The sequence below is a fragment of the Actinoplanes auranticolor genome, from assembly GCF_018332655.1.
In the GTDB taxonomy this organism is placed as follows: domain Bacteria; phylum Actinomycetota; class Actinomycetes; order Mycobacteriales; family Micromonosporaceae; genus Actinoplanes; species Actinoplanes auranticolor.
The window spans coordinates 113,201-170,358 of the sequence record NZ_BOQL01000006.1 but is presented as its reverse complement, the minus strand read 5'-3'; the positions used below and the strand labels follow the sequence as shown (position 1 = coordinate 170,358).

Below are 57,158 nucleotides of genomic sequence, written 5' to 3'. Positions count from 1 at the left end.
ACACCGATCTTCAGGCCCAGGCAGGCGGCCAGGAACACGAACGCGGCGACGTATCCGGCGACCACGAGCACGTACCAGGCGGGATGGCCGAGGGCGGCCTTGAGCGCCAGGGTCGCCGCGACCTCGCTGCCGATCGCCGCAGCGAGCACGAGCCACTTCTTCATCGGTCCGCGCCTTCCGTCGTGAGGGAGACGATCAACGCCACCACCGCGTCGCGGTCCTCGGGGCGGGGCGGGAAGACCCCGGTGGCCTCGGCGGCCCAGAGACCGTCGGCGGCGAGCCGGGCGACGGTCAGGGCCGCCCGGGTACGGCCGTCGAGCCCGGCCGGCAGCTCGAACCAGCGGGCCATCCGCTCCAGCCAGGGCCCGGACAGGCCCGGACGGTACGCGGCCTCGGTGTAGATGGCGTACTCCGCGCGGCAGTCCGCGCCCCGGGCAGCGACCGCGGCGTAGGCGCGGATGCGTTCGGCCGGCGTCGCCTCCGCCAGTGGCCCGCCGATGACCCGGGCCATCGCGTCCTCCAGGCTGGCAGCGGCGTGGTCGACGATGGCCAGCATCAGCGCCTCCCGGTTCGGGAAGTGGTACATCAGGCCGGGCTTGGTGACCCCGGCCTCCCGGGCGACGGCGTCGAGGGTGATGTCGGCACCGTCCGCCCCCCGCATCAGCCGCAGGGACGCGTCCAGCAGGGCGGTCCGCTGACTCGGTCTCATGCGCCATACTTTACCTTCCGGAAGGTAAAGTGCACAGGACGTCGATCTGCCCGGATCGCCCTTGCCCGGCCGGCCGGCGGCGTAGCCTGAGCCGGGTGAAACCCGCGCCGACGGTGGAAGCCCCGGCCGGCGGTGCACCCCGCCCCCGGGGTCGTCGGTCGCGGATCGTCGTCCTCGTGGTGACTCTGGGCATGATCGGCACCGTGCTGGCCGTCGGTGCGTTGCGGCGGGCCGCCGAGGACCGGCTCGACCAGGCCCTCGAGCAACGGACCACGATGGTCGCGCGGACCCTGACCGCCGAGATGCGGCGCTACTCCACCTCCCTGCTCGACTTCGCCGCCGCGGTCGGCGCCCAGGGCCGGCTCTCCCGGCCGGAGTTCGAGGCGATCACCGCCGCGACGGACCGGCAGCGCCTGCCCGGTGCCACCGGAATTGCCCTGGTCGTGCCGGCCACCGGCGCCGAGATCCCTCGGGTGCAGGCCGCGTGGCGCCGCGCCGGCAGCCCTGAGCTGCGGTTGCAACCCGCGGCGGGGCCCGCCTCCGAGCACCTGTTCGTGGTGCTCAGCCGCGCCATCGACGGCCCCGGCACGGTCGCCGGCCGCGACCTCGCGGCGGTACCCGAGGCCGCCGCGGCGCTCGGCCAGGCGCGCGAGGGGCATCAGGTCGCGATCAGCGCCGGCTACCGCCTGTTGCAGGACGCGACCGTGCCCCAGGAGGCGCAGCAACAGGGCTTCCTGCTGGCCGCGCCGGTCTACTCCACCTCCCCTTCGGCGAACGACGCCGGGCAGTTCCGCGGCTGGATGGTGATGGCGCTGCGGGGTGGCGACTTCCTGCACGACGCGATCAGCCGCATCGCCGGGGAGGCGGTCGCCGTCACGCTCTCGGACACGTCCACCGGCGTGGCCACCCCGGTCGGGCAACGGCTGCCGACCGCGGAGATCGACGCGAGCCGGGCCGCCCGGAGCGAGCCGATCCCCGTACCGCAGCGGACCTGGCGGGTCACCGTCGCGCCCACCGAGCTGGTCCTGGCCGGGACCCAGCTGCACCTGGACGTGGCCGCGGCCGTGATCGGCTCGCTGATCACCGCCCTGCTCGCCGCGCTGACCGGCACGGTGGTCAGCTCCCGCGACCGGGCGCTGCAGCGGGTCGACGCGGCCACCGCCGCGCTGCGCGACGACATCGACCGCCGCGAAGCAGTCGAGCAGCAGCTGCGCCGGCGCGAGGAGGAGCTGGTCGGATTCGCCGGGGTGGTCGCCCACGACCTGCGCAGCCCGCTCGCCCGGATCACCGGCTACGCCGACTTCCTGCGCGAGGAGGCCGCGCCCCGGCTCGACCCGGAACACCGCGACTTCCTGGAGCGCCTGTACGGCGGCGCCCAGCGCATGCAGTCGCTGATCGACGACCTGCTGAACTACGCCACCGCCGAGAACCAGACGCTGCGGCGTACCGAGGTCGACCTGAACCGGCTGGTGGCCGACGTGATCCGCGACCGGGTGGGCGGCACCGGCGCTCAGCAGTCCGCGATCGTCGTCGGGCCCCTGCCCAGCGTCGACGGGGATCCCGTCCTGCTGCGCCAGGTCGTCGACAACCTCGTCGGCAACGCCCTGAAGTACACGCCCGCCGGGCAGCAGCCGTGCATCGAGATCGCCGGCACGCCGCAGGACGCGGGCGGCTGGTGCATCGAGGTCGCCGACCGGGGCATCGGCATCCCGGCGGCGCAGCGCGCGAGTGTCTTCGACCCGTTCATCCGGGCGGACGGCAGCCAGCATTACCACGGGACCGGGCTGGGCCTGGCCATCGTGCACCGGATCATCGAACGCCACGGCGGCACGGTCGGGGTCGCGGAGAATCCGGGCGGCGGCAGCCGGTTCTGGTTCACCGTGCCGGCGGTGCCCCCGGCGGCGGACAGCACGGTCACAGCGGAACGGGCCGGCGCTGCCTGACCACGGAGAAACGCCAGGGGGCTAAGCACCGCAACTTCCGGTCCGAACAGACGGGTGTGCCGGACCAGATGTATCTCCTGGGCAACACCGTCATCACGGTGGCGTACGCGGCGATCAGCGTCGCGATCGCCGTACCGGTGATCCGCGCCGGGCAGCTGCGCACCAACCGATTGGCCACCGCCACCGCGCTGATCTTCTTCAGTTGCTCGGTCGGGCACGGTTTCCACGCGGCCATGACGTACCAGTCGCTCGTCTCCGGGCAGGCTCACCCGGGGATGACGACGAGCTCCTGGGCCACCGCGTCCTGGGATCTGATCACGGCCGCCGTCGGCGTCTACTACTGGACGTTACGGCGCGGGTACGGCGTTCTGCTGCGCCGGGGCGCGATCTACGTCGCTCCCGCCGACCAGCAGCACCTGGACGGGGCCGGGGCCCGTGAGCAGGCGGCTCAGGACCTGGCCGAGAGCCACCGGGCCACCCTCGCTGCCGTGGTCGAGCACAGTGACGACGCGGTCATCGGCACCACGCCGACCGGCACGGTCACCGCTTGGAACGGCGGCGCGGAACGTCTCTTCGGCTACACCTCGGCCGAGATGATCGGGCACCCCGCCGCGATGCTGGCCGACGGGGCCGGGCTCGACGAGCAGTCCGACGTGCTGGCCCGGATCGCCACGGGTGAGCGCAACCTGCACTACGAGGCCACCCGGGTGCACAAGGACGGCTCCCCGATCGAGATCGGAGTCAGCGTGGCGCCCATCCTGGGCCGCGACGGCGCCGTGACCGGGCTGTCCGTGGTGGCCCGCGACATCGCCGCCGCCAAGCAGGCGGCCGAGCGGCGCCGCCAGGTCGAGGATCGCACGCACCAGGCCGAGCGGATGGAGAGCCTGGGCCAGCTGGCCGGCGGGGTCGCCCACGACTTCAACAACATCCTGGCGATCATCGTCAACTACACCGACTTCGCGGCCGAGCAGTCGGCAGATCCCGCCGTCCGGGCCGACCTGGAGCACGTCCGGACCGCCGCCGACCGGGCCATCAGCCTCACCCACCAGCTGCTGGTCTTCACCCGCGGCGACACCATCCAGCCGCAGGACGTCGACCTGAACGCCGCCGTCGACGAGGTCGGGGCGATGCTGCACCGCACCATCGGCGAGAACATCGACCTGCGGACCGTGCCCGCCCCGGCGCCGCTGACGGTGCATGCCGACGCGGGACAGATCCAGCAGGTCCTGCTGAACCTCGCGCTCAACGCCCGCGACGCGATGCCCGAGGGCGGCACCCTGGTGATCGAGGCCAACCGGGCCCGCCTGGACGAGCACCAGATCGACATGCGTCCCGAGCTCGCGCCCGGCACCTACGCCCGGCTGCTGGTCAGCGACACCGGCGAGGGCATCGACCCGGCGGTCGCCGCGCACATCTTCGAGCCGTTCTACACCACCAAGCCGCGCGGTCAGGGCACCGGCCTGGGGCTGTCCACCGTCTACGGCATCGTGGCCGAGGCCGGCGGGAGCATCAACGTGTACTCCGAGCCGGGGGTCGGTACCACTTTCCGGGTGTATCTCCCGCTGGTGGAGACCGCGCAGGACGTGGCGGCGACCCGGGCTGTCGAGGCGGCGGTGCCGCACGGGCACGAGGAGACCGTGCTGGTCGTCGAGGACGAACCGGCGCTCGGCCGGATCATCGCCCGCATCCTGAGCCAGGGCGGCTACCGGGTGCTGTCGGCCGCGTCCGGGCCGCAGGCACTGGAGCTGGACCGCGGGCAGGGCTGTGACCTGCTGCTGACCGACGTGATCATGCCGGGGATGTCCGGTCCGCGCCTCGCGGAGCTGCTGGAGGCCCGGCACACCGGCCTGCCCGTGCTGTACATGTCCGGCTACAGCAACGGCCTGCTCGGCTCGACCCACGTCCTCGACCCGGACATCGCCTTCATCGAGAAGCCGTTCACCGCCGACGACCTGCTGCGCCGGGTCAGCAGTGTGCTGAGCACCACCCCGACGCGGTCGTAGCGGCCGCCCGTTCCGACCGGCAGTGATCAGTAGGATGCGGGCCGTGCTGATCCGAGCGAAGACCGAGGCGGACACCGCCGGCTGCGTCGACCTGCTGCTGCGGGTGCACCGGCAGGACAACTATCCCCTGCACCTGGCGCCGCACGAGGTGCCCGGTTTCCTCGCCGGCGAGCACGAGACGGCCGCGTGGGTGGCCGAGCAGGACGGCCGGATCGTCGGGCACGTCGCCCTGCACTGCCCTCCGGACGACCCGACCCTGACCGTCGCCGGGAACGCGACCGGCCTGCCCACCGACGCGATGGCCCTGGTGTCGCGCCTGTTCATCGCGCCGGACCGGCGCCGGAGCGGCCTGGGCCGGGTGCTGCTGCGGCACGCGGCCGGACAGGCCCGGGCGTTCGGGCAGCGCGCGGTGCTGGACGTCGGCCAGGCGCTGGCGCCGCCGATCGCCCTCTACGAGTCGGAGGGCTGGAACAGGGTCGGTGAGCTGCACATCCCCCTCGACGCCGGCCCGGTCCTGGACCTCTGGGTGTACGTGAGCCCGGAGTCGCCCGACCTGAGAATGGTCTAGCTCACCGGCGCGGGATCCGGGCGCCGACGACCGCCGGGATCCGCCGCAGGTACCGGACGACCGCCTCCGGCGCAGGGCTGGGCAGCCAAGCCATCACCCGCTGGACGCCGGACAGGATCCGGTCGGGAACGGTCACGACGGTGAACCGTACGAGCCGGGACAGCCGATGACGGTTTCCCACCGGCCGCACCCCGGTCACCGGCGCCGGGGCGGGAGTGGGCGTACCGGAGTGGTAGACCTCGCGGAGCCGCTCCGCCACCGCGGCGAAGCCGTAGCGCGCCTCCAGGGTCGCGCGGGCCCGGGGCAGGTCCAGAGTGTCCAGTCCCTTGCTCAGGACGCGGTAGCCGTCGGCGATGACGTCCGGATCGTCGCCCGGCTCGATCAGCAGACCGGCCTGGTGCTCGATCCCGGCCAGGGTCTCGGCCGGGCCCTGGCTGCGGGCGACCAGTACGGGCGTACCGGTGGCGACCGCCTCGACCACTGTCATGCCGAAGGTCTCCAGCCGGCTGGCGTGCACGAGCAGGTCGTGCTCGTGCATCAGCGCGGTCACCCGGTCCGGCGGCACGGCCGGCCGGCGGGTGATCCGGCCGGTGAGGCCCAGGCCGACGATCCGGGCGTCGAGGGTGTCGGCGAGCGGGCCCGTCCCGACCAGGGTCAGGCTGACCTTCGGGTCCTCGGCGGCGACCCGGGCGAAACCGTCCACCAGGGTCAGCACGCCCTTGTGCTCCATCAGCCGTCCGGCGTAGAGCCAGCGCGACAACTCCCGGGGTGGCCGCGCGCGGACCTTGAACCGGTCGAAGTCGATGGCGTTGGGCACGATGCGCAGCTTGTGGGCGTACCCGGGGAAGTAGTCAGCGAGCTGGTCGAGCAGGTACCGGCCGACGCAGAGCATGGCGTCGGCGCGTTCCAGCACCTCGGCGTACTGCTCCCGGGCGCCGGGCTGGGCGAGGACCTGGGGCAGGAAGGTGGCGTGCTCGGTCACCACGATCCGGGCGTCCGGGCGGGCCAGCCGCATCGCCACGACCCCGCCCAGCATGCCGGTGTGGGCGTGCACCACGGGCGCCTCGATCCGGCCGGTCGGCAGGCCGGCGCGCAGAGCCCGGACCTGGGCCTCGGCGAACGCCGGGTAGCCGCGGCCGGCCGCGGTGGGCACCGCCACGCGGGTCAGCTCGCCCTCGGGCGTGTCCAGCACGACCGTTCGGCCGGATCGGACCGCCTGCCGCTCGGCGGCGACGCCGACGCGGTTGCCCGCCACGCCCGCCGGCGAGTAGTACCAGTTCTGCGTGTGCAGGATGGCGACCCGGTCGTGGTGCGGCCGGACCGCGGCGGTCGAGGCCTGCACGAACGCGCCGGCGTAGGGATCGTCGGGTGAGGGATACCAGGGCGTGACGACGGCCAGGTCGGCCGGCGCGGTACGCCGCCCGGGCTCGGGCGCAGGTTCCAGCCGCACCGACACGCCCGGCCGCCGGCGGCCGATCCACCACGCCACCGCCAGCGCCTCGGGGTCACCGGCGATGAGCAGGCCGTCGTCGGGCAACGGCCCGTCGGCGGCCAGCAGCAGCCGCCGGGCGGCCCCCGCGTCCAGCCGGTGCACCGTGACCGTCGGCGGCAGCGGGGCCTGGGCCGATACCGTCCGGTCCCCCGTCACCAGAGTGACCCGCAGGCCGGCCGCGGCCAGGTCGCGGGTGTGGTGCACGGCCGCGGCGATCCGGCGGATGCCCAGCGCGAGGTAGACCGCTGCCGTCACGTCCGCGCGGCTCCGGACCGGGCCGGGGCGGCCGGCCTCGCGCAGACGGCCTCGTAGAGCTGCTCGAGCCGGGCGGTCTGCTCGTCGAGGTCGAAGTGGGTCTCGACGTGCCGGCGCGCCTGGCGGCCGAGCCGGGCCCCGAGCTCGTCGTCGCTCAGCACTTGCCGGATGGCCGCGGCCAGCGCCGGGCGGTCGCCCTCCGCGCAGAGCAGGCCGGTCTCGCCGTGCACGACGGCCTCGGGGATGCCGCTGTGGTACGTCGACACGGTCGGCAGCCCCATGCTCCCCGCCTCCAGGATCGTGGTCGGCAGACCCTCGGTGTCCCCGTCGGGTGCCGTCTTCGACGGGGCGACGAACACCTTCGCCTCCGCCAGCGACCGGCGCACCACAGTAGCGTCCTGGGCGCCCAGGAACGTCGCGTCCAGGCCGAGCTCGGCGGCTCGGCGCCGGATCTCGCCGTCCAGCGGGCCGGCCCCGATGAGCAGCACCCGCGGGCGCGGCTCCCCGGTGATCGCGATCGCCTCCACCAGGTCGTCGAGGCCCTTCTTGGCGACGAAGCGCCCGACGAAGACCACGTCCCACCGTGGCGGCACCGCAGCCGGCACCCCGGCGATCGGTACGCCGGTGTGATGCACGCGGACCTTGGCCGGATCGGCGCCCAGCTCCACCGCCCGGTCCCGGATGAAGTCCGACACCGCGATGATCAGTGCCGCGCGGGCGAACACCGTCCGCAGGTGCCGGCGGTGCCGGGCTCCCCGCAGACCGGGCCGGCGGGCCTGACTGGTCACGTCCAGACCGTGCAGGGTCACCACCAGCGGGAGGCCCAGCTGCCCGGCCGCCCGGCTGACCAGCCAGCCGTCCCCGGCGAAGTGCGCGTGGACCACCTCCGGGCGCAGCCCGGCCAGCAGGCGGCGCAGTCGTGCCGACCTCCCGGTCAGGCGCAGCAGCAGCCAGCCGGCCCGGCCGGCGGCGGTGTCCGGGAAGGCGATGGCGTCCGTGTCGGCGGCGATCGGCGATGCGACCTTCACCGCGCCCAGGTACGCCGGTCGCCAGCCCGTCAGCGCGCCACCCTGGTCGCGGATGAAGGTCTCGGAGCCGGGCAGCAGGCAACTGCGCCAGATCGCGACGGTCCTAGGCGCGGACGCCGTCATGCGCCAGCTCCCCACTGCGCTCTGCGGGTGCGGGCCCTCGCAGCTCGCCGCCGGCCGGTCCCGCGACGCCGTCCCGCTGCTCCCGGCGCCGGCCCAGCACCAGGTCGCGCAGATTGTGGCGCAGCTTCGGGGGGATCAGCCAGATCTGCAGGAAGGTCAGGTAGTCGATGGCTCCGGGGCGGCCGTGCCGGCGCGCGTCGCGCAACAGCATCGCGAAGACCCGGGCGCTGCGGGTGGGTGCGGCCATCGAGCTGATCACGCTCATCACCAGGGCCGCGTACGCGCGCGGCGTGACCAGGTGGCGGCTGCGCTGCACCCATTCGAGCTGGCCCTCCCAGGGCGAGCTCAGGGTGATCCGCGGCCGGTTCTCGTCCTGGTGGAACACCACCAGCGCCTGCGCCGCGATGACCAGCTCGACGTCGTCGTGGCTGACCGCGCGCAGCACCCAGTCCAGTTCCTGCATCCGGCGCAGCCCGACGGTGAACGGCTCCCGGCGCAGCAGCGCGGTCGGTGCCATGATCGTCGAGGTCTGGATGAAGCCGTCGCCGTAGAACAGGCCGCGGCGCACGGTGAGGTACTCGCTGACCGGCTCGCCCGGCTCCGGCAACCGGCGCGGCATGACCGAGTCGGCCCGCGGGGTGCGGTTGATCAGCCGGCTGGCCACCACGGGCATCGCCACCCCGGCGTCCCGGGCCGCGCCGAGCTGCACCTCGAGCTTGTGCGCCAGCCACTCGTCGTCGTCGTCGAGCAGCGCCGTCCAGGGCGCGCGGGCCTCGCGGACGCCGATGTTGCGGGCGTTCGGCGCGCCACCGGACTGCGGCAGCACCACCACCCGCAGCCGGGCGTCGGTGATCAGGGCCAGCGCCTCGCTCGTGGCCGGATCCGGCCCGTCGACCACCACGATGACCTCGATGTTGCCCACCGTCTGGGTCAGGGCGCTGCGGACCGCACGCGTCACCAGCTCCGGGCGGAAACGCGTCGGAATGACCACGCTGACTTCGGGCAGGGCATCCATGGAGCACCTCTCAACTCTGCAATACCGGCGACCGCATTGGCGTGAGCGAATCGCTGGGCGGCACGCCGGCACGCCGGACACGGCCTGCAAATTACGGCGCACGAACAGACAGCAGGTGAATAGCCGATGACCGATGCGGGTAGAACGCGAAAGATCTAGCATCGTGAGCTGCGGTTGTGTGCGGAGTACGCCGGTTAACGGCGGCTGACGAATAGGTGGCCCATGCCGCAACAGGAATTGAATTCCGGTCGCCCATTGCCTTTTCCGGCCGGGCCTATACACTCGCCGGCATTCGCGTGACAACAATTGGCGGGCCGGGGGAAGGCTGTACATGACGATCGACGGGCCCGGCGCCGGCCGGCGTGTCGTGATGCTGGTCGACAACGGCGTCGAGGGTGACTCCCGGGTGCAGAAGACCGCCCTGTCGGCGGCCGGGGCGGGATGGGACGTCGTCCTGCTGGGCTGTTCACCCAGCGGGGAGGTGGAGCACCGGCGGCTCGGCCACGCGGACGTGCGTCTGCTGCCGATGGGCGGGCCCGCGGCCGGGACGGGCGGCCTGCGCGCCCGCCTGCTGGCCCGCGGTGGACCGCTGCTGCGAGCGGCACGGTGGGCCCGGCGACCCGTGGAGTACGCGCAGGTGTGGTTCTGGCGGGCCGTCGAGGGCGACCGCGCCTGGCGCCGGCTGGAACCGGGCCTGTGGAACTACGAGCGGGCCTTCGGGGCGGTCATCGACGAGCTGGCGCCGGATCTCATCCACGCGCACGACTTCCGCATGCTGGGCGTGGGGGCGCGGGCGGTGGCCCGGGCCCGGGCGGACGGCCGTACGGTCAAGCTGGTCTGGGACGCGCACGAGTTCCTGCCCGGCGCCCGCCCGAGACGCGACAACGCGCGGTGGCTGCCCGCCCATCTGGCCTACGAGCGGGAGTACGTGCCGTACGCCGACGCGGTGGTGACGGTCTCCCCCGCGCTGGCCGAGTTGTTGCAGCGCGAGCACCACCTGGCCGAGCTGCCGGCCGTGGTGCTCAACGCCCCGGCGGTCACCACACCTCCGCCGGACAGCAGCGCCGCACCCGATCTGCGCCGGCTGTGCGGCCTGGACGACGCGACGCCGCTGCTGGTCTACAGCGGGTCGGCGACGGCCCAGCGGGGCCTGGACACCGTCGTGGCGGCGCTGCCCCGGCTGGCGGGTGTGCACCTCGCGCTGGTGGTCGGGGACGCGGGTACGCCGTACCTGCGCGAGCTGCTCACCACCGCGGCCCGGCTCGGGGTCGCCGACCGGGTCCACCCCGTGCCCTACGTGCCGCACTGGCAGGTGCCGGCCCTGCTGGCGTCGGCCGACGCCGGGCTCATCCCGCTGCACCACTGGCCCAACCACGAGATCGCCCTGATCACGAAGTTCTTCGAGTACTCGCACGCGCGGCTGCCCATTGTGGTCAGCGACGTACGCACGATGGCCGCGACCGTCCGCGCCACCGGCCAGGGCGAGGTCTTCCGGGCCCGGGACGCGGACGATCTGGTGCGGGCTGTCCGCGCCGTGCTGGCCGACCCGGGCCGCTACCGGGCTGTCTACGAGGGACCGGACAGTCCGCTGCCGTCCTGGACCTGGGAGTCGCAGGCCCAGCTGCTCGACGCGCTCTACCACCGCCTGCTGGCCGGCCGCCCGACGAAGGAGACCACCCCGCGATGAACGTGCCCGATGTCAGCATCGTGGTGCCGGTCTACAACACCATGCCGTACCTCACCGAGTGCCTGACCTCGCTGGTGGAGCAGACCATCGGGGCGGACCGGATGCAGATCGTCGCCGTCGACGACGGCTCGACCGATCGCAGCGGCGCCGAGCTGGACCGCTTCGCGCAGCGGTATCCGGACGTGTTCACCGTCATCCACCAGGCCAACTCCGGCGGCCCGGCCGGACCGTGCAACCGCGCCCTTGAGGCCGCCACCGGCCGCTACGTCTTCTTCGTCGGCTCGGACGACCACCTCGGCCGGGACGCGCTGCGCCGGCTGGTCGCCGCGGCCGACACGTACGGCTCGGACGTGGTGCTGGGCAAGGTGGTCGGTGTCAACAGCCGGCACATCTACCAGGACATCTTCGCCCGCGACGAACCCGACCTGGACCTGTTCGACTCGCCGCTGCCGCGGTCGCTGGCCAACACCAAGCTGTTCCGGCGGGAGTTGCTCGAGCGGCACGCCATCCGTTATCCGGAGGACATGCGGATCGGCAGCGACCTGCCGTTCACCCTGGAGGCCTGTTACCGGGCCCGGCGGATCTCGGTGCTGGCCGACTACGACTACTACTTCGCCGTCCGGCGGTTCAGCGCCACGAACATCACCTATCTCAGCCGGCACCTGGAGCGGTTGCGGACCGTCGAGGCGATCGTGGCGTTCGTGGCCAAGCTGATCGAGCCGGGCCGGCAGCGTGACGCCGTGCTGCTGCGCCGGTTCGACCACGAGGTGGCCCGGCTGCTCGAGGACGACTTCCTGCGGCTGGACCGCGACGTGCAGGCCCGGATCCACGAGGGCGTGGGCCGGCTGGTCGCCGACCACCTCAACGACGACATCGCGGCCGGGCTGGGCGCCGAGACCCGGATCCGGATGGCCCTGACCCGCGACGGTGAGCTCGACGACCTGCTGGCCGTCATCCGCCAGGACGCGCGGCGCGGCGCGCCGGGCACCCTGGTCGAGGACGGCCGGTGGTACGCGCGCTACCCCGGCTTCCGGGACCCGCGGCGGCGGCTGCCGGACTCGTGCTTCGAGCTGACGGCGCATCCCGACTGGGCGGCCCGCCTCGATGCGACCGGGCTCGACTGGGAGACCGACGAACGCGGCCGCCGGGTGCTGGTCCTCACCGCGCACTCGCCGGTCCCGGACCTGTCCGCCCTCGGCGCCGACCGGATCTCCGTGAGCGCCGAGGAAGTGCCGGCCGAGGTGAACGTGGTCGCCGGTGACGACACGGGCACCACCGTCCGGATCACCTTCCCGGCGGCGGAGCTGGTCGCCGCCACCACCTCGACCGGTCGCCGCCGGATCATCTCGGCGCAGACCGGGGCCTTCGACGTCACCCGGGCCCCGGGTGCGGTGAGCGCCACCGGCGCGGCGGGGGCGATGGCACTGCGCGCCCCCGGGTTGCGCCGCCCCCGGCCGCTGGTCCTGCGGCGCGGCGCCCGTTTCTCCGCGCTGACCTGCACGGTGGAGGGCTCCGGCCGGCTCATGGTCTCGGTGGTGCCGTTGACTCCGCAGCGGGTCGGCGCCCACATCCGCCGGATCCTGCGCAAGCGGGGCTGACCGCTCGGATCACCGCACCGGGGTTCCGCCCTCCGCCCGGTCCGCCGGCACGCCACCGATGACGTGCCGGCGCAGCGCCCCCGCGGCCTGGGCGACCTCGGCCGCCGAGGCCTCGTGGCGGCGGCGGGTGAGCTCGTCACCGGCCCGCGCCGCCTGCCCGGCCAGCTGCCCGAGCACCATGGCTTTCTCCTCCATGGCGCTCAGAGCTGTCCACAATGCCGCCTCGATGCCGTCGTTGCTGGCGGCGAGGAACGACTCCGGCGAGTACGAGTGCCCGGTATGGCAGACGTAGTGCACCGAGTTGCCGCTGGTCACCGCATTCATACCGCCCGCGCACTCCGGGCAGCCCAGTCCCACCGGCGCGCCGGCCTGCGGCACCTTCGACAGCGACTCGCGCACCATGTCCGTCTCCCAGATGAGGGCCTCGGCGGGCCCGTCAGCCGTGGGCCGCACCGGACGGCCGGCCTCCTCGATGATCGTCCGGGCCAGCTGCGCGGCCGGCCGGACCGTGGCATCCGGTACGGCGCGCAGCGCCGCCCGGGGCATGCCGTCGAACAGGGCGTCCCCGGGATCCTGCACGAGCGCCGTGCCGCCGCACTCCGCGATGGCGGCCAGTCCGGCGGCGCCGTCGTCGAGGCTGCCGGAAAGCACCACGCCGATCACCCGCGGTCCGCACCAGCGAGCCGCTGAGCGGAAGAGCGCATCGACGGCGGGGCGGACGCGGTTCTCCCGGGGGCCCCGGCGCAGCCGCAGCAGGTCGTGATCGTCGACGATCAGGTGCCGGTCGGGCGCGGCCGTGTAGATGCGCCCGGGGACGATCGGCATGCCTTCGGTGGCCTCCACCGCCGGCAACGGACCGGCCTTGCTCAGCACGGCGGCGACCTTGCTGGGCACGGTCGGCGCCAGGTGGGTGGAGACGAGCACGGCCGCGGGCAGGTCGGCCGGCAGGTACGCCACCAGCTGCCGCAGGGCCTTCAGTCCACCGGCCGAGGCACCCACGACCACGATGTCTCTGCGCACGCTCATTCCCTTCGCCCCGCCGCAGCGCCCAAATGCCCGTACCCGGCGGTCCGAAACGTCGTGGTCAGCCCGCCGGGTCGTCGTAGCCCTCGTCCGCGCGTTCCCGGCGCAGGTGCGCCTCGGCCCGGCGGGCCGTCTCCCCGCCCTCCGCGGCCAGGCCCGCGTACATGGCCTTGACCTTGTCGAACGGCCGCCCGGGCGGGAGCAGGGGGACGGCGGGATCCACGACGGCGTCGATGACCACCGGGCGGTCGGCCGCCAGCGCGGTGTCCCAGGCCGCGCGGAGGTCGTCGGGCGACGTGACCCGCAGCCCACGCAGGCCGAGCAGCTCGGCGTAGCCCGCGTACGGCACCTCGGGCAGCTGCTGGGAGGTGGCGAACCGCGGCTCGCCCTCCATCTCGCGCTGTTCCCAGCTCACCTCGGCGAGGTCCCGGTTGTTCAGGACGCAGACCACGAACCGCGGGTCGGCCCAGTCGCGCCAGCGGGCGGCCACGGTGACCAGCTCGGCCAGGCCGGTCATCTGCATGGCGCCGTCCCCGGTCAGGGTGATCACCGGGCGGCCGGGGGCGGCGAGCTTGGCCGCGATCCCGTACGGCAGCCCGCACCCCATCGAGGCGAGCGTGCTCGACAGGTGGGCCGGGACGCCGCTGGGCAGGCGCAGGTGCCGGGCGTACCAGTAGACGACCGAGCCGACGTCCACCGCGACCTGCGCGTCCGCGGGCAGGCGGTCGGCCAGGGAACGGACCACGAACTGCGGGTTCATCGGCTCGGCCGGGGCGGCGGCGCGGGTGGCGGCGATCTCGTGCCAGCGGCGTACCCAGCCTTCGACCTGGTCCCGCCAGGCGTGGTTGTCGCGTGGCTGCACCTCGGCGAGCAGCCCGCGTACCGCCTCGGCGGCGTCGCCGAGCAGCGGCACCTCGATCGGATACCGCATGCCGAGCTGCCGGCCGTCGATGTCGATCTGCACCGCCCGGGCCTGCCCGGGCGCGGGGTAGAACTCGGTCCACGGGTCGTTGGTGCCGATCAGCAGCAGGGTGTCGCAGTTACGCATCAGCTGCTCACTCGCCGTCGTGCCGAGGTGGCCCATCACCCCGGTGTGGAACGGCAGGCCCTCGTCCAGCACCGGCTTGCCCAGCAGCGATGCCGTGACGCCCGCGCCGAGCCGGTCGGCCAGCTCGACGATCTCCGCGGCCGCGCCGTACGCGCCCTGGCCCACCATGATCGCGACCCGCTCCCCGGCCCGCAGCACCTCGGCCGCCGCCCGCAGGTCCTCCGCACGCGGCACCACCCGGGCCGGACGCAGTCCCGGACTGGTCACCATGACGCCGTGCTCGTGCGCGGACGGGTCGGGGGCGGGCGCCGACTGCACGTCGTGCGGCAGGATCACGCAGGTGGGGCTGCGGGTGGCCAGCGCGGTCCGGAAGGCCCGGTCGATGAGCATCGGCACCTGCTCGGGGGTGTGCGCGGCCTGGACGAACTGGGCGCACACGTCGCCGAAGAGCCGGACCAGGTCGATCTCCTGCTGGTACGCGCTGCCCAGCACGGTCGAGGCCTGCTGCCCGACGATCGCGACCACCGGCTTGGAGTCGAGCTTGGCGTCGTAGAGACCGTTGAGCAGGTGCACGGCGCCGGGGCCCTGGGTGGACAGGCAGACGCCGGGGCCGCCGGTGTACTTGGCATGCCCGACGGCCATGAAGGCGGCCGCCTCCTCGTGCCGGGCCTGCACGAACGCCGGTTTCCCGGCGCGGCGCAGCGCACCCATGACGCCGTCTATGCCGTCGCCGGAGTAGCCGAAGACGCGGTCCACGCCCCAGTCACCGAGGCGCTCCACGAGCAGATCCGCAACCGTACGCTCAGCCATGACGCTCTCCTCCCGGTGGCACGTCCCGTCTACCCCGGCGCGCCAGGCTCAATCGGGCGGATCCGGCCACACCTCGGTGAGCAGGGCGCGCAATGCCTTCTCCGGCGCGCCGAGGTCGGACCGCTCGTACAGCAGGCCGGCGTAGAGGGCGGCCTCGGCCATCCGGGTGTAGAGGTAGGCCAGCCGGTCGAGGTCCACGTCCGGGCCGGCCGGCGGGCCGCAGCCCGCTTCCAGGAAGATCTCGCGCTGCGCGGCGACCACCCGCGGATGCACGACCCCGGCGGTGGAGTACATGACCCGGTCGGCGAGCTCGGTCTCGGTGGTGACGAAGGTGATCAGGGCGTGCGCCTGGGGCAGCCCGGCGGCGAAGTGCCGGGTCACCTCCAGGACGCCGTCGACGCCGTCGCGGGTCCGGGCCGCGCGCGCAGCGTTCAGGCGCAGCTCGCACAGGGTCCACAGGACGTACCCGAGCAGCTGCTCGCGGCTGTGCACCACCCGGTACAACGTGGCCCGGCTGACCGCTAGCCCGGTGGCCAGCTCGTCCAGGTCGACCGTGCCGTGGCGCAGGAAGTACCGGACGGCGCCCGCCACGGCGGCCTCGTGGCTGATCACCCGGCGAGGGGTCACCGTGCTCCTTCCCCGGCCCAGTGGCGGCATGTGTCCATCCTGCGGCACCCCGGCCGGGCCTTGCATCCGCTCGTCGTACCGGCGCCGGTGGCATTCCGGTGGCCGCGTATTACCCGTCCGGACCGAATTCTCCCGGTCCCTTTTTCGCGGTTTGATGACCGCCCCGACCGCCTTTCCGGTTCGTGGTTTTTCCGAGGTTCGCCCTGCTCACCGCCGTGATCGTGCGACGGCCGTCTCACGATCGTCACAGAACTGGTGCCACCCGAACACGGCTGGCTAATGTCCGGGCACACCATTCGATGCGCATTGTTCCCGGGGCCCGGTGATTCTCCCGCGGCGGGAACAGGCATCGTCACCACCGATCTGGAGGCTTTTGTGACGCCAGAAGCTGACGTGACGCCCGGTACGGCCGTACGGGGTCACCGCAGGACCCCGGCGGCCGGCCGTAACCGGCTGTTCCGGGGCCGTACCGTCGCCGGCGCGGCCCTCGCCGCCGCGCTGACCGCCGGCAGCATCGCGCTGGTGCCCAGCGCGGACGCCGCGACGAACCCGTTCGAGCGCGGCCCGGCACCCACCACCGCGAGCATCGAGGCGACCCGCGGCTCCTTCGCGGTCTCCCAGACCACCGTCTCGTCGTTCAGCGTGAGCGGCTTCGGCGGCGGGGACATCTACTACCCCACCAGCACGTCCGCCGGCACCTTCGGCGCGGTGGCGATCGCACCCGGCTACACCGCGAGCCGGTCCAGCATGGCCTGGCTCGCGCCGCGGATCGCCTCGCAGGGCTTCGTGGTCTTCAACATCGACACGCTCACCCGCTCGGACCAACCGGCCAGCCGCGGCCGGCAGCTGCTCGCCGCGCTGGACTACCTGACCCAGCGCAGCACCGTCCGGACCCGGATCGACACCGCCCGGCTGGGCGTCATGGGTCACTCCATGGGCGGCGGCGGCACGCTGGAGGCGGCCGACGACCGGCCGGCGCTGCAGGCCGCGATCCCGCTCACCCCGTGGAACCTGACCAAGAACTGGTCCGGCGTCACCGTGCCGACCATGATCATCGGCGCCGAGAACGACAGCGTGGCCTCGGTGACCTCGCACTCGCAGCCGTTCTACACCAGCCTGCCGGCCTCGCTGAACAAGGCGTACCTGGAGCTCAACAACGCGAGCCACTTCGCGCCGAACAGCTCGAACACCACGATCGCCAAGTACAGCATCGCCTGGCTGAAGCGCTTCATCGACGACGACCTGCGCTACGACCAGTTCCTGTGCCCGGCGCCGCGGGTCAGCACCGCCATCTCCGAGTACCGCGACACCTGCCCGCACTCCTGAACCACGGCCGGCGGCGGGGGCCCAGGGGTCCCCGCCGCCGCGGCCTGGCCGGCGGTACCGCTCCGGGTCTGCTCGTCGTCCTCCTGCTGATCGGCTGACACGACGGCGCCACGGGCACCTGACGACCAGACGGGTGATCATTCGAACAGCGACCGGCCACCGCCCTCGGCGCGGCGGCGGGCGCGCCGGCGCAGCTCGACGACGACCACGTCGACGGCCGCGATGACAGCCAGCAGGACGAAGAGGCAGCCGAGGAGAACGAGGTCCGCGCGCAGCAGCAGGACGGCGAAGATCGCCGAGGTGATCAGGCCGAACAGGGCCAGCACCAGCCGCAGGTTCAGCGCGCTGTAGGGCTTACCGATGGTGCCGCGGCGTCCGGGCGGCTGCGGGGTGATGGACATGGCATCGCGTACCCCTTTCCCGGCGCATCATCCACGCCGCGGGGTGCCGGTGCTCCATCCCGCCGCCGCGAAGGCCGCCTCGACCACCATGTCCAGCAGCGCGGCACGGCGCCACCGGGGCGACACCGCGGCCAGCGCGACGCAGGTGCCGGTGTGCAGCGTGTCGACGGCGGCGCCGAGACGCACGACCGAGCCGGTCGGTGCCAGGGCGCTCGCGGTCGCCTGGAGCAGGTGCCGGGCAGCGAGCACCCGGGCCACCGCGACGGCAGCCGCCGGGACCGGCGCCGGGCCACCGGCCCGCAACACCACTTCCGGTACGACCAGCAGAACTCCCGCCCAGCCGGCCCGGGCCACCGCCGTGGCCCTTACCCGCCGCTCCCCGGTACGCCGCGACATCGTCATTCTCCGCCCTCTCGCATCGCGCCGCAGTACCCCGTTGCGGGCGAGCGACACCTGGTGGTGACCGCATCGAGCCCGGGCGCCCCTCCGGGCCGGCCGGCAGCAGGGCACCGGCACCGACCAACGTGAGGATCTGCACGACGACGGCGCTCACGCCGGTGATGCGCAGGGCCACCCGCCGGTGGGTGGCGATGCGGTGCACGACGATGATCGCACCTGCGCCGGTCGCGTCGAGCAGGGTCACGGCGGCCAGGTCGATGTTGACGCCGGTGACGTCGCCGCGGTCGAGCAGGGCCATGATGGACTCCCGGAGCCGGGGTGCATGCTGCATCTCCAGTTCGCCGCGGACCAGGACGTCCACGGTTCCCGAGCCGTCGGCCTCGATGTCCAGCACGCCGGGCCCCTTTCCGCCGCATGGTCACGCCGCAGCCGGAACGCCGGGACGCGCGCCGGTCAGGGCTACCCCCGGCCGGCGGGTTCTAACTGGTTCAGCCGCGATAGCGGTACAGGCCCACCGTCCCGCGGCTCACCTGCCAGATGCCCACGCGTTCGTAGTCCTTGCGCAGCAGCGGCCGCAGGGCCGGATAGCCGGTGGCCGGATCCCGGCGGGGGCCGCTGACCAGCAGCCACACCCGCGGCACGCCGGTCACCCGGGCCGCGGCGTCCGTGTGTTCCTCGGCCATGAGCCGGCCGGCGTCCGCGGCCGTACGGCGTTGCAGCAGGTCCCGCGGATAGGCCGGGTGCCGGCGCAGGTAGTACTCCATGCCCGCGCGCATGGCGCGGGACCGGATCTCGAACACCATGCCGTCGCCGGGCTGCTGGTGCTGCTGGATGATGGCCGCGATGCCGCGGTAGTCCGGCCCGTTCTTCGCGGTGGGCCCGCGCACCGCACGCTGACCCGGATACGCCGAGGCGGCCACGACGGCGAGGACGACGATCAGGCGCAGAAAAGCCGGTCCCCGGGCACGCCACGGGGCCCCGGCCCCGGCGACGTTGTCGGCCCGCACCCGTCCCACCACGGTCACCGCGGCCAGCATGGCCAGCGGCACGAGCACCACCAGCAGGTAGCGGGCCACCCACATGGGAGAGACGAGCAGCGACACCGTGGCGACGACGACCACCGGCGCCACTGCCAGCAGGGCGACGGGCACCACCGCCGAGACCGGACGCCAGTACGCGACCAGCGCGAGACCGATCAGCAGCCAGGCCGTCAGCACGGAACCGACGATCTGCCCCGGCGCCGCGCCGAGGGCGCCCACCGTCAGGGGATCCACCCAGGCCAGCTGGGTGTGCCGCTGCCGGACGCCGAGCAGAGCCACCGGTGCCAGTACCACCAGCGCGGCCGCCAGCGTCGCGCCCCAGACGGCGACCACCCGCCAGGACCGCTCCCGGCGCGCGTGGATCAGCACCATCGCGGCGTGCGCGGCCAAGGTGGCGAGCGCGACGAGGTGGCCGAGCCCCAGCAGCACGACGGACAGCCCGTACCCGGCCCACCGCACCGGCCGGCCGCGTTCGAGCGCACCGACCAGGGCGAGCAGCGCCAGCACGGACATCAGGCAGGCGAAGGCGTACGGGCGGGCCTCGGCCGCGTACCGGGACGTGTTCGGCAGCGCGCAGAGCAGCAGGCCGGTCACCGTGCCCACCACCGGGTCGAACAGGCGGCGGCCCAGCTGCCCCGCCGCGGCGACCGCCGCCGCCATGGCCACGATCGAGGGCAGCCGCAGGTCCAGTTCGGACGTACCGGCGAGCCGGGTCCAGCCGTGCATGAGGAAGTAGTAGGGCCCGAAGACGGCGTCGATGTTCTGCACGAGCTGCCAGATCTCGGCCGGCGACCGCCGCGCGACGTCCGCAGTGGTCACTTCGTCCCAGCTGAGCACCGGCCGGTCGGCCCCGGCCAGCGCGACGACGGCCATCAGCGTGCCCGGGACCAGGCTGGGCGCCAGCCGGACCAGCCGGTCGCGCCACGGCGGACCCGCTACGCGCCCGGGCGGCGGCTCGTCGGGAGGTGGCGGGTCGGCCACCGACACGGTTGCCGGCGCAACGGTGGCTGCACCGCGCATGGTTGCTCCCCCGAGCCTCGGCGACGACGAGCCGGCGGGATCCCCCGCGATCCGGCAAGCAAACCGCGTGGCGACCACCGGCAGAACCGCGATTGCATACTGTGCGAATGGATCAATCGTCAGCCGTACGGGATGCGGCGGCCCTGCTGGCCGGAGCCCGGCGCGTGGTGATCTTCACCGGGGCCGGGGTCTCGGCCGAGAGCGGCATCCCGACCTTCCGCGACGCCCTCACCGGCCTGTGGCAGCGTTTCGACGCGCAGTCGCTGGCCACCCCGGAGGCCTTCCGCGCCGACCCGGCCCTGGTCTGGGGCTGGTACGAGTGGCGGCGCAGCGCCGTGGGCCGGGCCCGGCCGAACCCGGCCCACGTCGCGGTGGCCGCCGTCGAGGCGCTCCGGCCGGGCACCGTGGTGATCACCCAGAACGTCGACGACCTGCACGAGCGGGCCGGTTCCGCGGCACCGGTGCACCTGCACGGCAGCCTGTTCGCGCCACGGTGCTTCGACTGCGGCCACCCGGCGCCGCTGCCGGCGGGCCCGGCCGATGAGCCCGTGGACGGCCGGCGGCTGGACCCGCCCCGGTGCACCGCGTGCGCGGGCCCGGTCCGGCCCGGGGTGGTGTGGTTCGGCGAGGCGCTGCCGGAGGCGTCCCTGCGCCACGCGGCTGACGCGGCGGCCGCGTGCGACCTGATGCTGACCGTCGGCACGTCGGGGCTGGTGTATCCGGCCGCGGAGATCCCGCACCTCGCGGTCCGTGCCGGGGCCGCCGTCGTGCAGGTCAATCCGGTGCCGACTCCCCTGGACCCGGTCGCCGAGGTCAACCTGCGCGGCCCGGCCGCGCAGCTGCTGCCCCGGCTCCTCGACGCGCTGGGCTGATCCGCGGCGGCTCCCGTGGTCGTACGGCAGCTCGAACCGCCGGGCATCCGGAGTGGGACGGCAGTCCGTGCCGTCCGGCGTGCAGGTGTACGCCCAGCGTGGTCCCTGCGTCGCGATGGTCGTCACGGCGCCCGCCAGCCGGTCGCAGTCCGCCGCAGGGTGAGGTCGCGGCGCCGCCACGGCAGCAGGTTCGCGTGGTGCTCGGCGGCGAACCCGATCACCTCCGTGCCCGGCGGCAGCGCGGCGGCGAGCAGGTTGGCCGCGTCGGTGGTCCCGGACCGCTTTCCGGGCGTCCTCGTACGCCGCCGTGGTCAGCTGCGACTTGTACCCGGCGCACGCTGGAGTACCACGGCGGCAGCGCGTCGACTGCCTCCCGCACGGTGACCGGCAGGGGGGCGCTGGCCGCGTGGTCGAGGTTCACGTAGCGCCGCTCGCCCCCGTCGACGAGCGGAACCTTCAACGCCTCCCCGACCAGCGCCGGCCGTTGCCGCTCCTCACCCATCTCGGCCCCGGCCCGCGTGCACCGCGGCCACGGTGAGCTGGCCCGGTCTGCGCCGGCGTACGAAGGCTCCGGTGGCCCGGGCCAGCAGATACTCATAGAGGGCGGCGCCGAGGTTGGCACCGGTCAGGAAGACCAGGGCCTCGTGCGAGGTGATCGAGTCCGTGAGCACCGCGGCGCCGAAGGCACCGAGGTAGTACGGCACCTCCTTGGCCAGCTCGGTGCCGACGTACCCGGTCGCGGCGGCCACCCGGTGCGCGCGCACGCCGGCCCGCCGTCGCCGGGCCAGCTCGTACGCCGCCTTGGACAGGATGTTGGTGCTCGTGCCCGTCGTGGTCAGCAGCGCCCAGTTGGCCCGGACGTTGGCGTGCAGGCCCCCGCCCCAGGCGGCGTAACTGAGCAGCAGCAGAGCCACCAGTCCCGGCGTACCGACCGGGGTGAGCAGGTCCGAGGCCACCGCGGCCGCGCCGACGACGGCGGCGAACGCGTCCAGCGCGTACATCGATGCCACGGTCGCCCCGAGACTGACGACCCAGCTGAGCAGCCCCGCGCGTGCCATGGACGTCCCTCCCGCCGCGGGTGCCGGCCGCACCCCTTCACCGGAGCGCGGCCGGACCCGAGCAGATACCAAGATCGTCACAGCCGGCCGGACCGCTCGGCCTCGACCAGCACGCGGCGCAGCAGTTTGCCGGCCGGTGAGCGCGGCACCGACTCGGTGAGCCGGACCGCGCGCAGCCGCTTGTACGGGGCGACCCGCTCGGCCACGTAGGCCAGCAGCTCGTCCGCGGTCGCGGGACTGCGCAGCACCACGTGCGCGACCGGCACCTCGCCCGCGTCCGGGTCCGGCCGCGCCACCACGGCCGCGTCGGCGACGGCCGGGTGGGTCAGCAGCAGGTGCTCCAGCTCGGCCGGCGCCACCTGGTAGCCCTTGTACTTGATGAGTTCCTTGAGCCGGTCGACCACGTACAGGTAGCCGTCCTGGTCGAAGTAGCAGAGGTCGCCGGTGTGCAGCCAGCCGTCCGCGTCGATGGTCCGGGCGGTCGCCGCCGGGTCACCGCGGTAGCCGCGCATCAGCTGCGGGCCGCGCACCCACAGCTCGCCGGTGCGGCCGGCGGCCAGGTCCGCGTGGCTGTCCGGGTCCACGATGCGCGCCTCGGTGCCCGGCACCAGCCGGCCGGCCGAGCCCCGGCGGGGCGCGTCGAGCGGACCACCGGAGACGAAGGCCGTCGCCTCGGTCATGCCGAAGCCCTGCGCGACGGCGCAGCCGAGGCGCTCCGCGCACCGCTGTTCCGGGTCGGCGCCCAGCGGTGCCGCACCGACGCCGACCGCCCGCAACGAGGAGAGGTCGAAGCTGTCGACCAGCGGGTGGTACGCCAGCGCGAGCACGATCGGCGGCACCACGATGGTCAGCGTCGCCCGGTGCTGCTGGATCACCCGCAGGAAGGCCTCCAGGTCGAACCGGGCCAGGGTGACGACGGTGGCCCCGGCGGCCAGGCTGCCCGGCAGCACCAGGTTGAGCCCGAGCGCGTGGAAGAACGGCGCCACGGCGACCACCACGTCCCCCTCCTCGATGCTCAGGGCCATCTGGCCCTGCCGGACGTTGGTGGCCACCGCGGAGTGCGTCAGCTCCACTGGTTTGGGCAGGCCGGAGGTGCCGCTGGAGAACGGCAGGGCGGCCAGGTCGCGGTCCGGGTCGATCGGCACCCGCACCGGCGGGTACGGGTGGCCGGCCAGCTCGCTGAACGGGGTGGCACCGGGGGCCGTACCGAGGACGAACACCTCCTCGACCCCGGCTGCGGCCGCCGCGGCGACCGCCTGCCCGGCCAGCGCCGGTGCCGTGACGAGCAGCCGGGCTCCCGCGGCGGACAGGTGGGCGGTCAGTTCCCCGACGGTGAGGGCCGGGCTGGCGCCGGAGACCACTCCACCGGCGGCCATCGTCCCGTACGCGATCACGGCGTACTCGGGCACGTTGGGCAGATGGACGGCGAGCACGTCGCCGGGTGCGAAGCCCCGGGCGACCAGTCCGGCCGCCACCCGGTCGACACCGTCGGCGAGGTCGCGATAGGTCAGCGTCCGGCCGTCGGCCCCGTCGATCAGGGCGGGCTTGTCGCCGAGCCGGGCGGCGTGGCGCAGGACCAACGCGGGCACGGTGCTGCCGCCGGTCTCCCCATCGGGCAGGACACTGCGGATCGAGCTGGAAAGAGTCATGACCCGGACCGTAGGAAGCGATCGTGTGCGGTCCGTTTCCCGACCGTTGGCGCGGCGTGGTTCGCGGTAATGTGCCTGCTGACGACGGCGGTGGGGATGGCGCACGAGGAGCTGCGGGTCCGGGTGCTCGGCGCGGCCGAGCTGACCGTGGGTGGACGTCCACTCGCGGAGCTGGCGTCCGTCAAGGCGGCGGCCCTGGTCTTCTACCTCGCGGTGACCGGCGCTCCGCACTCCCGCTCCGCGCTCGCCGGGCTGCTCTGGAGCGAGCTGCCCGAGCCGACCGCGCGGGCCAATCTGCGGCTGGTGCTGACCAAGCTGCGCCGGGTCCTGCCCGGGCACCTGGTGGCGACCCGGCAGACGGTGGCCCTGGATCCCGGCGAGCCGGTCTGGGTGGACGCCGCCGAGGTCGCCCGGGCGGCCACCGCGGAGCACGATGACGCCGGCCTGCCGGCCGCGGTCCGGCTCTGCCGGGGCGAGTTCCTCGACGGTTTCACCGTGCCCGGCGCCCCGGTCTTCGACGAGTGGCTGACCGGGCGCCGCGCCGCCGCCCGGGCCGACATGCTGGCGGTGCTGGACCGCGCACTGCGGTGTGCCCGCGACCAGCGCGACACCGCCACCGGCATCGAGGTCGCCCGGCGCATGCTGGAGCTGGACCAGCTCACCGAGGAGGCGCACCGCGCGCTGATGTGGTTCCTGGCCGCCGCCGGCCGGCGCAGCGCCGCCCTGGCCCAGTACGAGACCTGCCGCTATCTGCTGCGCGACGAGCTGGGGGTGGCCCCCTCGCCGACCACCTCGGCCCTGCGCGACGAGATCGCCGCGGCGGCCGGCTTCACCGAGCTGCCCGGGCCCGCGCCCGCGCCGGTGCCGGAGCTGCCGCGCCCGCTGACGACGCTGATCGGGCGCACCGCCGAGCTGAACCGGCTGCACGAGCTGCTCGACGACCCGGCGTGCCGGCTGGTCACCCTGGTCGGCCCGGGCGGCATCGGCAAGACCCGGCTGGCGGTGGAGACCGCGGCCGCCCGGCGCGAGCGCCACCGGGACGGCACGGTGTTCGTGTCCTTCGTGGGCACGGACGACACCGCCGACGTCGTCGTGGGTGGACTGGCCCGGGCCCTGGGGCTGGCCGGCACGGTGCCCCGCGACCCGCTGGAGGTGCTGGCCGAGCACCTGGCCGAGCGGGACATGCTGCTCGTGCTCGACAACCTCGAGCACCTGACCGGCGCCGCGGCGACGATCGCCGAGCTGCTGCGCCGCTCGCCCGCGACGCAGATCCTGGCCACCTCCCGCCGCCGGCTCGCCCTCGGAGCGGAATGGCTGGTCGAGGTGGCCGGCCTGCCGTGCCCGCCTCCGGGAGCGGGGGCCCGCGCCGCCGAGTACGAGGCGGTGCAGCTGTTCGACGAACGGGCCCGGCTGCTGCGGCCCGGCTATGCGACCGGCTCCGGCGACGAGGACGTGGCGCGGCTGTGCCGGCTGGTGGCCGGCGTCCCGCTGGCCATCGAGCTGGCCGCCCGGTGGGTGCGCGGCGCCGGGCCGCAGGCCATCGCCGACCGGCTGGCGGCCGGCCCGGACCTGTTGCGGACCACGTCCGCCGACGTCGAGCCCCGGCACCGGAGCCTGCGCACGGTCATCGACTGGTCCTGCGAGCTGCTCACCGACGAGGAGCGCGGCGTGCTGCGCCGGCTGTCGGTGCTGCGCGGCGGCTTCGACCTGGCGGCGGCCGCCGCGGTCGCGGACGCCGACCTGCCGCTGCTCACCGCCCTGGTCGACCACTCCCTGGTCACGGTGGGCCCGGACGGTCGCTACAGCATGCACGAGCTGCTCCGGCAGTACGCGGCCGAGCTGCTCGCCGCCGATCCGGCGGAGGAGTCCCGGACGCGGCGCCGCCACGCCGGGCATTTCGCCGCCCTGGTGCCCGCACCGGCCGAGGCGGCGGCCGACGCGGAGAACCTGCGCGCGGCCACGGACTGGCTGCTCGCCCACGCCGATCCGGTCACCCTGGACGAGCACCTGCGGCAGCTCTGGCAGCTGCACCGGCGGACGGGGGCGTTCCGCGAGGCCCGGACCTGCTTCGGTACGGCACTCCGGCGCGACGACATCACCCCGTTGCACCGGGCCCGCTGGCAGCGCCTGCTCGGCGAGGCCCACCAGCAGCTCGGCGCCGAGCACGCGGCCCGGCACCACCTGGAGCAGGCGCTGAGCCTGCTCGGCCGGCCGGTCCCGGTGTCGGCCGCCGGCCGGCTGCGGGTGCTGGCCGGGCAGGCGCTGCGCCGATTCGCGGGTGGCCGTCGCCCGCAACGCCGCGACGACCTGCGGGAGATCGCACACGAGCGGGCCGCGGCCGGCTTCACCATCATCGAGGTCTACTGGGTGCTGCAGGCGCGCGAGATGGTCCTGCCGACCTCGCTGCGGGCCCTCGACGACGCCGAGGGCGCCGGTGATCTCGACCTGGCCGTGCGCTGCCGGGCCGGGCTGGGCATGGTGCTGGGCACGCTGGGCCGGCACGGGACGGCCCGGCGTCAGCTGGACGCGGTCACCGCGGCCGTCGAGCGGACCGCCGATCCGGTGACCATCTCCTGGGTCGGCATCGTGGGCGGCCTGTACTGGCTCGGGGCCGGCGACTGGGCGGCGGTCGAGACGGTCACCGGCCGGGTGCGGGAGCTGGGCCGGCGTACCCCGATGCACCGGTGGAGCGACGAGGCCCTATTGATCGCCGGGGTCGCGCACTACATGGCGGCCCGCTACGAGCAGTCGGCCGCCCTGGGCGCCGAGGCGATGGCCGGCGGCCGGGACCGCCGGGACCCGGTCGTGGAGAAGTGGGGGCTGCTCGTCCTCATCGAGACCGCCCTGCGCACCGACCCGGCGGATCCGGCCCTGCCCGGATGGCTGGCGCGGGCCGAGCGGCTGCTGCCGGAGGCGCCCGGCGTCGACACCGGCCGGCTGCACGTGGCCCGGGCCCGGGCGGCCCTCGCCGCCGGCGACCGGACCGGCGCCTGGCGCTCGATACGCACGGCGGACCAGCTGGTCGGCCCGCAGCCGTCCCTCGAGCAGTACGCACTGGAGGCGCACGCCGGCACCGCCGAGGTGTGCCTGGCCCTGCTCGACCCCGGCCCGGAGCCCGCCCCCGCCGAGCTGCGCGCGACCGCAGCGGTCGCCGTCCGCCGGTTGCGCCGCTACGCCGCCCGGTTCCCGATGGCCCGGCCGCGGGCCCTGCTCTGCGCCGGCCGGCTGGCCCGGCTGAACGGCCACCCCGGCCGCGCGCTGCGGGCCTGGGCGCGGGCGGCGCGGCTGGCCGAGGAGCTGCGGATGCCGTACGAGCTGGCCCGCGCCCACGAAGAGCTCGGTCGTCACCTGCCCGCGGGAGAGCGGTCGGCGCTGGGCCTCGACCGGACCGCCCACCTGGCCGCGGCCACCGCGGGTGATCGGGCCACCGGCGGCCGCTCGACGCTCTGACCTGCGTGGCAGCATTCCGGCTTACCCGGCGACGACGCCATGGTTTCTGAGAGCATGAACCGATATAGACCATCGGTCCGGTAACTGGTGGTTTCCGGCTGGCTGGAGGGACGGCCATGGCAGGTGGGGCGTTGTGGGCACGACGCTGGCTCCGCAGCACGGACACCATGCTCGGCCAGATCCGCACCCTGTTCCTGGGCATTCTGCTGGTCTGGCCGCTGTTCGGCCTGTGGGGTCTCAGCGGTCACCGGTCCGCGCTGGCCGTCCCGGCTGTGGTGGGCGCGCTGGTCGTCGTGGGGTGGCTCTACGCCGGGTACCGCCGGCAACGCTTCCCCGCCTGGAGCTGGATCTTCGAGGGCGCCTGCGTCTGCCTGGTGGCCGCGGGCTCAAACTTCGGCATCACCGTCGGCCTGTGCATCGTCTGGGTCAACTTCCGGTCGCTCTACGGCCGCCTGCGGGAGAAGATCCTCGCGGTCCTGGTGATCTGCGCGATCATGAGCATCGGCGTCGTGCAGTTCGACATCCCGGCCGGCGTCGCGATCCCGCTGTTCTGCACCGCGCTGATCTCGCTCGGCGTCAACCACGTCCTGGCCCGCGGCAGCAGCGCCCGGGACCGGTCGGCCGACCGGGAGGGCACCCTGGCGTCGGCCGGGGGCGGGCTGGTCGCCTCCACCACCCGCGGCGAGGCGATGGACGTGACCCTGGGCGCCGCGCTCAGCATGGACCGGGCCGCGAGCGCCGCGCTCATCTTCACGGTCACCGGCCCGAGGCTGCACGTCATCGCCGCCGCCGGGCACGTGGGCAGCGAGGCCGCCGGCTGGGTCACCGAGCTGGCGATGCTGCCCGCGCAGACCCGGGCGGCGCTGCGGCCGGGCGGCTACGCGATGGTCTGCGACGAGGCCGCCGCCGAGGTCACCGAGGTCCTCCGGCTCCCCCCGCACGCGGTGGTCATGCTGGCACCGATGGCCGCGCACGGCGACGTCTTCGGCATGCTGGTGCTGGCGCTCGACCGGCGGCCGACCGACGACCTGTCGGCCTCGATGACGACCCTGGCGGACGAGGCGGCACTCACCCTCGACCAGCTGCTGAGCCGGTCGCGGCTGAGCATCGTGGTGGAGCACTCCGCCGACGCGCTCATCCTGGCCGGCGAGGCGGGCCAGATCCGCTTCGTGAACCCGGCGGCGGAGATGATGCTCGCCTGCCCGGGCGAGGAGCTCGTGGGCAGCGACATCTGGTCCCTGGTGCACGAGAGCGACGTGGCCGCCCTGCGGGACGTCGCGTCGTCGTTCGAACGGCCGGCGGCCACGCCCTGCCGGATCCGCGGCCGGGCCAGCGCCGACTGGACCGACGTGGAGGCCCTGATCGAGTACGTGAGCGAGCACGACGGCTCCCGCAGCATCGTCTTCACCGCCCGCGACGTCTCCGAGCGGCACCGCCTCGAGCTGGAGCTGCGGCACGCGCAGAAGCTGGAGTCGGTCGGCCGGCTCGCCGCCGGCATCGCCCACGAGATCAACACGCCGATCCAGTTCGTCGGGGACAACGTGCGTTTCCTGGACACCGCCTTCACCGACCTGGACCGGCTGCTCGGGGCGTACCGGGAGCTGGTGGCGACCGCGCAGGCCCAGGGTGACATCGAGACCGCGCTGCGCGAACTGGACGCGGTGGCGACCGAGGTCGACATCGAGTTCGTGATGGAGGAGGTGCCGGTGGCCATCTCGCAGACGCTGGAGGGCATCAACCGGGTGGCCCACATCGTGCGCGCGATGAAGGCCTTCGGCCACCCCGGCACCGAGGAGAAGAGCCGGGCCGACCTCAACGAGGCGATCAGGAACACCATCGTGGTGGCCAACAACGAGATCAAGTACACCGCCGACGTCGAGACCGACCTCGGGGACCTGCCGCTGGTGCACTGCCACCTGGGCGACATCAACCAGGTCGTGCTGAACCTGGTGGTCAACGCCGCCCACGCGATCGGCGCGGCCGACCGCGGCCGCGGCACGATCCGGATCAGCACCAGGCTGGACGACGGGTACGCGGTCATCGAGGTCGCCGACACCGGCACGGGGGTGCCTCCGGAGATCGCGGACAAGCTGTTCGACCCGTTCTTCACCACCAAGGAGGTGGGCACCGGCACGGGCCAGGGACTCGCGCTGGTCCGTACCCTGGTGGCCGACCGGCACGGCGGGACGATCGACTTCACCAGCGCGGTCGGGGCCGGCACGGTCTTCACCGTACGGCTGCCGGTCGCCGGCCTCGACGAGCCGCAGCCGGCCGGCCAGCTCGCGGAGGCCTCGCGATGACCGAGGTCAACGCGGTGGCCCCGCGACCGCACATCCTGTTCGTCGACGACGAGCCCCGGATCCTCGGCGGCCTGCGCCGGATGCTGCGCACCCACCGGGACCGCTGGGACATGTCCTTCGCCGAGGGGGGCGAGGCCGCCCTGGCCGCGCTGCGGGACCGGCCGTGCGACGTGATCGTCTCCGACTACCGGATGCCCGGGATGAACGGCGCGCAGCTGCTGGAACGCGTACGCCTGGAGTATCCCGGCACGGCCCGGGTGATCCTGTCCGGGCAGACCAACGAGGACAACCTGCTCAGCATCATGGTGCTGGCCCACGAGTTCCTGACCAAGCCGAGCTCACCCGAGCAGCTGGTGGCCACGGTGGAACGGCTGATCGACGTGCGGGCCCCCACCGGTACGGGCGCACGGCCGGACCGGGCCGACGTGCAGTCGCTGCCGAGCCCGCCGCACACCCTCGTCGAGCTCATCGAGGCCCTGGATTCCGACGAGGCGTCGGCGTACTCCATCGGCACCGTCATCGAGCGGGATCCCGCCGCCACCGCCAAGGTGCTTCAGCTGGTCAACTCGTCGGCGTACACGGTGGGCCGCAAGATCAGCGACGTGGGCCAGGCGACGGCGCTGCTGGGCGTGCCGACGGTGCGCGGCCTGGTGCTGATGCACGACCTGATCCGCACGTTCGACGTCAGCGGCGGGCTGCCGGTGGAGTGGCTGGAGGCGCTGACGCTGCACTCGGTGGAGACATCGCGGCTGTGCCGGATGTTCGCCGACGGCACCGACTGGGAGAGCAACGCCTTCACCGCGGGCCTGCTGCACGAGGTCGGGCAGCTGGTGCTCGCCTCCATGCGTCCGCGGGAGTTCGCCGAGTCCCTGGAGTCCTGGCGCGCCGCGGACCCGGCCGACGCCGCCTTCCTGTGCGTGACCGAGTCGTCGGTCATCGGCTTCTCGCACATCGACGCCGGGGCCGACCTGCTGCGTTTCTGGGGACTGCCGGATCCGGTGATCGAGGCGGTCGCCGGCCATGCCGTGACGGTGCCGCCGGGCGCGGTCTCCGACGCGTCCACCGCCGTGGCGCTGGCCCACGTGGTGGTCGAGGCGGAGCTGGGACCGGTGTGCGGACCGCTCGGCCCGACCCCGCTGGACGATGATCAGCTCGCCGGCCGGGACCTCGAGGTGATCACCCGATGGCGACGGGAGCAGGCTCGGCAGCGGCGCTGACCCCGGATTCGTCCAGGACCATCAGCGGCTCGGCGACGCCGTCCTCGAGGGCGGCGAAGTTGCGCAGCCGGGTGATGAGACCGACGGTGACCTCCTGACCGGCGTTGACCAGCAGGACGTCCGACCGGTTGCGGACCGCGGCGGCCAGCACCATGCCGGCCTGCAGGTCGGCCAGCATCACCCCGCGGATGGTCTCGGCGGCCGCCGCGGCGGTGGACGAGAAGGCCTCCAGCAGGGCGGGATCGTAGAGGCGCGACCGGGTCCGCAGGGTCGCCAGCGCGACCGTCGGTGACATCCCCTGCAGCAGCAGCGCGTCGTGGTCCTGGACCAGCCGCAGCAGCCGGCCGCCGAACGGGATCCGGTCGCCGGTGACACCGTCCGCCGGCGTGCCCGATCCGTCGAACCCCTTGCGGGAGTAGTGGATGCAATCGGCCACCGGGGCCATCCGGGGAATGGGCGAGATGAGCTGTTCGGCGACGGCCGGCAGCTCGTCCACCATCTGCTGCTCCGCGAGGGCCAGCTCAGCGCCGGTGTCCAGTTTGGCGGCCACGGTGGGCGGCAGCGCGACGATGCCCAGCTGCGCCATCTCGACGGCCAGCTCGGCGGCCCACCGGTCCTCGACCTCCACGCGGTCGAGGATCGCGGAGGCGACCCGGCGCATCCGGGCGGCGCGGCCGAACGCGGCCGGGCTGGCCAGCGACAGCACGTCGGACAGCGCCTTGACGCTGCCCTGCAGGGTGCGTTCCAGCAGCTCGCGTTCGGACACGACGAGCTTGTGCTGGGTCACGCAGTCACGCAGGGCGGCGGTCATGGTGTCGGTGTCGACCGGCTTGAGCAGCATCCGGAAGACCCGGCCCTGGTTCACGGTGATCGCCGCGTCGGCCAGGCTGGTGTGCCCGGTGAGCAGCATGCGGGTGCTGGTCGGGGCCGCCTTGGCCGCCGCGGCCAGGAACTCGGCCCCGTTGATGCCCGGCATCAGGAAGTCGGACACGATCACCGCGAACGGGTCGTCCGGCTTCAGGGCGAACAGGCCGTTCGCGGCGCCGACGGCCGTCTCGACCGTGAAGTCGCGGCGCAGCTGCCGGCGGAGGCCGTCGAGGAGGTTCGGCTCGTCGTCGACCAGCAGGATCCGGGGTCGTTCGACCGGCGTCGTCATGCGAGCTCCTCGCGTTCGTCCGAATTACCCCAATATATCGATTAGGGCACTACCGGGCGGGCGGTTCGGCGTTCGCGCGGTTCAGCGAGAGGGTGAACACCGAGCCGCTGTTGAGGGTGGAGACCACCGTGACGTCCCCGCCCATCGCCCGGGCCAGCCGGCGGGCGATGAACAGGCCCAGGCCCGTGCCGCTGGTACTCATCGTCATCGGGTCCTCGACCCGGTGGAACTTGTCGAACACCTTGGCCAGCTGGTCGGCGGGGATGCCGCGGCCACGGTCGCGGACGTCGACGTGCACCCGGGTCCCGTCCAGCCGCATACCCACCGTCACCTCGGTGTCCTCGGCGGAGTACTTGAGGCCGTTGCCGATCAGGTTGGCGAGCACCTGCAGCGCCCGGCCGTCGTCGCAGTGCGCGGGCACCGGGCCCGGCGGCAGGTCCAGCACGACGCGCTGGGAGCCCAGGTCGCGGGCCGCCTGGGTGGCCAGCGCGTCCAGGTCGTGGGTCCCCTCCGACACCTGCAGCGAGACGTCGTCCGGGTTGTCGCCGAACCGCGAGGCCAGCAGCAGGTCCTCCACCAGGCGCGACAGGTGCCCGGCGCGGTCGCCGATGAGATTCAGCGCGTCCAGGCGCTTCTGCGGGGTCATCCGCTCGCCGCGCGACCGCAGCAGATCGACGTAACCGATGATCGGCGTCAGGGGCGTGCGCAGCTCGTGGGAGACCATGGCGATGAAGTCGGACTTGAGCCGCTCGGTGCGGTACTCGCGGGTCAGGTCACTGATCACCACCACGTCGCGGACCAGCAGCCCGGCGGTGAAGACGGCCGAGTGCGCGAGCCGCAGGCGGCGCTGGTCGCCGTCGCGGCGGCGGGCGGTCAGCTCCGCCACGGTCTTCGGCTGCTCCACCGAGACCGGCATGAGCAGCCGGCGTTCCTCCTCGACCGGCACGTCCAGCACCTCGGCGAGCGGCCGGCCGGTCGCCTCGGCGGCGTCGACGCCGGTGATGTCGGCCAGCGCCCGGCTCCACACCTGGACCGTGCCGTCGCCGTCGATCACCATGATGCCCTCGGCGGACTGCTCCACGACCGCCTGCAGCTTGCTGGTCTCGTCGACCAGCCGGTCCAGGTGCTCAGCGCCACGCATGGCCACGGCCAGCGCGCTGGCCAGGGAGGCCAGCAGGGTGACGTCACCGGTGGTCATCCAGCCGCGGCTGCGGTCGCGGGTGGCGAAGGCGGCCGTACCGAAACGGCGCCCGCCGCCCTGCACCGGCACGACCACCATGCGGCGCAGACCGCCGGGCAGACCCTCGGCCAGATGCACCGGGCCGTCGATCCGGCCGAGGGCGGCGAGGTGCCGCGGTATCGGCCCGTGCCGCAACGAGGTGGGATCCGTGCCCTCCACCGACAGGGCCGCGTCATCGTTCTCCAGCACCACGACGGCCAGGTCGGCGCCGAACGCCTCCCGCACCAGGACCAGGAACTGGCGCACCACGTCCTCGCGTTCGGCCAGCGCGTGGGACAGCTGGAGCAGGCACTTGGACCGGGCGTGCTCGTCGGCCTCCCGCGCCGCCGCCCGGTACGCGTAGGTGACGGCGAGAGCGGGCATCGCCATGAACGGCAGCAGCAACGGCGAGTGCAACGCGATCTCGGTGGTGGTCAGCCCGGTCACCATCGTGCCGACCGCCATGTACGCCGACAGCCGCGCCTCCGAGCGCACGATCCGCCACGGCGAGACCTTGTTGATCACGCCCAGGATCTGCGCCAGGCAGAGCAGGTTCACGCCGGTGAAGGCCAGAGTGCCCACCACCACGCCGACCAGGACGCCCGCCGTCAGCTCGCCGGGTGAGCCACCGAGCAGGTGCACGATCAGGATCAGTACGGCGGTGGCAGCGGTGTACGTGCCGAGGTTGAAGACGGCCTTGACCACCGGTCGCCGTTGCAGCGCACTGGCCAGCACCAGTCCGGCCGCGGCGGCGATGAGGGCGTCGCGGGGCGGCAGGAGCAGCACGTCGATGATGAGCGCCGCCTCGTAGAGGCTGAGCTCCTCGACGGCCTCGCCGTGCCGCAGCCGCACCACGGTCATCTCGGCGAGGCAGCTGAGCACGGTCAGCCCGGGCAGCAGCGCCGCGGTCGGCACCCCGAGCCCGTGCAGCACACTGCCGTGCCCGGCGAGGCCGAACGCGACGATGCCGGCCAGGGCGGCGCCCACCAGGACGACCCCCACGACCCGGCGCTGGATCGGATCACGCAGTTGAGCGCGCAGGGCGCCGACCGCCCGGGGCATCCCCGGACGGTCGGCGTCGACCTGCGCTGAACTCACGGGTTGGGCATCCAGGCCCACGCCCGAGCACTCCAGCGGTCCGCCGCCCAGGCCCGCGCGGCCCAGTCGTCGGCGGCCCAGGCGCGGGCGGCCCACTCCTCACCAGCCCAGGCCCGCGCGGCCCAGTCGTCGGACGCCCAGGCCCGCGCGGCCCAGGCCCGGGCCGCCCAGGCCCGCGCCACCCATTCGGCGTCGGCCCAGGCCCGGGCCGTGAAGTCCGAGCCGGCCCAGGCCCGCGCCGCCCAGGCCCGCGCGGCCGGGTCCAGCTGCGCCCAGGCGCGGGCCGCCCAGTCGCGGGAGGCCGGAGTCAGCTTCTTCCACGCCTTGTCGGCGGCCTGCCGGTTTCCGTCGACCAGCGCCTTGGAGAAGTCGGCCCAGCGCTTGGCGTCGCGCCCGACCGTGGCGGTGTCGGCGTCGTACTGCTGCTGCGCCTTGCCCGCGTTCCAGCGGGGCGCGGCGGCGAGCACCCGGGCGGCGTCCAGGCCGCCGGCGCCGCCACCGGACGCGCGGCTCAGCCCGGCACTCGAGTAGGCGGTGCTCACGAGCAGGTTCTTGATCGCGTCGGGCCGCAGCTTGGGCTGCACGGCCAGCGTGTCCGCGACGACCCCGGAGGTGACCGCGGCGGCCATCGACGTACCGGAGCCGCGGAAGTAACCGTCACCGACGCGGGCCTGCGGGCTGCCCCGGTCGACCACGCTGCCCGGCGAGCGCAGGCTCACCACGTGGCCACCGGCCGCCACCAGGTCCGGCTTGGCGTCGCCCTGCCAGGTCGGTCCCCGGCCGGACCAGGCGCCGACCACGTCGTCGGCGCGACCGGCCGTGCCGGCGGCGTCCAGCCCACCGGTGGTGAGCAGCAGCGGGTCGTTGCCGGGCGAGGTCACCGAGCCGGTGTCCGGCCCGTCGTTGCCCGACGGCACGACGACCGTGACGCCCTGGTGCCACAGCGACTCGAGGGCCTGGGTCAGCGGGTCGATCTGGTACGGCAGCGGGCTGTTCGAGGAGAGCGACAGGTTGACCACCTGCACGTCGCGGCGGTGGTCACTGACCCACTGCAGGCCCCGCAGCACGGTGGTGAGGTCGGTACGCCCGTCCGCGTCGGCCACCTTGACGTCGATGAGCTTCGCGCCCGGCGCCACCCCGCGGTACCGGCCGTCCGACGCCTCGCCCGTGGCGGCGATCAGGCCGGCCATGAACGTGCCGTGGCCGTAGCCGTCACCGGCGCCGGTGCCGGTCAGGTCGACCCGGCCGGCCAGCTGCCCGGCGAGGTCGGGAACGTCGGCGATGCCCGTGTCCACCACGGCCACCGTGACGCCGCGGCCCTCGTCACCGTCCGCCGGCAGGCCGACCATCTGGCGTACGGTCGCGGTACCCGTGGTCTGGTCCGGTGTCTGCGCGTCGGCGACGGTGATCTCCCGTTGGGGTGCCACCGACCACGCCGGGTCCAGGGTGCGGCCCGGCGGCAGTTGCGCCGCGACGCCGCGGACGACGGGCAGCAGGGTCACGACCCGGCCACCGGCCGCCCGGACCGCGCGGGCCGCGCCCTCGGCATCCGTACCGGTGACGACGACGTCGTGCCATGGCGCCGGGGTGGCCCGCGCGGCGGACGGCGCCGGAAGACTGACAACGGCGAGGGCGGTGGCAACGATGGCCGCGACGCGGCGGCGGTTCGCGGCGGCGGCGCCGACTAATACCGCCAGGCTGGTGATTTTCACGGCCTGCGATCTCCTTCTCACTCTAGGTAACTATATGACGCCGTCAGCAGCTAGGGCCGCCTCCGTCCGTGGCTGGAACATCGGCCACCGCGGCGTCATCTTGAGCAAGACTTCTCAGGAATCGGTAGCGTTCACCTGCCCGGCCAGCACGCCGTCGATCACGTCGAGCACCGCGTCCGCTGTGAACGGCTTGGCCAGGTAGTAGTCGACGCCGCAGGCCCAGGCCCGGGCATTGGCGTCGGACTCGGCCGCCGCGGTCAGCATGAGCACCGGCACCGGCTCGCCGGGCTGGTCCCGGATGGTGCTGAGCACCCCGAAGCCGTCCAGGCCCGGCATCATCACGTCCAGGATCACGAAGTCCGGAGCGGCTGCCTCCACCGCGCGGACGGCGGCGAGCCCGTCCACGGCAACGCTCACCTCGTACCCGTCCATCTCCAGAACGTCGGTGAGCAGTTGGCGGATCGCCGGGTCGTCGTCGACCACCAGGATGCGTGCCATGGGTTCCTTCTTCCCGCCTCAGTGTCTGCCGTTGCTGTGCCACAACCCGGCCTGGCGCGACGCCTCGTCGGCGGCGCGGCGCCAGTCCACCGCCTGGGCCTTCAACTGGGGGTGGGAGAGCAGCTGAGCCAGCTCCTCCTCATGCCGGCCGGCGGCCGGGCACGCGGACTCGGTGCCCTGGATCAGCAGATGGGCCGTCCGCACCGCCGCGGCCACGCCCAGCCCGGAGAGGTCCGGTGACTGCTCCGCGTCACGCTGGGCGACCGCGGTGACGATCGGCGGCGGCAGCCCCCACAGGTGCAGCAGCTCCACGCCGACGTCGCGGAACGGGACCCCGTCGCGGGTCTCCGCGCCCAGGTCGACCCCGGACCCCTCCTTGTCCCCCACCGCCGCCAGGCAGACCAGCCGCCCGACGTCCTGCAGCAGTGCCGCGGCCTGCGCGTGCGGCCGGTTCGCCGGCGAGGCCACGAAGTCCACCAGGCAGGCGGTGGCCACCGCGTGCCGCCAGGCGGTGCGCAGATGATCCTCGATCACCGGATCCCAGGCGGAGGTCGGGCGCAGCACGTGTCCCGCGCCGGCCACCGCCTGCACCATCGGCACCCCCATCGCGTTGACGATCGACTCGACCGAGGAATTGCGCGGGCGCGAGCCGAAGAAGCGTGAGTTCGACAGCTGCAGCAGCTTGGCGGTCAGCCCGACGTCGTGCATGGCCATCTGCACCGCGTACGACAGGTTGGCGTCCGGGGCGAGCAGGCCGATGATCCCGTCGGTGTGCTCGGGCAACGTCGGGATGGCCCGGACCCCGCCGGCGATCCGCCGCGCCTCGCTCTGGTGGGCGGCGGACGTCCTGATCAGCAGCTGCTCGATCACGGCGATGAGGGTGTCGGCGTCGGACGGCTTGGTGAGGAAGCGGTGCCCGGCCACGGCCACCTGGATCGCCGCCTCCGGCTCGATGTGCCCGGACAGCACCACCCGGGCCACCTCGGGATGCCGGCGGCTGACGTTGGTCAGCAGCTCGGCGCCGTCCATCCCGGGCATCCGCATGTCCGAGACCACGACGTCGTACGGCTGCTGAGCGAGCAGCTCGAGGGCCTCGGCGCCGTCGGACACGAAGGCCATCTCCCACTCGCCACGCTTGCCCCGCAGCGAGCGGCGGAGCCCGTCGAGGATGCGCGGTTCGTCGTCGACGAACAGGGCGCGTGCCTTGCTCATGCGGTCTCCGGCCGGCCCGCGACGGGCAGGCGCAGGGTGAACTCGGTCCCCTCGCCGACCACGGAACGCACCTCGATGCTGCCGCCGTGCTTCTCCAGCACCGCGCGCGCCAGCGCCAGCCCCTGCCCCGTACCCTTGCCGACCTCCTTGGTGGTGAAGAACGGCTCGAAGATCGACTGCTGGATGTCGGCCGGGATGCCGGTGCCGTTGTCGGCGAAGCTGATCACCGCCGTCGGGCCCTCCACCCGGGAGGTGATCCGGATCTCCCCCCGCTCGGCCTTGTCCTTGAGCGCGTCGGCCGCGTTGACCAGCAGGTTGAGGAAGACCTGGTTGAGATCGCCCAGGTGGCACAGCACGTCGGGCAGCTCACCGAGGTCCAGCACGACGTCGGCGACGTACTTGACCTCGTTGCGGGCCACCGTGAGGGTGGTCCGCAGGGCCTCGTTGAGGTCGGCGTACGACTGCTCGGTGGAGTCCTTGTAGCTGAACGACTTCATCGCCCGGACCAGGGAGGCCACCCGCTCGACGCCCTCGAGGCTCTGGCTGACCGCGGCCGGGATCTCGGTGGCGAGGTACTCCACGTCGGCCTTGGCCTCGGCCCGCTGGGCGCGCTCGGTGCGCTCGCTCCACTGCAGCTCCCCCAGTGCGGGCGTCATGCACTCCCGGTACACCAGCAGCAGATCCAGCATGTCCTGGTACGCGTCGGCCAGGAACCGGGTGTTGTCCCCGACGAACTGGATCGGCGTGTTGATCTCGTGGGCCAGCCCGGCGGAGAGCCGGCCCAGCGACTCCAGCTTCTGGTCGTGCCGCGCCTCCAGCTCCGCGCGCCGGACCTCGGTCATGTCCCGGAAGGTGACCACCGCGCCCGGCAGCCCGCCGCCGGTCTCCAGCGGCGCGACCGAACACGCGACACCGAACGTGGTGCCGTCGCGGCGCACGAAGGTCTCGTCGACCGTCTGCGCGGACTGACCGGCCGTGCGGATGCGGCGCAGCGGGCACTCGCTCTCCGGCTGCGGCGTCCCGTTCCACGGCACCGCGTGCACCGTGTCGTGCACGGACAGGCCGAGCAGGTCCTTCTCGGCCCAGCCGAGCATCTCCGAGGCGGCCCGGTTCATCGAGGTCAGCTTGCCGTCGCCGTCGACCGTGTAGAGCCCCTCGGCCATGTCGTCCATGATCACCGAGCGGAACGCCTGGGCCTGCTCCCGTTCCGTGACGTCGACCAGCACCAGCCCGACGCCCATCATCCGGTCCTCGACCCGTACCGGGTAACAGCCGGCGAGCCACGACCGGGGACCCTCGGCCTCACCCTGGGACGGGGCCGTGACCACCGTGCCGACGATCGCCGTCTCCGTCTGCCACGCCCGGTGGTAGTTCGCCGCGATCTGCGGCCACACGCCCGGCAGCACCTCGTCGACCGGCCGCCCGAGCTGCTCGCCGCGCGCCACGCTGCCCATGGCGGCCAGCGTCTCGTTGACGCGGATCAGCCGGGAGTCGCTGTCCACGAAGCCGAAACCGGCCGGCGCGGCCGCCTCCAGGGTCTCCAGCAAGGAGAGGGTCTCCGTGACACGGCGCCGGGCGCCGGCCAGCTCGTCCCGCAGCGCCGCCCGCTCCTCGACGTCCGTGCCCGTCGCGATCCACCAGCCGGGCCGGGCGTCCACGGGGGTGAACCGCACGCCGTGCCGGCCGAACGAGCCGTCCACCCGCTTGAGCCGGCACTCCAGCTCGTACGGCCCGGCCCCGGCCACCCGGGCGGCTGACTCCACGGCCGCGAGGTCCTCCGGATGCACCAGGAAGCTCCACGGCTCACCCGGGCTCCCGGGGCCGCGGTTGGCGTACTCGATCTCGCCCGCCCCGGCGAGCACCCACACGGTGTGCGGCAGCGCCGCGGCCAGCACGGTGGCGTCGATCCCGGGCGGCAGCGAACCGGCCGGGGCCACCTGTGGCGCTCGACGTCCAGACACGTTTTGCCCTTCTCAGCGACCGGGGCGATGTGCACCCTCCTTGCTGCCCATCGGCCGCACCCGTCCCGATCTGAGCGCCACGCCCGCCGCGATCTCAGGCGACCCGGCTGTGCCACTGCTGGTTGGTGCCCGTTCCGCAGGCGTACTGGATGAGCCGTACCCCGTCGGCGGTGCCGCCGCTGATGACGTCCAGGCACCGGCCGCTGTGCCGGGCCACGAGCCGGAAGTAGCCGCCGCCGGCGTCCTGCACCTGCCACTGCTGATGGGTGCCGGTTCCGCAGGTGTACTGCACGACCCGGGCGTTGTCGGCGGTCGACGCGTCGGCCACGTCGAGACACTTGCCGCTGTGCCGGGCCGCCAGCTGCACGTAGCCGTTGCCCAGGTCGCGGCGGTTCCACTGCTGGTTCAGGCCGGTGCCGCAGGTGTACTGGATCGCCTCGGCTAGGTCGGCGGCCGAGCCCCCGACCACGTCGACGCACTTGCCGGAGTGCCGGGCGACCACGGTGATCCAGGAGCCCGGCGGCCCGCTCACCGTGCCGGCGGCCGTGTCGATGACCAGCGACGGGAAGTAGTCCATGGCCAGGGTGGTGGCGCTCGGGAAGCGCAGCGGCGCCCAGACGTAGCGGGAGTCGTTCACCGTGCCGCCCAGCGAGTTGCCCCAGCGGTCGCCCAGGTACAGGTACGCGGTCCCGGAGGTGCCCGCGACCGGCAGGACGTACGCGGTCTGCGAGCCGTACGCCGTCGCGTCACCCGCGTCGGCCCAGGCGCTCCACGGGCCGGTGATGCTGGTGGCCGACGAGTACTTCTGCTGGTTGGGGTTCCAGCCGGTGGCCCCGGAGGTGAGCATGAAGTACACGCCGTTGCGCTTGAACAGCGCCGGCGCCTCCCGCACGTCACCGGGCCAGCTGCGGACCAGCGCCGCGACGCCGGTGTAGTCGCCGGTCAGCCGGTAGACGTTGAGGTCGCGGTTCTCGTTGGCCGAGGACACCATGTAGCCGGTGCCGTCGTCGTCGACGAACGTGGTGATGTCCCGCGACATGTGGGTGCCCAGCGGCCGGAAGCTGCCCCGGTAGGTGTAGGCGCCGTCCACAGTGCTGGACACGGCGACCGCGGCCCGCGCCTGGGCGTAGTCCGTCGCGGTCTCCTTGTGCATCCACATGACGAACTGCCGGGTGCCCGCGTTGTACATCACCTTGGGCCGTTCGATGTTGGCACTGGCCAGCTCGGCGGCCGACGACCGGGTGAGCACGTGGTTGCGGAACTCCCAGGTCTTCAGGTCCGTCGACCGGTACGCCGAGACGTACCGGAAGGTGTTGTCGGCGTTGCGGTTCTCGCCGAACCAGTAGTAGTAGGCGCCGACCTTGAGCACCCCGCCGCCGTGCGCGTGCACCACGGCCCCGGAGGTGTCGGTGAACTGGGTGGCGTTGGTGATCGTCACCGGCGCCGCGAGCACCGGCACGCCGGTGAGGGCGAGGACCGTGGCGGTCCCGGCGAGAACGACGAGGAGGGCCCGCGCCCAGCGTCCGAACGGCATGACGGCCTGCTTCCATCGGTGACAATCTATGTGAGCGTTAACACAGATTGCCCGCAGGTTTCCGTCGTGTCAACGCCGGCCGGGTCAGCGGCGCATGCCCACCCCGACGAGAAAAGCCCGGGCCGCTTCGGCTGCCGGGTGCAGGATTGACGCGTGCACCCACCGCCCGGCGGCGGCGACCGCGCGCCACACCGGCACGACGGTCCACCGCCAGCACCAGGCGATCGCCAGCCCGGCCGGCCGCAGCACCCAGCGGTAGAGCCGGCGCAGCAGCCAGCCGGCCCCGCGCCACCCGGCGTCCAGGACCGCGGCGATGCCCCGGCCCAGTCCGGCCAGCACCCACCACGCCCCCCGCCACACCGGCGCGGTCACGGTCCAGAGCCAGACGACCGGCACGACGAGCAGGTAGTGCAGCACCAGCGCGAAGGGCAGCAGCAGCTGCCGCCGGTGCCGCCACAGCCACTGCGCCGGAACGACGATCAACCACCGCGCCAGCCACTCCAGCGCCGGCCGCAGTGCCCGCTGCCACAGCCAGCCCGCCGGGACGGCGACCAGGTAGCGCCACAGGAAGGCGGCGGGCACCGCGACCAGGTAGCGCCACAGGAACGCGGCCGGCACCGCCACCGCGTAGTGCCACAGCCGGGCCAGAGGCCGGCCGACGTAGCGGGCCAGGAACCGGCCGGTCAGCCGGACCAGCTCCCACAGCAGCCGGAACGGCAGGACGAAGACCACGGCAAGGACCCGGATCGGCCAGTGGATCCAGGCGGGGGGTGGCTGCTCGGACATGGCCGCCCACGGTAGCCGACCTGCGCGAACGCGGTCCTAGCGGCCGGCCACCCGCTTCACGAGCCGGTACGCCAGTACGCCGCCCAGCACCCACGGCGCCCCGACGATGATCGGGTCGATCCACTGGTGCCTGACGTCGGCGCGCTTGCGGCCGAACCGCGACGCGACGCCGTGGTGGCTGAACTCGCTCAGCACCCCGGTCTCGGTGATCGGATTGTCCGGGTGCAGGCTCGCGAACGAGCGCAGCGTGCTCTCCACGGTGTCCACCCGGTCGGCGGCCAGCAGGAGCAGCCAGTGTGCGGCCCGGCCCTCGCTGTACTCCTTGTAGGCGTATCGGCGGATCACCCCGGACAGGCCCTTGGGCGGGCACGACGTGCCGAAGACCGGGGTGAGGAACTTGTGCTCGATCGAGCGTTCCCGCGGGAACTTCTCGGGCTGGCGTTCCGGGAACTCCCAGTGCGCGCCGCTGAAGGTCGGATCGAACTGCTCCCTGGGCACCGACGGACGGTCCTTGGGGTCCAGATCCACACCCCAGCCCGGGATCCGGGCGCGAAGCTGGTCGCTCGACTCGGCCAGCTTCGGCTTTTCCGGTGTGTAGGGCATTGCTGCCTCCTGGGGCTCAGACGGGGTTCGGGATGATGATCGGCTTGATGCAGTTGTCGAGCTTCGCCGAGAAGATGTGGTAGCCCTCGGCGATGTGCTCCAGCGGGATCCGGTGCGTGACGATGTCACTGGGCTTGAGGTAGCCGTTCTTCACGTGCTCGAACAGCCGGGGCCACTGCCGCTTCACCGGGCACTGGTTCATCCGCAGGGTGAGCCCCTTGTTCATGGCGTCACCGAATTTGATCGCGCTGAACATCGGCCCGTAGGCCCCCATCACCGAGATGGTCCCGCCCTTGCGCACCGAGTCGATCGCCCAGTTCAGCGCGATCGGGGAACCGCCCTGCAGCTTGAGCTTGGTGGTCGTCACGTGCTGCAGGAAGTTGCCGTCCGCCTCCGCGCCCACGGCGTCGATCGCCACGTCGGCGCCCAGGTGGTCGGTGATCTTCTTCATGTGCACGATGATGTCGTCGTACTCGGTGAAGTTGTACGTCTCGGCGTGCGCGAAGGTCCGCGCCTTCTCCAGCCGGTACTCCAGGTGGTCGATGACGATCACCCGGCCGGCGCCCATCAGCCACGCCGACTTGGCCGCGATCAGCCCCACCGGGCCGGCCCCGAAGACCACCACCACGTCACCCTCGACGATGTCACCCAGCTGGGCGCCGAAGTAGCCGGTGGCGGTGGCGTCGGTCAGCAGCACCGCGTCGTCCTCGTCCATCCAGTCCGGGATGAGGCTCGGCCCGACGTCGGCGAAGGGCACGCGCACGAACTCCGACTGGCCACCGTCGTAGCCGCCGGTGGTGTGCGAGTAGCCGTAGATCCCGCCGACCGCGGTGGCGTTGGGGTTCACGTTGTGGCAGTTGGCGTACAGGCCGCGGGCGCAGAAGAAGCACGTGCCGCAGAAGACGTTGAAGGGGACCATGACCCGGTCCCCGGGCTTGAGGTTGCGCACCGAGGAGCCCACCTCGTCGACGACGCCGATGAACTCGTGCCCGAAGGTCGAACCGACCCGGGTGTCGGGCATCATCCCGTGGTAGAGGTGCAGGTCGGAGCCGCAGATCGCGGCCCGGGTGACCCGCACGATCGCATCGTTGGGATGCTCGATCACCGGGCGGTCCTTCTCCTCGACCCTGACCCGGTATGGACCGCGATAGACCATTGCTCGCATCTTGTACCTCCCGGGCCACGGCTACCCGGAGCCTTCGGGGGTAAACGCCCCGCCCCGGAGCGGGCCGCCGACGGGCACCGCCCGGACCGGCCGGCGCGGTATCTTGCATAGACGATTGCCGATAGGACGGAGCGGCGCGATGACCCAGGACGTCCGGGAGGACTACGCCGACCCCGCGTTCCAGGCCGATCCCCACCCGATGTACGCCCAGTGGCGCGCGACCACCCCGGTGCGCCGGGTCCGGCTCCCCAGCGGAGTGACCGCCTGGCTGGTGACCCGGTACGACGACGCCCGGCAGGCCCTCACCGACCCGCGGCTGTCCAAGGCGCTGCCGGTCGGTCAGGCCACCGACAACGCCCTGCCCCCGCCGATCGGCGCCGCCGTGTCCCGGCACATGCTCGCGGCCGATCCGCCGGACCACACCCGGTTGCGCCGCCTGGTCTCGGGGGCCTTCACCGCCCGGCGCATCGAGGCGTTGCGCCCGCGGATCGAGGAGATCACCGACGACCTGCTGGCGGCGATGGCCGGCCGCGACCGGGTCGACCTGATCGACGCCTTCGCCTTCCCGTTGCCGATCCAGGTCATCTGCGAGCTGCTCGGGGTGCCGGCGGCCGACCGGGACTCGTTCCGCACCTGGTCGAACACCATCGTGGCCGGCTCCGCGAACCGCGAGCAGCTGCCCGGCGCGCTGCAGGCGATGGTCACCTACATCCGGCAGCTGATCGCCGAACGGCGCGCGCACCCCGGTGACGACCTGCTGTCCGGCCTGATCGGCGTCCGCGACGAGCAGGACCGGCTCTCCGAGGACGAGCTGTCCTCGATGGTCTTCCTGCTGCTCATCGCCGGCCACGAGACCACGGTCAACCTCATCGGCAACGGCGCCTGGCTGCTGCTCGACCAGCGTGAGCGGTGGGACCGGCTGCGGGCCGAGCCGGCACTGCTGCCGGGCGCGATCGAGGAGTTCCTGCGCTTCGAGGGGCCGGTCGAGACCGCCACCTTCCGCGTGGCCACCGAGGACCTGGAGATCGGCGGCACCACCGTCCAGGCGGGCGATCCGGTGCTGGTGGCGCTGCTCGCGGCCGACCGCGACGACGCGCGGTTCCCGGACCCCGGCGAGCTGCGCCTGGACCGCGCCCAGAATCCGCACCTCGCCTTCGGCCACGGCATCCACTACTGCCTCGGGGCGCCACTGGCCCGGCTGGAGGCCCAGATCGCCTTCGGCAAGCTGCTGGCGCGCTTCCCCGGGCTGCGCCTGGCGGTGCCGGCGCACGAGCTGACCTGGCGCCCCGGCGTCCTGATCCGGGGGCTGCAGAGCCTGCCGGTCGTGCCGGGCCCGGCCGCTCCGGCATGATCCGCGGGTGCGAAGTCTGACGGTGCTCTGCTTCACCACCCGCCGGGGTGGGCGGTTCAGTCCCGGGTCAGGCGGGGCAACAGCGTCAGCGACTCGGCCCGCAGGGTGTCCAGGGCATCCGGGGCGCCGGACAGGTGACGCAGCAGCGCGTGCTGGAAGAGGCCGTCGAACATCGCGTACGCCGTGGCCGGGGCGACGGTGAGCGCCCGGCCGCTGAGCTCGGCGTACCCGGTCACCACCCGCCAGATCATCCGCTGCAGGCTGTCGTCGATCTCCAGCACGTCGGCGCGGAACGCCGGCTCGAACATCGACTGCGAGCGCATGTCGTACCAGAGCCGGTGCAGGGTGGCGTCCTCGCCGGCAGTGCGCGCCAGCCCCGCGGCGAAGCCCTCGGCCAGCGCGTCCGCGGTGTCCGAGGCGGCCAGGATCTCGTCGTAGCGCTGCACGCAGATCGCCTTGTAGTGCTTGACGCAGTGGATGATCAGATCCACCTTGTCGGCGAAGTAGTAGTGCAGGACGCCGTGCGAGAAGTCCGTGTTCTGGGCGATCTCGCGCAGGCTGGTGCGCGCGTACCCGAGCTCGGCCAGCGTCTGCAGGGCCGCCGCGGCCAGCTGGTCGCGCCGCTGGGCGAACTTGTCGACCTGGCGCCGCGAGACCCGGTCCGCCTTGGCGGGCCCGGGCGGGACCGGCACATCGGCCGTGCGGTCCACGTTCAGCGCATTGGTCACCTGCCCATCCTCCCTGCCCGGGGCCGCTCGTGCGAGCCGTTGACCACGGACGATACGCCAGCATCGAAATCTTGGACAGGTGTCCAAGGAATTCTTGACACCTGTCCAGATTCTTTCGTACGTTGTGACCTGCATCACGAGCCGCGGTGCACAGCGACGTGACCACAAGCGGAGGCAGGCATGACCTCAATCGATCTGAGCGGTAAGCGGGCGCTCGTGACCGGCGGGGCCCGGGGCTTCGGGGCAGCCATCGCCCAGTCCCTGGCCGAGGCCGGTGCGGCGGTCATGATCGGCGACGTCCTGGAGGACCTCGGGCGCGAGACCGCCGAGCTGATCGCCAAGACCGGCGCGACGGCGGCGTTCACCCGGCTGGACATCACCGACGAGGCGTCCTGGGAGGCGGCGGCCGCCACGACGGTGGCCGGGTTCGGCGGCTTCGACATCCTGGTCAACAACGCCGGCGTCGAGGTCACCGCACTGCTGGCCGACTTCGACCCGGCCGAGCTGTCCCGGATGCTCGAGGTCAACGTGGTCGGCACGGCCCTGGGCATCAAGCACGCCTTCCGCAGCATGCGCCCCGGCGGAGCGGCCGGCCGCGGCGGCTCGATCGTCAACGTCTCGTCGGTCGCGGCGACCATCGCCTTCCCCGGCATCGCCGGCTACTCCGCCTCCAAGTCGGCCGTCGACCGGCTGACCCGGGTGGCGGCCATGGAGTCCGGCAAGCTCGGTTACGGCGTACGGGTGAACTGCATCTATCCCGGTCTGGTCCCGACCGAGATGGGCGTGAAGCTGGCCGTCGACGTGACCGCGATCGGACTGTTCGCCAGCACCGACCACGCGATCGCCGCGGTCGTCGACCAGACCCCGATGGGCCGGCTCGGCGAGGCCCGCGAGATGGGCGACGTGGTGGTCTTCCTCGCCTCCGACGCCGCCCGGTTCATCACCGGCGCCGGCGTGCCGGTCGACGGCGGAATGGGGATGTGACCATGCGTCCCGTCGTGGTCTACGGCGCCTCCGGCTACACCGGACGGCTCATCTGCGAGTACCTGCGCGAGCTCAACCTGCCGTTCATCGCCGCCGGCCGCGACAAGGACCGGCTCCGCGAGGTGCTGGACCGGGTCCCCGGCATCGAGACCGCCGACTACGAGGTGATGGAGGTCGAGCACGAGACCGGCGCCCTCACCGAGCTGTTCCGCGGCGCGAGCGTCGTGTGCAACACCGTCGGCCCGTTCATCACGCTCGGCGACCCGGTGGCCGAGGCGGCGCTGGCCGCGGGCTGCCATTACCTGGACACCACCGGCGAGCAGGACTGGCTGCTGCACGCCAAGCGCAAATGGGGCGCGGCGTACGCCGCCGCCGGCCTGCTGATCTCCCCCGGGGTCGCGCAGATGTACACGACCGGGGAGATCGCCGCGAACCTGTGCCTGGAACATCCCGGGATGGACACGCTGGACATCCTGGTGCTGTGGGAGGGCGCGCCCACGATCGCCTCGACCGAGACCATCTTCGCGATCCTGGCCGCCGACTGGTTCCACCTGGCCGAGAACAAGTACGTGCAGTGGGACCCGACGGCCCGTTTCGAGGTCACCGTGCCGGGCCGGCACGCCACCTCGCTGGCGCTGCCCTGGGGCGGCATGTGCCACCCGGTCTGGTTCGCCGACGACCCGCGGGTCTCGACCTGCCGGGCGGTCGGCGGCGTCATGAACCGCGACGTCATGGAGGCCGTCGCCGCCACCACCATGATGGTGCAGGCCGAGATCAAGACCCTGCCGGCCGAGCAGCAGGGTCCCGCCCTGGCCGCGATCGCCGAGCAGTGGCAGACCGGCATGCCGCCGCGGGAGAACCCGCGGCTCAACACCTCGGTCGACTCCGTGTACGCCTCCGGGCCGCTGGGCCGGGCGCACTGCGTCATCCACGGCAACTCCAATTACAAGCAGACCGGGTTGCTGCAGGCGTGGGCCGCGCAGTCGCTGGTCCAGCAGGCGCCCCGGCGCACCGGGCTGGCCTCGGCCTGCCAGGCGTGCGGCCACCGCGAGCTGCTCGGCGTGCTGCGGACGTTCGGACTGGTGCTCGAACCCGTCGTCACCGTCGCGCGCTGAGCCCGGCGATGGCTCTGGTCGACTACCTGGACAAGGGGGCCTCGCTCGGCCCCGGCGAGCCGTGCCTGGTCGCCGGGACCCGGACGATGAGCTACGCCGAGGTCCAGGAGCTGAGCCACCGGGTCGCCGGCGCGCTGCACCGCAGCGGGGTGCGCGCCGGCGATTCCGTGGCCATCCTGTCCGGCAACGACCCGGTGGCGTTCTCGGCGGTCTTCGGCATCTCCCGGCTGGGGGCGGTGTGGTGCCCGGTCAACCCGCGCAACGAGGCCGCGGAGAACCGGGCGCTGCTCGACCTCTTCGACTGCACCTGCCTGATCTTCCAGGCGGCGTACGCCCCGCTGGTCGAGACGATCGCGCCGCTGCTCCCCCAGGTCCGCGTCTACGTCTGCCTCGACGGCCCCACTCCCCTGGGCGTGACCTTCGCCGAGTGGACCGCCGGTCCCCCGGCGGCCCTGCCCGCCCCGGAGCACCCCGACACGGTGATGCTGGTCGGCACCGGCGGCACCACCGGCACGCCGAAAGGCGTGATGCTCACCGACCGCAACCTCGAAGCGATGTCGGCCATCACGCTGATGAGCTACCCGTTCACCGGCCGCCCCACCTACCTGGCGCTGGCCCCGCTCACCCACGCGGCGGGCGTACTGTGCTTCCCGGTCATGGCCCTCGGCGGCCGCATCGTGATCATGGCCCGCCCCGACGTCGGCGAGTTCCTGCACCTGATCGAGGCGCAGCGGGTGACCCACACGTTCCTGCCACCGACCGTCATCTACCTGGCCCTGGCCCACCCCGACGTGCACACCACCGACGTGAGCAGCCTGCAATGCTTCTGGTACGGGGCGGCGCCGATGTCGACGGCCCGGCTGACCGAGGCGATCGAGGTGTTCGGACCGGTCATGGGGCAGCTCTTCGGCCAGTCCGAGGCGCCGATGATGATCTCGACGATGGCGCCGGCCGAGCACCTGCGGCCCGACGGCAGCCCGGCGGTGGACCGGCTGGGCTCCGCCGGTCACCCGTCCCCGCTGGTCACGGTGGCCATCATGGACGGTACGGGCACCCTTCTGCCGGCCGGTGAACGCGGGGAGATCGTGGTCCGGGGGTCGCTGGTGATGCGCGGGTACTACAAGAACCCCGCGGCGACCGCTGAGGCGAGCGCGTACGGCTGGCACCACACGGGTGATATCGGCTATCTCGACGAGGACAATTACCTGTTCATCGTGGACCGGGCCAAGGACATGATCATCACGGGTGGGTACAACGTCTATTCCGCTGAGGTGGAGCAGGCGTTGATGCATCATCCTTCGGTTTACGAGGCGGCGGTTATCGGGGTGCCTGATGAGAAGTGGGGTGAGCGGGTTACTGCCGTGGTCCAGCCCGTTCCCGGGGAGTCGGTTGATCTCGCGGCCGTCAGTGCGTTTGTTCGGGAGCGGGTTGGTGGGGTGAAGGCTCCTAAGGAGATCTTTGTGTGGGCTGAGTTGCCTCGGTCTCGGGTCGGGAAGATTCTCAAGGGGGAGATTCGGGATCGGCTTTGTTCTGGTTAGTGGTTTGTTTCTTTGGTTGCGGTGGACGGTCGGGGGCCGGGGGTGACCAAGACGGCTGGTGGGGCGTCTTTATGCCGTTCTTGGTCACCCCCGGCCCCCGACCTTGCATGGTTTTTTCTTGCGGCAGGTTTTTGGTTGCCCGCTGCTGGGTGCTTCTGCCTGGTGGGTGGTCCCCTTGCGGTGGGTGGTCCGGCTGCCGCGCTGTGGGCGCGGTGAGGGATTTCGTCGGGCAGGCCGGCCTTGGTGGTGGGTCTTGCGGACGCACCTCGCCGGTTGCGGTGCTTGCTTTCACGCGGGCGGTGGCCGGGGGCAGGCGGGTTGCCGCGGTGTGGCGTGTCGGCACAGCCCGTTCCTTGTTACTCGCGCGCCGCGGATCGGCGACCGTTGTCGTGATCGGCATGCTGATCGCGGGGCGTGGTTCGGTGGGTGCGCTGGGGTGGTCAGTTGCCCCAGAGGATGTAGTTGGCGTTGTAGGGGACGCTGGTTTTCTGGCCGTCGGTGCAGGGGGTGGCGGGGGCCACGCCGCCGAAGGTGTTCATGCGCTGGATGTGGGTCACGGTGGTGAGGAAGCCCTGGCCGGAGCGGGTCTTCACCTCGAGCAGGAGTTCGGGGATGGCGCCGGGTACGGGTGAGTTCGCTACCGGGCCGGCGGTGATCAGGGAGCCGTCCGACTCGGACTGCCAGGTCGGGCCGCCGAAGTGGTGGATCTTGCGGTTGGCGCCGTCGAACAGGGTGGCCTCGGGGACCGACGAGCCGGCGAACTTGCCACCCGTACAGGTGTAGGTCTGGGTGCCGGTGCCGACCACGAACTGGCCGATGATCTTCAGGCCGGCCGGCGGCTGCAGGGACGGAGCCTCGGCGGCGGAAGCCTGGTAGGTGACCGCGGAAACGCCCACCGCCACAACGGCGGCTGCGGCGACGGCGAATTTTCTCTTGAGCGAGCGCATGACGTTGACTACGCGCCCGTGACGGTGATCGATCAGCGCTTGCCCGCAGAGACACCCATCGTTGCCCGGGCGCGCTCCGACGAGCGTCGGCGGGAGACGGTCACAATGAAGGCATGAGTACGGAACAGCGGCTCACCGGCGGCAACACCGGTGGAGCGGTCCGGGTGGGTGACACGGTCCGGCGCACTGCCGGGCATTGGACGCCGTCGGTGCACGCCGTGCTGCGGCATCTGGAGGCTGCCGGCTTCGACGGCGCACCGCGGGCGCTCGGCTTCGACGAGCAGGGGCGGGAGATCCTGTCGTTCCTGCCCGGCGAAGTCGTGGGAGACGCCCGGCCGTGGCCGGCCTGGGTGCACAGCGACCGTGCGCTGCACCAGGTGGCCGGCTGGGTTCGTGAGCTGCACAGTGCCGTCGCGAGTTTCACGCCGGCGGATGATGCCGTCTGGCGTGAGGGCGGGAGCTGGCAGCCCGGAATGATCATCGGGCACAACGACGCCGCGCCCTACAACGCCGTCTGGGCGGACGGAACGTTGACGGGTTTCTTCGACTGGGACTTCGCCGCGCCGGCCGCGCCCGAGTGGGATCTGGCCTTCACCGCCTTCGCCTGGGTGCCTCTGCACGCCCGGCATGTGGTGGCGGCCGAAGGGTTCACCGCGTTCGCCGAGCGGCCCCGCCGGCTCCGGCAGTTCCTCGACACGTACGGGTGGGAGGGCCCCCTCGGAGAGTTCCTCGACATCGTGCGTCAACGGGTCGACGCGTCCGCCCGGGGCATCCGGCGCACCGCCGCGGCCGGCGATCCCGCGTTCCAGCGCATGATCGATCAAGGTGTCGACCGGGCCCTGGACAGCGCCGTCCGAGAGCTCGCCGACTTCCCGCGCCAATAACCGGAGTCACCCAGAGTGGGCCAGAAGCCACCGTGAGCTCCAGTTTGGAGCTTGCCGCCGGTTACCACGGACCGGCCGACCGGTGCGGCCTACCGGCCGGGATCGAGATCTGTCAGGATGATCTCCTTTCGAAGACGGATGCAACGTTCCGGACCCCGCTCCCGTCTAGGTGGCAGGGCCTGGATGGCGCCGGTTGGTTTCCCTCGAATGTGAGAGTCATGATTCAGCGACGTAAGGTGATCATCGGCGCGGTGGGCATAGCCGCGGCTGCCACGACTGCCGCCGCGGCCGGGTGCTCCTCGTCCGGCCAGGCGGACGACGCCACGGGCTGGGTCGAGCCGGCGGCGAACGTCGACCAGGTGGTCGCCGCGCCCGTCCGGATGAGCGTGACGCCGGCCGACGGGGACACCGGGGTGTCGCCGGTGAAGCCGATCGTCGTCAGCGCCGCGGACGGCAAACTCCAGTCGGTCACCGTCACCGCGGGCAAGGCCAAGATCGACGGCGCGATGCAGGACGACGGGACCTGGCGGTCCACCGACGATCTGGCGTACGGCAAGAAGTACAAGGTGACCGTCACGGCCGCCGACAGCGCGGGCAAGACCACCACCGAGGAAACCACCTTCACCACGCTGAAGCCCGAGAACATCGCCCGGGTCACCTTCCAGGCCAACGGCATGCTCGCCCTCAAGGAGGGCAGGACGTACGGCGCCGGGCAGCCGGTGATCGTCGCGTTCAGCCGCGCGGTCAACAAGAAGGCCGCGGAGAAGGCCATCGAGATCAAGACGCTGCCCGCGGTGAAGGGCAAGTTCTACTGGAAGGACGACAAGACCGTGCACTGGCGGCCGGCGAAGTACTGGGCCGCCGGCACCACGGTCAAGGTGAGCGTCGGCATGTTCGGCGTCAAGCTCGGCAAGACGACGTACGGGGCGAAGAACGTGTCGACCAACTTCCGGATCGGCCGGCAGCTGATCGCCGTCAGTGACAACCGGACCCACCTGACGAAGGTCTACATCGACGGCAAGCTGGTCCGGACGATGAAGAGCAGCCTCGGCAAGGGCGGCGGCACGACCGGCGCGAACGGCGAGCGCATCAGCTACTGGACCGCGGGCGGACCGCACGTGGTGCTGGGCAAGAAGCGCCGGCACACCATGAGCTCGGCGAGCTACGGCGTCACCGACCCCAAGGACCCGAACTACTACGTGACGGAGAACATTCAGTTCTGCACCCGGATCAGCTACTCCGGCGAATACCTGCACGCCGCGCCGTGGAACAACTCGCTGGGCCGGGCCAACCTCTCGCACGGGTGCATCAACCTCAGCACGGCCGACGCCAAGTGGGTCTACAACAACTTCCTGGTCGGCGACATCGTCGACGTCAAGAACACCCCGCGTGAGCTCCCGATCTGGAACGGCCTGGGCGACTGGACCGTCCCGTTCGACCGGTACGGCAGCTAGCGGGGACGGGCCGTCGCTGAAGGTCCCCGGTTCCACCACAGCGACAGCCCCAGCCCGGCGAAAACCAGCAGCGTGCCGGCGAGCACGAACCAGGCCGTGATCTCGACGTCCTCGCGGCGCAGGCCGATCTCGCCCGGCAGGTCACCGAGCACGTCGCTGAGCTGCTCGGCGTCCTCGGCCTGGAAGTAGCGGCCGCCGGTGAGGTCGGCCACCCGGGTCAGCGCCTCCTCGTCGATCTGCGGGTTGCGCCCGCCGCCGCCGCCGAAGCCCTGCGGGTCGCCGCGCATCGGGGAGCCGCTGCCGATCTGCTCCGGGGTGCAGACCATCTGGCTCGGCCGGGTGGTGCCGAAACCGATGGTGAAGACCCGCAGCCGCCGGTCCGCGGCCTGCTCGGCCGCCGTCACGGGGTCGACGCCGCGGGTGTTGGCGCCGTCGGTGAGCACCACGATGGTGTCCGGCTCGTAGTCGGTGGCCGCGGTGGCCGGCGGACCGTCGCCCAGGTCGACGCCCGTGGCGGGCACGTCCGGGTTGATCTCGGCGACCGCGTCGATCGAGGTCAGAATCGCCTGGCCGATGGCCGTGCCGCGGCCTGTGGTCAGGGAGTCGATGGCCTTCAGCAGGGCCTGCTGATCGGTGGTCGGCGGCACCAGCAGGGCCGCGATGCCGGAGAAGGCGACCAGTCCGATCGGGGTCCGGCCGTCCTGGTCCTCGACGAACTTCCGGGCCGCCGCGGTCGCCGCGGTGAGCCTGTTCGGGGCGACGTCGGTGGCGCACATCGAGCCGGACACGTCGATGGCCAGCATGATCGTGCTCTCGGTCGACGGCACCGCCAGCGACGCCTGCGGGCGGGTCAGGGCGCCGGCCAGGGCCAGCAGGCCGGTCAGGAAGAGGATCACCGGGATCCGCCGCCGCCACTGCGACCGGCCGGGCAGAGCCGCGCGGATCAGCGCGACGCTCGACACCCGCAAGGCCGCGCGCTTGCGTCGCTTGTTGGCCCACCAGCGGGCCAGCAGCAACACCGGGACAACGAGCAGGGCGGCCAGCGCCCACGGCCAGCTGAGCGACATCAGACGATCCTTCCGTGCCAGCGGATCATCAGCAGCGCCCCGGCCGCGAGCAACAGCAGGGCGAGCCCGGCGACTGGCCCGGTGAGCTCGACCGGCTCCTCGCGGCTGGTCAGCTTGAGGTCGATCGACCGGGTCGAGGCGGCCAGCGCCCCGGAGTCCCCCGCGGTCAGGTAGGTGCCGCCGGTGGCGTCGGCCAGGCCACGCAGCACCTGCTCGTTGAGGGCGGTGGCGAGCTGGTAGCCCTCGACCTCGACGGTGGCGCCGCCCGGGGTGCCGACGCCGACGGTCTGGATGCGTACCCCGGCCGCGGCGGCCAGGTCCGCGGCCGCCTCGGCCTGCGCGGGATCGCCGGTGTCCTCACCGTCGGAGAAGACCACGATGCCGGCCGACCCCCAGTAGCCCAGCTGCGGTGGCGCGGCGCCGTCCTGCGGCAGGGCCACCGGCCTGCCGGTGATCGTGGTCAGCGCGGCCAGGACCGCCTGCGCCAGCGACGTGCCGCCGGTGGCGGTCAGCCGGTTGATCGCGGCCAGCGCCGCCGCGTGGTCGTCGGTGGGCGCCTGCGTGGTCAGCGCCTGGTCGCCGAAGACGACCACGCCGATGTCCACGGTGTCGGGTTGCTCCTCGACGAGACCGGTCGCCGCCGCCTGCGCGGCGGCCAGCCGGCTCGGTGCCACGTCCGTGGCCGCCATGCTGTTGGAGATGTCGAAGACCAGCACGACCGTGCCCGAGACGCGCGGCACGTCGATGGTGACCTGCGGGCGGGCCAGCCCGCCGAGCAGCAACGGCAGGGCCGCGAGCAGCAACGCGTACGGCAGGTGCCGGCGTACGGCCGCCCGGCGTGAACCGCCCGGACCGCCGAGCCCGAACGCGGCCAGGGCGGCGGTGCGGCGCCGTTGCAGGACGACGTACGCCGCGACAGCCGCCGCCGTGACCAGCAGGGCCACCACCAGCATGATCGGATAGCGCACGGTCACCGCCGTCCCGACTGCAGGACGAGGCCGACCAGTGCCCGCAGCAGGTCCTGGTCGGTGGTGATGCGGTGCGGGCGGACCCCGGCCCGGCGCATGCCGTCGGTCACCGCCTGCTCGTGAGCGTCGACCTGCTCGGCCAGCCGGCGCCGCAGCAGCGGGTCGCTGGAGTCGACGAGCAGCTGCTCACCGGTCTCGGCGTCCTCCACCAGGACCAGCCCCACGTCGGGCAGGTCGAGCTCGGCCGGGTCGACGATCCGCACCGCCACCACCTCGTGCCGGTGGGTGAGCATGCCGAGCGCCCGGTCCCAGCCCGGGTCGCCGATGAAGTCCGAGACCACGAAGACCAGGCTGCGCCGCTTCGCCGTGGTGGCGGCGGCCAGCCGGAGCATCGCGGCGAGGTCCGTCGTCGTGCCGGGGCCCGCGGCGGGCTGCGGCCGCGTCAGTTCGTGCGCGAGCCGCAGGATCTGGTTGCGCCCGGTGCGCGGGGGTATCACCTGGTGCGCCCGGTTGTCGTACAGGATGGCGCCGATCCGGTTGCCGCCCTGCGTCAGCAGCCGGGCCAGCGCGACCACCAGCTCGGCGGCGACGGAGTCCTTGCCGTGCCCGGCGGCGCCGAAGCGCATCGACGCCGAGCGGTCCAGCACCAGCCAGGCGGTCATCTCGCGGTCCTCGGAATACTGCCGCACGAACGGCTCGTCCAGGCGCGCGGTGACGTTCCAGTCGATGTGCCGGACGTCGTCCTCGGGGGTGTAGGTGCGCAGGTCGGTGAAGTCGGTGCCGGCGCCGTGCCACAACGTGCGGTACGCGCCCTGCAGCCGCCCGTCGAGGCGGCGCACCACCTGCCATTCCAGGCGGCGCAGCAACCGGTCGGTGGCGGTGCTCATCGCTCAGCGGCCCCGGCCGGCGGGATCCGGGACCGGCAGCGCCGCCAGGATCTTCTGCAGGACGGCGTCGGCCGTCACGTCGTCGGAGAGCGCCTCGTAGGACAGCACGAGCCGGTGCCGCAGCACGTCGAGGGCCAGGTCGGTCAGGTCCTGGGGGACGACGTAGTCCCGGCCGCGGATGAAGGCCAGGGCCCGGGCGGCGAGCACCAGGCTGATCGAGGCGCGCGGACTGGCGCCGAAGGTGACGTACCGGGACAGGTCGGCTAGGCCCACCGTGCCGGGCTCGCGGCTGGCGTGGGCCAGGCCGACCGCGTACTCGATCAGGGACGGGTCGATGTAGACCCGGTCGACGTCGCGCTGCATGGCCACCAGCGTGTCGGGGTCGATGATCCGCACGATGGCCGCGGCCGTGCCGATCGCCCGCTCGACGACGACGAACTCCTCGGTGGCGCTGGGGTAGCCCACGACCACCTTCATCATGAACCGGTCGACCTGGGCCTCGGGCAGCGGATAGGTGCCCTCGGACTCGATCGGGTTCTGCGTGGCCATCACCAGGAACGGCAGCGGCACCCGGTAAGTCTCGCGGCCGATCGTGACCTGCTGCTCCTGCATCACCTCCAGCAGGGCACTCTGCACCTTGGCCGGGGCCCGGTTGATCTCGTCGGCCAGCAGCAGGTTGGTGAACACCGGACCGAGCGAGACCTGGAACTCGCCGCTCGGCTGGTGGTAGATCCGGGTGCCGAGGATGTCGGCGGGCACCAGGTCGGGGGTGAACTGCACCCGGTGGAACTGCCCGCCGATCGCCTCGGCCAGCGACTTGACCGCCAGCGTCTTGGCCAGCCCGGGCACGCCCTCGACCAGGATGTGCCCGCGGGCCAGCAGCGCGACCAGCAGCCGTTCGATCAGGACGTCCTGCCCGACGATGACCTTCTTGACCTCGTAGAGCACCTGCTCCACCGGTCCGGCCGGGGAGCTGCCCGGGGACCGGCGGGCGCCGTCGGTCCAGTCCTGGCCGCTTACCGGTGCATTCATGGAACCGTCCTCGGGAAATCGGTGGTCGTGGTCAGAGCGGTAGTGCTGGTCCGTCGCCGGGGCCGTCGCCGCCGAGGGCCGTGCCGATCGGCACGGCGAAACCGACCCCGATGAACGTGCCGGCGTCGGTCGGGTTGGCCAGCGCGACGATGACGCCGACCACCTCGCCCCGGGTGTTGATCAGCGGTCCGCCGGAGCTGCCCGGGTTGACCGCCGCGTCGAACTGGATGAGCCCGGTCAGGTCGGCGGTGCGGCCGCGGCCCACCGAGCGGTCGAGGCCGGAGACCACCCCGGCGGTGGTGCTGTTGCGCAGGCCGAGCTGGTTGCCCACGGCGACCACGGGGTCGCCCACGCCCAGCCCCGCACCGCCGAGCACGGCCGGCACGACCACGGCGGGCAGCTTGCTCACGGTCAGGGTCGCGATGTCGCTGGCGGCCTCGGTGGTGGCGACCTTGGCCGCCGAGCGGGTGCCGTCGGCGAACGTCACCTGGATGGCCGTGGCGCCCTCGACGACGTGCAGCGCGGTGAGCACCGTGCCGTCCGCATTGACGACCACCCCGGTCCCGGTGGCGGCCTCGGCGGTGGCGGTGCCACCCTC

46 protein-coding genes and 1 pseudogene (2 of these 47 running past the window's edge) are annotated in these 57,158 nt (G+C 73.0%); 16 read left to right on the top strand and 31 right to left on the bottom strand.

The genetic code is table 11. From position 1 onward, the window contains the following. Both Aau02nite_RS03740 and Aau02nite_RS03735 read right to left on the bottom strand, forming a co-directional pair. Positions 1–164 carry the 5' portion of a DMT family transporter gene (locus Aau02nite_RS03740; protein ID WP_212986879.1) on the bottom strand. Its footprint begins 157 nt before the window's first position, so the window shows 164 of its 321 coding nt (coding positions 1–164); the start codon lies at positions 162–164; its stop codon lies off the left edge, out of view. Then, on the bottom strand, positions 161–709 hold the full coding sequence (locus tag Aau02nite_RS03735; protein ID WP_212986878.1) for a TetR family transcriptional regulator: 549 nt from the start codon (positions 707–709) through the stop codon (positions 161–163). The genes Aau02nite_RS03740 and Aau02nite_RS03735 overlap by 4 nt, the downstream gene beginning before the upstream one ends. Before the next feature lie 95 nt (positions 710–804). Here Aau02nite_RS03735 and Aau02nite_RS03730 point away from each other — a divergent pair, with 95 nt between their 5' ends. From Aau02nite_RS03730 to Aau02nite_RS03720, 3 genes are read left to right on the top strand one after another with little or no spacing between them, the layout of a single operon-like run. Beyond that, positions 805–2,652, top strand: a complete 1,848-nt coding sequence (locus Aau02nite_RS03730) for a sensor histidine kinase (protein ID WP_212986877.1) — start codon at positions 805–807, stop codon at positions 2,650–2,652. A 56-nt stretch (positions 2,653–2,708) separates the two neighbouring features. Then, the gene (locus tag Aau02nite_RS03725) at positions 2,709–4,655 is read left to right on the top strand and encodes a PAS domain-containing hybrid sensor histidine kinase/response regulator family protein (protein ID WP_246594868.1); all 1,947 of its coding nucleotides are present in this window, start codon (positions 2,709–2,711) and stop codon (positions 4,653–4,655) included. Positions 4,656–4,698: 43 nt separating this feature from the next. Next, complete coding sequence (locus Aau02nite_RS03720) at positions 4,699–5,223, top strand: GNAT family N-acetyltransferase (RefSeq protein ID WP_212986876.1); 525 nt, start codon at positions 4,699–4,701, stop codon at positions 5,221–5,223. A 1-nt stretch (position 5,224) separates the two neighbouring features. Here the strand turns inward: Aau02nite_RS03720 and Aau02nite_RS03715 are convergent, their stop codons facing one another. From Aau02nite_RS03715 to Aau02nite_RS03705, 3 genes are read right to left on the bottom strand one after another with little or no spacing between them, the layout of a single operon-like run. After that, positions 5,225–6,970, bottom strand: a complete 1,746-nt coding sequence (locus tag Aau02nite_RS03715; protein ID WP_212986875.1) for a glycosyltransferase — start codon at positions 6,968–6,970, stop codon at positions 5,225–5,227. Next, positions 6,967–8,121 (bottom strand): glycosyltransferase, encoded by a 1,155-nt coding sequence (locus Aau02nite_RS03710; RefSeq protein ID WP_212986874.1) that lies wholly within the window; start codon positions 8,119–8,121, stop codon positions 6,967–6,969. The genes Aau02nite_RS03715 and Aau02nite_RS03710 overlap by 4 nt, the downstream gene beginning before the upstream one ends. Continuing rightward, positions 8,102–9,136: a glycosyltransferase family 2 protein gene (locus tag Aau02nite_RS03705; protein ID WP_212986873.1), complete on the bottom strand. Its 1,035-nt coding sequence runs from the start codon at positions 9,134–9,136 to the stop codon at positions 8,102–8,104. The genes Aau02nite_RS03710 and Aau02nite_RS03705 overlap by 20 nt, the downstream gene beginning before the upstream one ends. 331 nt (positions 9,137–9,467) lie before the next feature. Here Aau02nite_RS03705 and Aau02nite_RS03700 point away from each other — a divergent pair, with 331 nt between their 5' ends. Together Aau02nite_RS03700 and Aau02nite_RS03695 are read left to right on the top strand one after the other, a co-directional pair. Further along, positions 9,468–10,823 carry a glycosyltransferase gene (locus Aau02nite_RS03700; protein ID WP_246594867.1) on the top strand — a complete coding sequence of 452 codons (1,356 nt, stop codon included), beginning with the start codon at positions 9,468–9,470 and terminating at the stop codon, positions 10,821–10,823. Then, positions 10,820–12,421: a glycosyltransferase family 2 protein gene (locus Aau02nite_RS03695; RefSeq protein ID WP_212986872.1), complete on the top strand. Its 1,602-nt coding sequence runs from the start codon at positions 10,820–10,822 to the stop codon at positions 12,419–12,421. The genes Aau02nite_RS03700 and Aau02nite_RS03695 overlap by 4 nt, the downstream gene beginning before the upstream one ends. A 9-nt stretch (positions 12,422–12,430) precedes the next feature. Here the strand turns inward: Aau02nite_RS03695 and Aau02nite_RS03690 are convergent, their stop codons facing one another. From Aau02nite_RS03690 to Aau02nite_RS03680, 3 genes are read right to left on the bottom strand one after another with little or no spacing between them, the layout of a single operon-like run. Next, the gene (locus Aau02nite_RS03690) at positions 12,431–13,447 is read right to left on the bottom strand and encodes a chemotaxis protein CheB (RefSeq protein ID WP_212986871.1); all 1,017 of its coding nucleotides are present in this window, start codon (positions 13,445–13,447) and stop codon (positions 12,431–12,433) included. 58 nt (positions 13,448–13,505) lie between these two features. Next, a complete protein-coding gene (locus Aau02nite_RS03685) occupies positions 13,506–15,302 on the bottom strand; it encodes a thiamine pyrophosphate-requiring protein (protein ID WP_212986870.1) in 1,797 nt (598 codons plus the stop codon). 48 nt (positions 15,303–15,350) lie between these two features. Beyond that, positions 15,351–15,929: a QsdR family transcriptional regulator gene (locus Aau02nite_RS03680; protein ID WP_212986869.1), complete on the bottom strand. Its 579-nt coding sequence runs from the start codon at positions 15,927–15,929 to the stop codon at positions 15,351–15,353. Positions 15,930–16,322: 393 nt separating this feature from the next. Between Aau02nite_RS03680 and bdeA the strand changes: the two genes are divergently transcribed. After that, positions 16,323–17,255: a bis(hydroxyethyl) terephthalate hydrolase gene (bdeA, locus tag Aau02nite_RS03675; protein WP_438841095.1), complete on the top strand. Its 933-nt coding sequence runs from the start codon at positions 16,323–16,325 to the stop codon at positions 17,253–17,255. A gap of 137 nt (positions 17,256–17,392) precedes the next feature. Here bdeA and Aau02nite_RS03670 read toward each other — a convergent pair whose 3' ends face one another. The 4 genes and pseudogenes from Aau02nite_RS03670 to Aau02nite_RS03660 form a co-directional block, all read right to left on the bottom strand. Further along, positions 17,393–17,656, bottom strand: coding sequence for a hypothetical protein (locus Aau02nite_RS03670; protein ID WP_212986867.1), 264 nt, complete (start codon positions 17,654–17,656; stop codon positions 17,393–17,395). Between the two features lie 27 nt (positions 17,657–17,683). After that, complete coding sequence (locus tag Aau02nite_RS46165; protein ID WP_246594866.1) at positions 17,684–18,052, bottom strand: hypothetical protein; 369 nt, start codon at positions 18,050–18,052, stop codon at positions 17,684–17,686. A 115-nt stretch (positions 18,053–18,167) separates the two neighbouring features. After that, positions 18,168–18,416 (bottom strand): annotated as a pseudogene (locus Aau02nite_RS47800) (STAS domain-containing protein); the annotation flags it as partial. Between the two features lie 127 nt (positions 18,417–18,543). Further along, positions 18,544–20,115: a glycosyltransferase family 39 protein gene (locus tag Aau02nite_RS03660; RefSeq protein ID WP_212986865.1), complete on the bottom strand. Its 1,572-nt coding sequence runs from the start codon at positions 20,113–20,115 to the stop codon at positions 18,544–18,546. A gap of 107 nt (positions 20,116–20,222) precedes the next feature. Here Aau02nite_RS03660 and Aau02nite_RS03655 point away from each other — a divergent pair, with 107 nt between their 5' ends. Then, complete coding sequence (locus Aau02nite_RS03655) at positions 20,223–20,987, top strand: SIR2 family NAD-dependent protein deacylase (RefSeq protein ID WP_212986864.1); 765 nt, start codon at positions 20,223–20,225, stop codon at positions 20,985–20,987. A 494-nt stretch (positions 20,988–21,481) separates the two neighbouring features. Here the strand turns inward: Aau02nite_RS03655 and Aau02nite_RS03645 are convergent, their stop codons facing one another. Further along, positions 21,482–22,045, bottom strand: coding sequence for a hypothetical protein (locus tag Aau02nite_RS03645; RefSeq protein ID WP_212986863.1), 564 nt, complete (start codon positions 22,043–22,045; stop codon positions 21,482–21,484). A 77-nt stretch (positions 22,046–22,122) separates the two neighbouring features. After that, complete coding sequence (locus Aau02nite_RS03640; protein WP_212986862.1) at positions 22,123–23,694, bottom strand: AMP-binding protein; 1,572 nt, start codon at positions 23,692–23,694, stop codon at positions 22,123–22,125. A 69-nt stretch (positions 23,695–23,763) separates the two neighbouring features. Here Aau02nite_RS03640 and Aau02nite_RS47250 point away from each other — a divergent pair, with 69 nt between their 5' ends. The 3 genes from Aau02nite_RS47250 to Aau02nite_RS03625 all read left to right on the top strand — a co-directional run bounded on the left by Aau02nite_RS47250 (position 23,764) and on the right by Aau02nite_RS03625 (position 30,661). Then, positions 23,764–27,144 carry an ATP-binding protein gene (locus Aau02nite_RS47250; protein WP_212986861.1) on the top strand — a complete coding sequence of 1,127 codons (3,381 nt, stop codon included), beginning with the start codon at positions 23,764–23,766 and terminating at the stop codon, positions 27,142–27,144. A 131-nt stretch (positions 27,145–27,275) separates the two neighbouring features. After that, positions 27,276–29,444: an ATP-binding protein gene (locus Aau02nite_RS03630; protein ID WP_212986860.1), complete on the top strand. Its 2,169-nt coding sequence runs from the start codon at positions 27,276–27,278 to the stop codon at positions 29,442–29,444. Continuing rightward, positions 29,441–30,661 (top strand): response regulator, encoded by a 1,221-nt coding sequence (locus tag Aau02nite_RS03625; RefSeq protein WP_212986859.1) that lies wholly within the window; start codon positions 29,441–29,443, stop codon positions 30,659–30,661. Before Aau02nite_RS03630 ends, Aau02nite_RS03625 begins: the two co-directional genes overlap by 4 nt. On the opposite strand, the gene Aau02nite_RS03620 is transcribed toward Aau02nite_RS03625, so the two are convergent. The 10 genes from Aau02nite_RS03620 to Aau02nite_RS03575 all read right to left on the bottom strand — a co-directional run bounded on the left by Aau02nite_RS03620 (position 30,621) and on the right by Aau02nite_RS03575 (position 43,596). Continuing rightward, a complete protein-coding gene (locus Aau02nite_RS03620) occupies positions 30,621–31,817 on the bottom strand; it encodes an HD domain-containing phosphohydrolase (RefSeq protein ID WP_212986858.1) in 1,197 nt (398 codons plus the stop codon). The genes Aau02nite_RS03625 and Aau02nite_RS03620 overlap by 41 nt on opposite strands. Before the next feature lie 49 nt (positions 31,818–31,866). Further along, a complete protein-coding gene (locus Aau02nite_RS03615) occupies positions 31,867–34,134 on the bottom strand; it encodes a sensor histidine kinase (RefSeq protein ID WP_212986857.1) in 2,268 nt (755 codons plus the stop codon). Then, positions 34,131–35,846, bottom strand: a complete 1,716-nt coding sequence (locus tag Aau02nite_RS03610) for a S8 family peptidase (RefSeq protein WP_212986856.1) — start codon at positions 35,844–35,846, stop codon at positions 34,131–34,133. The genes Aau02nite_RS03615 and Aau02nite_RS03610 overlap by 4 nt, the downstream gene beginning before the upstream one ends. 114 nt (positions 35,847–35,960) lie before the next feature. Next, on the bottom strand, positions 35,961–36,344 hold the full coding sequence (locus Aau02nite_RS03605; RefSeq protein WP_212986855.1) for a response regulator transcription factor: 384 nt from the start codon (positions 36,342–36,344) through the stop codon (positions 35,961–35,963). An 18-nt stretch (positions 36,345–36,362) separates the two neighbouring features. Next, positions 36,363–37,556, bottom strand: a complete 1,194-nt coding sequence (locus Aau02nite_RS03600; protein WP_212986854.1) for a response regulator — start codon at positions 37,554–37,556, stop codon at positions 36,363–36,365. Then, entirely contained in the window at positions 37,553–39,517 is a 1,965-nt protein-coding gene (locus Aau02nite_RS03595) for a PAS domain-containing sensor histidine kinase (protein ID WP_212986853.1), read from the bottom strand. Before Aau02nite_RS03595 ends, Aau02nite_RS03600 begins: the two co-directional genes overlap by 4 nt. A gap of 94 nt (positions 39,518–39,611) precedes the next feature. Continuing rightward, the gene (locus Aau02nite_RS03590) at positions 39,612–41,051 is read right to left on the bottom strand and encodes an RICIN domain-containing protein (RefSeq protein WP_212986852.1); all 1,440 of its coding nucleotides are present in this window, start codon (positions 41,049–41,051) and stop codon (positions 39,612–39,614) included. An 84-nt stretch (positions 41,052–41,135) separates the two neighbouring features. Then, positions 41,136–41,837 (bottom strand): hypothetical protein, encoded by a 702-nt coding sequence (locus Aau02nite_RS03585; protein ID WP_212986851.1) that lies wholly within the window; start codon positions 41,835–41,837, stop codon positions 41,136–41,138. 36 nt (positions 41,838–41,873) lie between these two features. Next, positions 41,874–42,440: a hypothetical protein gene (locus Aau02nite_RS03580; protein ID WP_212986850.1), complete on the bottom strand. Its 567-nt coding sequence runs from the start codon at positions 42,438–42,440 to the stop codon at positions 41,874–41,876. 16 nt (positions 42,441–42,456) lie between these two features. After that, positions 42,457–43,596 (bottom strand): zinc-dependent alcohol dehydrogenase, encoded by a 1,140-nt coding sequence (locus tag Aau02nite_RS03575; RefSeq protein ID WP_246594865.1) that lies wholly within the window; start codon positions 43,594–43,596, stop codon positions 42,457–42,459. Between the two features lie 148 nt (positions 43,597–43,744). On the opposite strand from Aau02nite_RS03575, the gene Aau02nite_RS03570 reads away from it, so the two are divergent. Then, on the top strand, positions 43,745–44,956 hold the full coding sequence (locus tag Aau02nite_RS03570; RefSeq protein ID WP_212986848.1) for a cytochrome P450 family protein: 1,212 nt from the start codon (positions 43,745–43,747) through the stop codon (positions 44,954–44,956). 56 nt (positions 44,957–45,012) lie between these two features. Here the strand turns inward: Aau02nite_RS03570 and Aau02nite_RS03565 are convergent, their stop codons facing one another. Then, positions 45,013–45,684 (bottom strand): TetR/AcrR family transcriptional regulator, encoded by a 672-nt coding sequence (locus Aau02nite_RS03565; protein WP_246594864.1) that lies wholly within the window; start codon positions 45,682–45,684, stop codon positions 45,013–45,015. 180 nt (positions 45,685–45,864) lie between these two features. On the opposite strand from Aau02nite_RS03565, the gene Aau02nite_RS03560 reads away from it, so the two are divergent. From Aau02nite_RS03560 to Aau02nite_RS03550, 3 genes are read left to right on the top strand one after another with little or no spacing between them, the layout of a single operon-like run. After that, on the top strand, positions 45,865–46,668 hold the full coding sequence (locus Aau02nite_RS03560) for an SDR family NAD(P)-dependent oxidoreductase (RefSeq protein ID WP_212986847.1): 804 nt from the start codon (positions 45,865–45,867) through the stop codon (positions 46,666–46,668). Between the two features lie 2 nt (positions 46,669–46,670). Further along, a complete protein-coding gene (locus Aau02nite_RS03555; RefSeq protein ID WP_246594863.1) occupies positions 46,671–47,783 on the top strand; it encodes a DUF5938 domain-containing protein in 1,113 nt (370 codons plus the stop codon). A gap of 8 nt (positions 47,784–47,791) precedes the next feature. Beyond that, complete coding sequence (locus tag Aau02nite_RS03550; RefSeq protein WP_212986845.1) at positions 47,792–49,321, top strand: AMP-binding protein; 1,530 nt, start codon at positions 47,792–47,794, stop codon at positions 49,319–49,321. 440 nt (positions 49,322–49,761) lie between these two features. Here the strand turns inward: Aau02nite_RS03550 and Aau02nite_RS03545 are convergent, their stop codons facing one another. Next, positions 49,762–50,268 carry a DUF3455 domain-containing protein gene (locus Aau02nite_RS03545; RefSeq protein WP_212986844.1) on the bottom strand — a complete coding sequence of 169 codons (507 nt, stop codon included), beginning with the start codon at positions 50,266–50,268 and terminating at the stop codon, positions 49,762–49,764. Between the two features lie 113 nt (positions 50,269–50,381). On the opposite strand from Aau02nite_RS03545, the gene Aau02nite_RS03540 reads away from it, so the two are divergent. Together Aau02nite_RS03540 and Aau02nite_RS03535 are read left to right on the top strand one after the other, a co-directional pair. After that, the gene (locus tag Aau02nite_RS03540; protein ID WP_212986843.1) at positions 50,382–51,152 is read left to right on the top strand and encodes a phosphotransferase; all 771 of its coding nucleotides are present in this window, start codon (positions 50,382–50,384) and stop codon (positions 51,150–51,152) included. Positions 51,153–51,370: 218 nt separating this feature from the next. Further along, the gene (locus tag Aau02nite_RS03535) at positions 51,371–52,606 is read left to right on the top strand and encodes a L,D-transpeptidase (protein WP_212986842.1); all 1,236 of its coding nucleotides are present in this window, start codon (positions 51,371–51,373) and stop codon (positions 52,604–52,606) included. Here Aau02nite_RS03535 and Aau02nite_RS03530 read toward each other — a convergent pair. The 5 genes in view from Aau02nite_RS03530 to Aau02nite_RS03510 are tightly spaced (at most 31 nt apart) and all read right to left on the bottom strand, a layout consistent with a single transcriptional unit that may run on beyond the window. Then, complete coding sequence (locus tag Aau02nite_RS03530; protein WP_212986841.1) at positions 52,603–53,673, bottom strand: VWA domain-containing protein; 1,071 nt, start codon at positions 53,671–53,673, stop codon at positions 52,603–52,605. The genes Aau02nite_RS03535 and Aau02nite_RS03530 overlap by 4 nt on opposite strands. Further along, a complete protein-coding gene (locus tag Aau02nite_RS03525; RefSeq protein WP_212986840.1) occupies positions 53,673–54,647 on the bottom strand; it encodes a vWA domain-containing protein in 975 nt (324 codons plus the stop codon). The genes Aau02nite_RS03530 and Aau02nite_RS03525 overlap by 1 nt, the downstream gene beginning before the upstream one ends. After that, complete coding sequence (locus Aau02nite_RS03520; protein WP_212986839.1) at positions 54,644–55,528, bottom strand: DUF58 domain-containing protein; 885 nt, start codon at positions 55,526–55,528, stop codon at positions 54,644–54,646. The genes Aau02nite_RS03525 and Aau02nite_RS03520 overlap by 4 nt, the downstream gene beginning before the upstream one ends. 3 nt (positions 55,529–55,531) lie before the next feature. Further along, on the bottom strand, positions 55,532–56,560 hold the full coding sequence (locus Aau02nite_RS03515) for an AAA family ATPase (protein WP_212986838.1): 1,029 nt from the start codon (positions 56,558–56,560) through the stop codon (positions 55,532–55,534). A 31-nt stretch (positions 56,561–56,591) separates the two neighbouring features. Next, positions 56,592–57,158, bottom strand: partial view of a S1C family serine protease gene (locus Aau02nite_RS03510; protein WP_212986837.1) — the 3' portion only. The gene runs 294 nt beyond the window's last position; the window shows 567 of its 861 coding nt (coding positions 295–861); the start codon falls outside the window, past its right edge; it ends in the stop codon at positions 56,592–56,594.

What these genes read in the sequence shown, in the direction of transcription:
- Aau02nite_RS03735 (WP_212986878.1), bottom strand. Translation starts at nt 709, where the DNA reads ATGAGACCGAGTCAGCGGACCGCCCTGCTGGACGCGTCCCTGCGGCTG.
- Aau02nite_RS03710 (WP_212986874.1), bottom strand. Translation starts at nt 8,121, where the DNA reads ATGACGGCGTCCGCGCCTAGGACCGTCGCGATCTGGCGCAGTTGCCTG.
- Aau02nite_RS03705 (WP_212986873.1), bottom strand. Translation starts at nt 9,136, where the DNA reads ATGGATGCCCTGCCCGAAGTCAGCGTGGTCATTCCGACGCGTTTCCGC.
- Aau02nite_RS03700 (WP_246594867.1), top strand. Translation starts at nt 9,468, where the DNA reads ATGACGATCGACGGGCCCGGCGCCGGCCGGCGTGTCGTGATGCTGGTC.
- Aau02nite_RS03695 (WP_212986872.1), top strand. Translation starts at nt 10,820, where the DNA reads ATGAACGTGCCCGATGTCAGCATCGTGGTGCCGGTCTACAACACCATG.
- Aau02nite_RS03690 (WP_212986871.1), bottom strand. Translation starts at nt 13,447, where the DNA reads ATGAGCGTGCGCAGAGACATCGTGGTCGTGGGTGCCTCGGCCGGTGGA.
- Aau02nite_RS03685 (WP_212986870.1), bottom strand. Translation starts at nt 15,302, where the DNA reads ATGGCTGAGCGTACGGTTGCGGATCTGCTCGTGGAGCGCCTCGGTGAC.
- Aau02nite_RS03670 (WP_212986867.1), bottom strand. Translation starts at nt 17,656, where the DNA reads ATGTCCATCACCCCGCAGCCGCCCGGACGCCGCGGCACCATCGGTAAG.
- Aau02nite_RS46165 (WP_246594866.1), bottom strand. Translation starts at nt 18,052, where the DNA reads ATGTCGCGGCGTACCGGGGAGCGGCGGGTAAGGGCCACGGCGGTGGCC.
- Aau02nite_RS03660 (WP_212986865.1), bottom strand. Translation starts at nt 20,115, where the DNA reads ATGCGCGGTGCAGCCACCGTTGCGCCGGCAACCGTGTCGGTGGCCGAC.
- Aau02nite_RS03655 (WP_212986864.1), top strand. Translation starts at nt 20,223, where the DNA reads ATGGATCAATCGTCAGCCGTACGGGATGCGGCGGCCCTGCTGGCCGGA.
- Aau02nite_RS03645 (WP_212986863.1), bottom strand. Translation starts at nt 22,045, where the DNA reads ATGGCACGCGCGGGGCTGCTCAGCTGGGTCGTCAGTCTCGGGGCGACC.
- Aau02nite_RS03640 (WP_212986862.1), bottom strand. Translation starts at nt 23,694, where the DNA reads ATGACTCTTTCCAGCTCGATCCGCAGTGTCCTGCCCGATGGGGAGACC.
- Aau02nite_RS47250 (WP_212986861.1), top strand. Translation starts at nt 23,764, where the DNA reads ATGTGCCTGCTGACGACGGCGGTGGGGATGGCGCACGAGGAGCTGCGG.
- Aau02nite_RS03625 (WP_212986859.1), top strand. Translation starts at nt 29,441, where the DNA reads ATGACCGAGGTCAACGCGGTGGCCCCGCGACCGCACATCCTGTTCGTC.
- Aau02nite_RS03620 (WP_212986858.1), bottom strand. Translation starts at nt 31,817, where the DNA reads ATGACGACGCCGGTCGAACGACCCCGGATCCTGCTGGTCGACGACGAG.
- Aau02nite_RS03605 (WP_212986855.1), bottom strand. Translation starts at nt 36,344, where the DNA reads ATGGCACGCATCCTGGTGGTCGACGACGACCCGGCGATCCGCCAACTG.
- Aau02nite_RS03600 (WP_212986854.1), bottom strand. Translation starts at nt 37,556, where the DNA reads ATGAGCAAGGCACGCGCCCTGTTCGTCGACGACGAACCGCGCATCCTC.
- Aau02nite_RS03590 (WP_212986852.1), bottom strand. Translation starts at nt 41,051, where the DNA reads ATGCCGTTCGGACGCTGGGCGCGGGCCCTCCTCGTCGTTCTCGCCGGG.
- Aau02nite_RS03585 (WP_212986851.1), bottom strand. Translation starts at nt 41,837, where the DNA reads ATGTCCGAGCAGCCACCCCCCGCCTGGATCCACTGGCCGATCCGGGTC.
- Aau02nite_RS03580 (WP_212986850.1), bottom strand. Translation starts at nt 42,440, where the DNA reads ATGCCCTACACACCGGAAAAGCCGAAGCTGGCCGAGTCGAGCGACCAG.
- Aau02nite_RS03575 (WP_246594865.1), bottom strand. Translation starts at nt 43,596, where the DNA reads ATGGTCTATCGCGGTCCATACCGGGTCAGGGTCGAGGAGAAGGACCGC.
- Aau02nite_RS03570 (WP_212986848.1), top strand. Translation starts at nt 43,745, where the DNA reads ATGACCCAGGACGTCCGGGAGGACTACGCCGACCCCGCGTTCCAGGCC.
- Aau02nite_RS03560 (WP_212986847.1), top strand. Translation starts at nt 45,865, where the DNA reads ATGACCTCAATCGATCTGAGCGGTAAGCGGGCGCTCGTGACCGGCGGG.
- Aau02nite_RS03555 (WP_246594863.1), top strand. Translation starts at nt 46,671, where the DNA reads ATGCGTCCCGTCGTGGTCTACGGCGCCTCCGGCTACACCGGACGGCTC.
- Aau02nite_RS03550 (WP_212986845.1), top strand. Translation starts at nt 47,792, where the DNA reads ATGGCTCTGGTCGACTACCTGGACAAGGGGGCCTCGCTCGGCCCCGGC.
- Aau02nite_RS03545 (WP_212986844.1), bottom strand. Translation starts at nt 50,268, where the DNA reads ATGCGCTCGCTCAAGAGAAAATTCGCCGTCGCCGCAGCCGCCGTTGTG.
- Aau02nite_RS03540 (WP_212986843.1), top strand. Translation starts at nt 50,382, where the DNA reads ATGAGTACGGAACAGCGGCTCACCGGCGGCAACACCGGTGGAGCGGTC.
- Aau02nite_RS03535 (WP_212986842.1), top strand. Translation starts at nt 51,371, where the DNA reads ATGATTCAGCGACGTAAGGTGATCATCGGCGCGGTGGGCATAGCCGCG.
- Aau02nite_RS03530 (WP_212986841.1), bottom strand. Translation starts at nt 53,673, where the DNA reads ATGTCGCTCAGCTGGCCGTGGGCGCTGGCCGCCCTGCTCGTTGTCCCG.
- Aau02nite_RS03520 (WP_212986839.1), bottom strand. Translation starts at nt 55,528, where the DNA reads ATGAGCACCGCCACCGACCGGTTGCTGCGCCGCCTGGAATGGCAGGTG.
- Aau02nite_RS03515 (WP_212986838.1), bottom strand. Translation starts at nt 56,560, where the DNA reads ATGAATGCACCGGTAAGCGGCCAGGACTGGACCGACGGCGCCCGCCGG.